Origin of the sequence: Bifidobacterium catenulatum subsp. kashiwanohense JCM 15439 = DSM 21854 (assembly GCF_001042615.1) — a bacterium.
Lineage (GTDB): Bacteria > Actinomycetota > Actinomycetes > Actinomycetales > Bifidobacteriaceae > Bifidobacterium > Bifidobacterium catenulatum.
The window spans coordinates 1903155-1960825 of sequence record NZ_AP012327.1 but is presented as its reverse complement, the minus strand read 5'-3'; the positions used below and the strand labels follow the sequence as shown (position 1 = coordinate 1960825).

The following is a 57671-nucleotide window of genomic DNA, read 5'->3' as shown; positions in this document are numbered from 1 at the left end:
TGTTACATTGCTTATATGCGCGCCATTGATTGCATTGATTGTTGGCATGGTCGCAATGCGCGCATCCCGAGTATTCAAAAAATATTGGGGAAAATACACCGACATGGGATCTGTGTTTCTTGACAATGTACAAGGTCTTGAAACGCTGAAAACTTTTGATGCGGATGCGCATGCCGCCAAGAAAATGAACGAGCAGGCGGAACAATTCCGTGTAATGACCATGAATGTTCTGCAAATTCAGCTGCGCTCGCTCACCGCCATGGACATCGTTGCATACGGGGGTGCTGCGGCCGGCGTGGGCGTGGCGATCTGGCAGTATGCGAGCGGTGCCGCATTGCCGCTTGCCGGCGTGCTGCTGATAGTGCTTCTTTCCGCGGATTTCTTCATTCCGCTGCGCCAATTGGGGTCGTTCTTCCATGTTGCGATGAACGGCATGACTTCAACCAAGCGTATTTTCGCATTGCTTGATACGCCGATTCCTGCGCATGGGGTGCAGGAAATGCCGGAATTCGGTGCTTCCGATAACGGTGTGGACGTGTGCTTTGATGACGTGTCGTTCCGATATGCGGACGTGGGCGCGGACGTTGCGGCGGATGTGGAAACTGGGAAAACTGGACAAATCGGGGGAGAGTCCGGTGTGGTTGGTGCTGGAAAAACAGGCATGTCGAAAGATGACGATGGTTCGGTCGTCGCATTGCATGGCGTCTCTTTCACTGCGCGGCGCGGGCAGGTGACCGCCATCGTCGGTCCGTCCGGATCCGGCAAATCTACCGCCGTCGAACTGCTCTCCGGAAATCTTTCCGGATATGAAGGATGTATGTGGCTGCTGTCCGAAAATGCAGGAAACAGCTCGACGCAACGGTACCAAATCAACGATCTTTCCGTCGAATCCCTTACGAGGGAAATCGCCATCGTGGCGGCGCAAAGCCACCTTTTTGCAGGAACGTTGCGCGACAATCTGCTGATGGCCAAGCCGAATGCCACCGAAAGCGAACTGTGGCAAGCGCTGGAAGCGGCACATATCGATGAATTCGTGCGTGCGCAATCGCAAGAACTTGACCTGGCCATCGAACAGGGCGCGAGCAACCTGTCTGGAGGCCAAAAACAGCGCATCGCCATCGCACGCGCATTGCTGCGGGAGTCTGCCGTCTACATTTTCGACGAAGCTACCAGCAGCGTTGACGTGGAAAGCGAAACCCTGATTCTGCAAACCATTCGTGTGCTTGCTAATCGCGGCAAAACCGTGATCATGGTGACACATCGCATGGCGAATGCAGCCGACGCCGATCATGTGGTGGTGCTTGAACGCGGGCGCGTGGCGGAACAAGGCGCGCACGCAGAACTCATGCGCGCCAACGGAATATACGCCAAACTGTTCTACGCCCAACAAACCGTGGAAAACGTAGGAATGCTGCCGCAAACCCAACAGCTCACATCCGCAACCGACGTAACCTCAGCTTGCGCACCCAATATGTCCGATTCTCCCGAATCGGACAGCCAGCGTACCGAAACCGTGCCTTGTATGTCCGATTCTGCAGAATCGGACATACAGGGTATGCCTACGTCGCGCCTTATCGCGCGGCTGCTGAAGGAAGTCAGGCCGCTACGTAAGTACATGATCGTCGCATGCGTTTGCGGCACGCTTGGCCACTTCGCCGCCACTTTCCTGCCGATATTCGGCATTGCGGCGGCTTTCGCGGCCGTCGGCTCGCCCATCTGGAATCTCAGCGTTCCCGCAGCGCTCACCGCCATGGCCGTCTGCGCGCTGATTCGCGGCGGCATGCGCTATGCCGAACAGTTCATGAACCACAATGTGGCGTTCCGGTTGCTCGCATTGTTCCGTACGAAAGCCTTCGCGGCCCTGCGGCGTCTCGCCCCGGCCAAACTTGCGGGCAAAGGCAAGGGCGACCTGATCGCGCTGGTCACCACCGACGTGGAGCTGTTGGAAATCTTCTTCGCGCACACCATCAGCCCGATTGTCATCGCTGTTGTGACCACCGTCGTCTACGCACTCGCATTGCTCACCCTGAGTGCACCCTTCGCGGTGACGCTGGTCATCGCGCACCTCACAGTCGGCGTCGTACTACCAAAGTTGTTCGCGTCGGCGGTGCGAGGCATCGGTCCGGAACTTCGCAAGGAATCCGCTGCCCTCGACGACGAAATGCTTGACGATATGCGTGGTATCGGCGAAATCATCCGCTTCGGTCAGGGTAGTGCCCGGCTCGATTCCATCGCTCGGCGCACCCTTTCGTTGTGGGGCAAACGTTTGCGATTGAGTGCGAAGAATGGCGATTTTGCAGGATTGGGTGCGGTATTGGTGATGCTGTTTACCGCGATTGCAGCGTTCCTTGTGATGACGTTGTGCACCGTGGTTTCCACTGCCGCCGATATGCCGGAAGGCCTGATTTGGATGGGTTCCGCGGATTCGAACGCCCCTGCGCTGGTTGTGGCTTTCGTATTGCTTACCAGCTCGTTTGGTCCGACGCTTGCATTGAGCGCGCTGCCGGCGAATTTGACGCAAACGTTCGCTTCGGCACGTCGCCTGTTTGCGTTGATGGATGAGGCTCCCGCTGTGGTTGAGCAGGGTGCCGAACGCCCGGAATATCAAGGTATGACAATGAGCGACGTCACATTCGGCTATGGTTCCAGTGCCCACACTTCCGGCGGCCGCACTTCCGGCAGTGCCTCGCAACCCGTGCTCGACCATGTTTCACTCGATGTTCCACAGCATGGCATTCTTGGCATTCAAGGACCGTCCGGCCGTGGAAAATCAACGATGCTGAAGATGCTCATGCGCTATTGGGATCCGGATTCCGGCACGATTTCGCTATCGAATATTCCATTGCCTCAGGTTGACGCTGGCTGGCGTCGCCGTGTGCAGACGATGATGGGGCAGGAAACTTACCTTTTTGACGGTACGATTCGAGAGAACCTCACCATTGCCTGCAATTCTGCCGATTCCGCAGCGTCCGCCATCCCCGATTCCGTATTGCGCGAGGCGCTCGCCAAGGCGTCCGCGCTCGAGTTGGTCGATGCGCTGCCGAACAGCTTGGATACGAAGGTCGGCGAGCTGGGCGGCCGCCTTTCGGAGGGTGAAAAGCAGCGCATCGGATTGGCCCGCATGTTTCTGCGTGACGCCGATCTGGTGCTCTTCGACGAGCCGACGAGCCGTCTCGACGCCTATAACGAGTCGGTGATTCTCGGATCGGTCAACAATCTCGCCGAGCAGGGGAGTGCCGTCGTGCTAGTGTCGCACCGCGATTCCACCATGCGCGTCGCCGATCGCATATTGCGTATGTAGGGCTCCTTGCAGCATTACGTGGCGCATGCAGTGTCACGCAGTGTTGCGCAAGTGTGTGCGCATCGCGCCCCTGTCCGCAATGTGGTCGTATGAAAATCGTGCGTCATTCATATTTCTTATAACGTGCGTCGAAAGCGCTGCCGAAAGGCACTGTGCGCGCGAATCGAAAGCAAACAACGTATGACAGGTAAGAAAAGCGGGCGAAATTGTGGAATCGTCGACGGAATCGAAATCGTAAGAAAATGAAACAATCATGAAAATGATTGTCAAAATTTAAGAAAAGCAACTTTTTGAGACGTGCAAATATTCAGTTCACATGATTTTGTAACGAAAAATCGTTAGTATCTGTGTCAAGAGATATCCGCTCTGTAGAAGAGTGGAATACGATTCGACGAAAGGCTGGCGATGGCCAACAACAGGAACGAACTGAACAAGAATCTGGCGCAGATGCTCAAGGGTGGCGTAATCATGGACGTCACCACCCCGGAACAGGCGAAGATCGCACAGGATGCGGGCGCATGCGCGGTGATGGCGCTCGAACGCATTCCGGCCGATATTCGTGCTGCCGGCGGTGTTTCCCGCATGAGCGATCCGGCCATGATCAAGGGCATTCAGGAAGCCGTGTCTATTCCGGTCATGGCAAAGGTCCGTATTGGTCATGTTGCCGAAGCTCGCATTCTGCAGGCCATCGAAATCGATTACATCGATGAATCCGAAGTGCTAAGCCCCGCGGATGACGTGTACCACATCGACAAGAACCAGTTCGACGTGCCGTTCGTGTGCGGCGCGAAGAACCTGGGCGAAGCGCTGCGCCGTATCGCCGAGGGCGCGTCCATGATCCGCACCAAGGGCGAGCCGGGCACCGGCGATGTGATCCAGGCCGTGCGCCACATGCGCACCATGAACAAGCAGATCCGCGAACTCGTCTCCCTGCGCGACGACGAGGTGTACGAGGCTGCCAAGCAGCTGGCCGTGCCGTACGATCTCGCCAAGTACGTGCACGACAATGGCCGTCTGCCGGTCGTCAACTTCGCCGCAGGTGGCGTGGCCACTCCGGCCGATGCCGCACTCATGATGGAGCTGGGTGTCGAAGGCGTGTTCGTCGGTTCCGGCATCTTCAAGTCCGGAGATCCGGCCAAGCGTGCCGCCGCCATCGTGCAGGCCACCGCCAATTGGCAGGACGCCGATCTACTTGCACGCCTTTCCGAGAACCTCGGTGAGGCCATGGTCGGCATCAACGAAGATGAGATCGAAACCATCATGGCCGCCCGCGGCGAGTGACGGCCCGCACGGCGCATGCGTGACGCCGGCTCCGCGGGCAGCGAGAAGCACCGCGGAGCCGGCACATCCGAAAGCACAGGAACGGTAATGGTTGTAGCAGTTGAATACATTTCGAAGGAAGAATCGGCCGGCGTCGAAGCCGCGAAACATGGCGTGACCGGCATCCTCGCCGTGCAGGGCGCGTTCGCCGAGCACGCCGCCATGCTGGATCGCCTCGGCGCGCCGTGGAAGCTGCTGCGCGCGGCCGAGGATTTCGACGATTCGATCGACCGGGTGATTCTGCCCGGCGGCGAGAGCACCACGCAGGGCAAGCTGCTGCGCTCCACCGGCCTGTTCAAGCCGATTGCAGAGCATATCGCCGCCGGCAAACCGGTGTTCGGTACCTGCGCCGGCATGATTCTGCTGGCCCGCAAGCTCGATAACGACGACAACGTCTACTTCGGCGCGCTTGACGCCGTCGTGCGGCGCAACGCATACGGCCGCCAGCTTGGCTCGTTCGCCGCCACCGCCGATTTCGGCTCCTCTTCCGGTGATTCCGCCGTCGTGGTCGCACCGGGCGAGCATGTTCCGCAGGACGCCCCGGCCGACATCGTGCTCAAAGATTTCCCGCTGGTGTTCATCCGCGGGCCGTTCGTGGCCGAAGTCGGACCGGCCGCCACCGTCGAAACGTCGGTGGACGGCAATGTGGTCGGCTTGCGCCAAGGCAAGATCCTCGCCACGGCGTTCCATCCCGAGCTCACCGACGACACCCGCATCCACGAGCTGTTCCTGAGTTTGTAGCTTGCGATTCTGTGTAGCGCGCGGTCTGTGTTGCTCACGGTCTGCGTAGCACGCTGTGTACTCGCTTGAGCCCGTAGCGCGACGCACGCAAGCATATCGGCGGCTTCCAAGGATATTTCCTTGGGGCCGCCGATTTTTTATCTGTGGACTTTCAGCATCTTTTCAATCCCAACTAATACTGGGGAATTCATCGGAAAAATAATCCCCCGTAATACACCGACTTGTCCACATGCGTCCTGCCCACCCGCAATACGCTTTCGGGCTGCGCGTCTCCGGATGGTGCGGGCGGGTCGTCGTCCGCTGTCGACGGTGCTGCCGGTATACGACACGCCGATGTTTTGTAGGGGTAGCGGTCGATGGGATGCAAATTTCCTTGTTTGAATTGACATGGTACACCGGAAAACCTATACTGTTTCAACAGGTACACAGTTATACCAAAAAGGGAAGGAAATATCCCGAATCAACTGAATGGACAGTTGAAGACATATTGACGTGTATCTACCGCAGCTGGAGTGGGTTCGACGAATGAACGCACGTAAAGCGGGTGCCAACGATGGAACACAAGGAGGAGTACATCATGGAGAAGAAATCCATCAGGATGATTGCGGCGGTGGCCGCTGCGGCGATGCTTGTTCCGCTGGCCGCGTGCGGTGGAGGAAACGCCGCCGACGGCAAGACCACGCTGTCGTTCTTCTCGAACAATTCGCAGGACAAGTACCAGCCGATCATCGACGCGTTCGAAAAGGCCAATCCGGACATCAAGATCGACTACAGCACCACCACCGGTTCCCAGAGTGGCTACCAGCAGACGCTGCAGACTCGAATCTCCGGCGGAAACCTGGCCGACGTCTACATCGTTCCTCCGGAGGCGTTGAGCGATCTGGTCAAAGGCAACTACGCCAAGGACCTGAGCAATGAAAGCTTCATGGATAAAATCGGCGATGCCGCAAAAAAGGCCTATAGCGTGGATGGCAAAGTATACGCCATGGGCGTGAGCACCTGGACCAATGCCTGGGTGTACAACAAGGATCTGCTGAAGAAGGTCGGTTACGACTCCATCCCGGCGACGTGGGATGAATTCCTGACCATGTGCGGCAAACTCAAAGCCGCGGGAATCACCCCATACCTTGAGCCGAAGGATGGACTGGGCAACGCCGTCGAGGGCTGGATCGGCGCTGAATCCGCCAAGCAGGGCGAGGCGCTCGACGCCAAGATCGACGCCGGTAAGGACACGTTCAAGAACGTGTATGGCAAGTACTACGGCGAATGGGACAAGCTGATCAAGCAGAACCTGATGAGCTCCGACGTGTCCGGCCTGAGCGGCGACCAGGTCAAGTCGGAATTCACCGCCGGACGTCTTGCGGTCTATCCTTCCGGCTCGTGGGACATCGACAGCTTCAATGAGACCGGCCTCAACTACGGTTTCGGCCAGATCCCTATGCTGAAGAAGGGTGACACCCCGTACGCGCCGGGCTCCATCGATCCGGCCTTCGGCATCAACAACAAGATCTCCGGAGACAAGCTCAAGGCCGCGGAGAAGTTCTTCACCTTCCTGACCTCCGACGAGGGCCTCAAGCTGTACCAGAAGCAGCTGGGCCTGATCCCGTCCGTCAAGGGCTTCAACGCCACGGTGGACGACCACTTCAAGGACGCCTACGACCTGTACATCAAGACCGGCAACGTGTACCTGAATTCCGCCCACTGGAGCAAGGGCACCACCGCGCTGCGCGCCGAGACCTTCACCCAGCTGCAGCAGGTAGCCCTCGGCTCCATCAGCCCTACGCAGGCCGCGGAGAACCTCGATTCCAAGCTCAAGACCCTCTCCTGATCCATCGCGAACAGACATCCATCGCGGCAGGCTGGCGCGGACCCTTCCGTCCGCGCCACGCCTGGACCTGCCAATCTCACGTTTTGTAGAAAGCAACCAACATGTCAGTATCAACAGCGTCAGCGGCGCGTCCACATTCCGCTGATCAGGTAGAGGCGTTGCATCTCAAGCAGCGTCGTCACCGCAACTTCATGGAGAACTTCGCCTCGGCACGCTTCCTGCTGCCGATCATGGTGGTGTTCATCGTGGTGATCCTCATCCCATTCCTGCAAAGCCTGGTGTTCAGCTTCACCGATTACTCCGGTTACAATTTCGCGGACGCGAAGTTCGTGGGGTTCGCGAACTACGTGCAGTGCTTCAAGGATCCGACGCTGCTCGCGGGCCTCGGCTTCACGCTGCTGTACACGGTGGCCACCACCGTGCTCATCACCGTGATCGCCCTGCCGCTGGCTGTGGTGCTCAACCGCAAGTTCTTCGGCCGTAACTTCGCCCGTTCCCTGTTCTTCTTCTTCTCGGTGCCGTCCATGGCCGTGCTCGGCTTGGTCTGGCAGTACATCTTCTCCCCGCTGAAGTCCGGCGTCGTCAACACGCTGCTCGCCAAGATCGGCATCGATGCGATTCCGTGGTTGTCGAATTCCGAACTTGCCAAATTCTGTGTGATTTTCGTAGCGGTATGGGCTCAGATCGGCTGGCACGCCACGCTGTATCTGGCGTATCTGCAGGCTATCCCCGCCGATATCTACGAACAGGCCGCCGTCGATGGCGCAAACCGTCGCCAGCAGTTCTTCAACATCACACTGCCCCAGATGGTTCCGGCCATGGGTGTGAGCATCTTCATGCTGCTTACCGGTGGTTTGAAGGTCTATGATCTGCCGTATGGCCTCACCAGCGGCGGTCCGGGCTACTCCACCTACACCGTGACCCAGTCCATCATCCTCACGGGCATCGGTTCGAGCCGGTACGGACTGGGCTCCGCACTGGGCGTCATCTTCTTCATCTGCTGCGCGCTGTTGGTCGCCCTGCAGCAGGTAATCACCAATCTGGTAGAAAAGAGGCTGTCATGACTCTGCAGCAACGCGAGCGTATCGGCTCGATCATCCGTTCCGTCGTCGTCATCGCTATCGCGCTGATCTGCGCGGTGCCGCTGTACGTCATCGTCATCAACACGTTCAAAAGCAGCGCCGAGATGTCCATGGACCCGATTGGGTTACCAAAGACATGGAATTTCGAGAACTACACGTATGCATTCGGGCATCTGCCCATTGTCAACGCCTTCAAGAACACCATCATCGTGACGGTGGTCGGCGTCGGTCTGCAGGTGCTGTTCGGCGCGCTCGCCGCATACGGCATGATCCTGAAGAAGAGCAAGTTCACCGCCGTGATCGGCGTGCTGCTCATGCTGTCCTTCATCATCCCCGGCCAGACGCTGCTGATTCCGCAGTACCGCATGGAGGCACAGGTGGGTCTCGTCGATTCGCTGCTCGGCCTGATCGTGCTTTACACGGGCGGCGCGACCTTCTGCTACTTCTTGATCGTGCAGTACATGCGCGGCCTGCCGTATGAGATCATCGAGGCCGCCCGTATCGACGGCGCCGGTCCGTTCCGCATCTTCTGGACGATCGTGCTGCCGCTGATCCGCCCGATCCTGACCACCGTCATCGTGTTCCAGACCATGGGCACGTGGAACGACTTCATGACGCCGAGCGTGTACATCTCGTCGACCAACAAACAGACCATCGTGCTGCAGGTGTTCAACGCGATCAGCACCTTCACGACGAACTGGCCGTTGTTCATGACGGTCACCACCATCGCGCTCATCCCGGTGTTCGTGTTCTTCATCTTCTGCCAGCGTTGGATCGTGGCCGGCCTGGTCGCCGGTTCGGTCAAGGGCTGACCGGTCCTCCTGCTTGCGGGAATTCGACAAGGAGCAGCGTTATGCGCTATGAGGTTGATCTTTCGGAAGCCAGCAAGTTCGCGCGGACGCCCGCATACGGGATCCCCGTCATCCGCGCCGCAGCCGCATGCGGGCCGGATGGCGGGACCCTGGGCGCCACGAACCGCTTCCTGACCCGTGACGGATCGCCATGGATCCCCATCGCCGGCGAGATGCACTATTCGCGGATCGCCGCCGAACGGTGGGACACGGAACTCGCGAAGATGGCCGCGGCGGGCATCGACGTCGTATCCACCTACGTGTTCTGGAACCACCATGAGGAGCGCGAGGGGGAGTGGGATTTCTCCGGCAACAGGAACGTGCGCCGATTCGTGGAATTGTGCGTCCGGCACGGACTGCACGTCATCGTGCGGCTGGGACCGTTCTGCCATGGCGAGGTGCGCAACGGCGGACTTCCCGACTGGCTGTACGGCAAGTCGTATGAGGTCCGTTCCCTCGACGCCGGCTTCCTCGATGCGGTGCGCGGTCTCTACGCGCATATCGCGCAGCAGCTGCGCGGCCTGTATTTCAAGGATGGCGGGCCGATCATCGCGGCCCAGGTCGACAACGAGTACATGGCGTCGTCGGCTCCTTGGGAGATGACCACCGGCATCAGCCGTGAATGGGTGCCGTCCGGCCACGATGGGGCCGGCTACCTGGAACGGCTGCGCGACATCGCGATCGAGGAAGGCATCGACCCGCCGATGTTCACCTGCACCGGCTGGCAGTCACCGGTTCCGGACGACATGCTGCCGCTGTGGGGTGGATACGCGTACCGGCCGTGGCTGTTCTACGACGGCGTCGGTGCCGAGGGGATGACGGAGCATCCCGCCACCGACGAGTACCGATACCGGAGGCTGCATGGCTCCAGCACAAGCGACGGCTTCGATCCCCCGTACGATCCGGACAGCCGCCCGTACGCCTGCTGCGAGATGGGCGGCGGGATGTTCAATTCGTACGATTACCGTTTCGTGCTGCCGAAGCGCTCCGTCGACGCGATGGCCAACATCAAGCTCGGCTCGGGGTGCGATTTCCTCGGCTACTACATGTTCCATGGCGGAACCAACCCGAAGGGCGCGGCCGGATTCCTCAATGAGGGGCAGACCCCGAAACGCTCCTATGATTTCCAAGCGCCCCTTGGCGAATTCGGACAGGTGCGGGAATCCTACCGGCGGCTGCGCACCCTGCACGAGTTCGTCAAAGCCTTCGGGCCGGAACTCGCCGGAATGCCGGTCTCGTTGCAGGACGGGCAGGACCGCATCGATCCGTCCGACTCCGAGACCCTCCGGTATGCCGTGCGCAGCGATGGCGAACGGGGTTTCGTGTCCATCGACAACTTCCAGGACCATGCGCGCGTGCCGAGCCGTCACGGTGAGCAAATCGACGTGACGACGGGTACCGGTGAGCGCATACGGTTCACCGGCATCGGCCTCGCCGAGGGGGAGAACTGCATATTGCCGTTCAACATGGATCTGGACGGCGTGCGGCTCGTCCGCGCCAACCTGCAGCCGGTCACCGTGCTGCGGGTGCCGGGCCGACCGTTCCGCACGTTCGTGTTCCTCAAGCCCGATGGCATGGATGAGCTGACGTTCCATTTCGAAGGCGACATCCAGGACGTCACCGTCGGCAAGGCGGATTTCGAACGCTTCATGGTCCGGGACGCGGCGGAGATCGTATGCGTCACACGAGCGCTCGCCGGGCGGATGACGGTGTTGGACGGAGGCCTCGCCTTCGTCGACGACGACAACGCGTTGCTGTACGAGGACGGCGATGGGTGGACGCTGGAATCGCCCCGCGCCGAAAACGGGATCGCCGCATATCCGGAAGGCTTGCTCGGCTCTCCGCGGCCGGTGGAGCCCGTATCGGTGTATGCGCGTCTGAGAAGACTGCACGCCGATCGGTACGAAATCGCTTTGCCGGCTGGCATGGGACGGCTTTTCCGCGATCAACGGCAGGTCGCCGATGTCATGCTGAACATCGCATACCAGGGCGATATCGGCTGGCTGTTCTGCGGCGATGTGCTGATCGCCGATAATTTCTGCAACGGCGAGACATGGCAGGTCGGATTGCGCGATTACGCGGATGCCATCGATGCCGCTGGTGGAAAGCTGACGCTGGTCGTCACGCCGCTGAGGCGCGGGGTCCGCGTGAAGGTAACATCGTCGATGGCGGCCCGCCTGGAGCAGTCCGATGCGTGCGTCGCTGACGTCACCGACGTGTATGCTACACCGGTGTACCACATGCCGGTGGGCGAATAACGAATGTAATATACAAAAAACCATGGCTTTATGCCAATTACCAAAGGAGATAATCGTGAGTGCGCGACGCAACTTCGAATGGCCGGAACTGCTGACCGCGGATGGCCGCGGCATCGCCTTCGGTGGCGACTACAATCCCGACCAATGGTCCGAGGACATCTGGGACGACGACATCCGCCTGATGAAGCAGGCCGGCGTCAACACCGTGGCCCTCGCCATCTTCAGCTGGGATCGCATCCAACCCACCGAGGATCGTTGGGATTTCGGCTGGCTCGACCGCATCATCGACAAACTCGGCAATGCCGGCATCGTGGTCGACCTGGCCTCCGCGACGGCGACCGCGCCGCTGTGGCTGTACGAAAGCCACCCGGAGGTCCTTCCGCGTGACAAGTACGGCCATCCGGTCAACGCCGGCTCGCGCCAATCCTGGAGCCCGACCAGCCCGGTGTTCAAGGAATACGCGCTGACCCTGTGCCGCAAGCTCGCCGAACGGTACGGCACCAACCCGTATGTGACCGCATGGCACATGGGCAACGAATACGGGTGGAACAACCGCGAGGACTACTCCGACAACGCGCTCGAGGCCTTCCGCGCATGGTGCCGCCGCAAGTACGGCACCATCGACGCGCTCAATCAGGCGTGGGGCACCACCTTCTGGGGCCAGGAGATGAACGGCTTCGACGAAGTGCTCATCCCACGGTTCATGGGCGCCGACTCGATGGTCAACCCCGGCCAGAAGCTCGACTTCGAACGGTTCGGCAACGACATGCTCCTCGACTTCTACAAAGCCGAACGCGACGCGATCGCCGAAATCTGCCCCGACAAGCCGTTCACCACGAACTTCATGGTCTCCACCGACCAGTGCTGCATGGACTACGCCGCCTGGGCCAAGGAAGTGAACTTCGTATCCAACGACCACTACTTCCACGAGGGCGAATCCCACCTCGACGAGCTGGCCTGCTCCGACGCTCTCATGGATTCGCTCGCGCTCGGCAAGCCGTGGTACGTCATGGAACACTCCACCTCGGCGGTGCAGTGGAAGCCGCTTAACACCCGCAAGCGCAAGGGCGAGACCGTGCGTGACTCCCTGGCCCATGTGGCCATGGGCGCCGACGCCATCAACTTCTTCCAGTGGCGCGCGTCCGCGTTCGGTGCCGAAGCGTTCCATTCGGCCATGGTTCCGCACGCCGGCGAGGACACGAAGCTGTTCCGCCAGGTGTGCGAGCTGGGCGCGTCGTTGCACACGCTCGCCGACGCCGGCGTGCAGGGCACCGAATTGGCGCACTCCGACACGGCGATCCTCTTCAGCGCCGAATCGGAATGGGCCACCCGCTCCCAGACCCTGCCGAGCATGAAACTCAACCACTGGCATGACGTGCGTGACTGGTACCGCGCGTTCCTGGACGCGGGCTCGCGCGCCGACATCGTGCCGCTCGCCTACGACTGGAGCTCGTACAAGACCGTCGTGCTGCCGACCGTGCTGATCCTGAGCACCGCCGACACGCAGCGGTTGGCCGACTTCGCGGCCGCCGGCGGCCGCGTGGTGGTCGGCTACGCGACCGGACTGATCGACGAGCATTTCCACACTTGGCTCGGCGGATACCCGGGCGCGGGCGATGGCCTGTTGCGCTCGATGCTGGGCGTCCGCGGCGAGGAATTCAACATCCTCGGCGCCGAAGCCGAAGGCGAGCCGGGCGAGATCCGACTGTCGTCCGCCGACGATTCGGCCGCGCTGGACGGCACCACGACCCGCCTGTGGCAGAACGACGTGAACGTGACCGGCGAACACGCGCAGGTGCTTGCCACGTACGCCGGCGAGGAAGCGGACGAATGGGAGCTCGACGGCACGGCCGCGGTCACCCGTAATCCGTACGGCTCCGGCGAAGCGTATTTCGTCGGCTGCGACCTGGATGTGGCCGATCTGACGAAGCTGGTCCGCGCATATCTCGCGGCCTCGTCGCAGGAGAATGCCGACGTGCTGCACACCGTGCGCGCCTCCGCCGACGCCACCTTCGACTTCTACCTGCCCCGTGGCAAGAAGACGGTCGAATTGCAAGGCATCGAAGGCGAGCCGGTCATCCTGTTCCAGACGGATCGGGAGGAAAAGCCCGGCTCGTACACCGTGCGCCGCAACGGCGTGCTCGTGGTAAGGCGGTAAAGTCGGAAGTCGAATATCGATGACGGATGCGGTTAGGGGGAGATATGGCCGAAGTGAAGCCGGACAAGTCCGACAGGAAACGCGTCACACTGCGTGAAGTGGCGCAAGAGGCCGGAGTCTCCCTCAAAACCGCGTCGAACGTCATCAACCATTCCGGCCGCATGGCCGACGCCACACGCGAAAAAGTGCAGGACGTCATCGACAGGCTCGGCTACCGCGTCAACGTGTCGGCCCGCAATCTCAATCGCGGCAAAACCGGCTTCATCACGCTCGCGGTGCCGAGCCTGACCGCGCCATATTTGGCCGAACTGGCCAACCGGGTGATCGACGCGGCCCGCATCTACGGCTATTCCGTGTACATCACCACGTATGCGGAAGGATCCGCGCAGGGTGCCCGCGCGCTGTTGCGAAACTTCAATGCCACGGTGTCGGACGGCATGATCCTGTCCATCTCCGAAGTCGAGGATCTCGATCCCGAGGACCTGGACGTGGATTATCCGCTGGTCTGCGTGGGCGCGCGGTCCACGCATGGCAAGGCGGACCATGTCACCCCGGACGACGTCCAGGAGGCGCGTCTCGCCGCGCAATACCTGTTCGACCACGGTGCCACGAATCTTGCGGTGATCGGCTCGCGAACCGATCCGGAGCATATCCTCGAGCTGCGCGACGCCGTGGAAGGCAACGCGCAGCTGCGCATGCGAGGCATATTCGAAGCGTGTGCCGACCAAGGCGTCGAATTGGACACACGGCTAGTGCCCAACGTCGGCCAGGATTGGACCATCGGCTCGGGCGCGCGCATGACGCAGCGCATCGTCGACTCCGGCATCCCCTTCGATGGCATCGTGGCGTTCAACGACCAGCTTGCGTTGGGCGCACTGTTCACTTTGGCAGCGAACGGCATCGCGGTGCCCGACCGGGTGCAGGTGATCGGCTTCGACAACAACGAGGAAGCCGCATATTTCCAGCCGCCGCTGACCACCATGGATTCCTGCCTCGACTGGATCGCGCCGACCGCGGTCAGCCGCATCATCAACCGCATCGATGGCAGCCGTACGTTGGAACCGGAGCTCATCACCACCCAATCCCGCATCATAGCCCGCGCCACCACCCGTGCCTAGTGTCGCGTGTTTGGTTTCGCGCCGCCTAGTGCTCCCGCTTTCCGCATGCCTTCTCCTCCCCTGAGTGCCCTCCTCGCTTCCGTCGCAGGCCTTGATTCCGCTCTTCCGGCACTGCCCACGCTATCTGTGCGCCAGCTCCGCCCTTTCCAGAGCAGGCCTTGGACCTACTCTTCCGGTACTGCCCGTGTCGCTTGTTTTGTGTCACGATTCGAAAAAAAGACCAAAATTTTGGATCGTGACACATCACTTTCGGTTCGGGGGTATGTTTTTGAGGCATTTTCCTTGGGAATATGTCGTTTATACCCCCGTATTGCTTTTTTGGAAGGAAAAATGTGTCACGATTCGAAAAAACAGCCGAAATTTCGAATCGTGACACATTTCAGGAGACTCCGCCACTCACCTACGCTTCACCGCGCACCTACGCTCCGCCACCTGCCACGCGCCTCACCGCTCCGGCACGCTTTGCGCCGGGCAGCCGTGCAGCACGGAAAGCATCGCTCGCTTTTCCTGCGTGGTGACGGTCAGTCCGTACTTGTCTTTCACGCCAATCTGCCGAGCCACGTAATCGCAACGGTATTCGCTGTTCGTCGGCAGCCAGTATGCGGCCGAAGCGGAACCCTTTTGCTGATTCGCCGGCCCATCCACGGCCAGCAGATTGTACATGTCGTTGCCGAATTGGTACAGCTTCGTATGATCCCACGTGTTCGCGCCCGACTGCCATGCATTCTCCAACGCGACCACATGGTCGATCTGCACCGCCGAAGACGTTTTCACTCCACGCACGAACTGAATGGTCTGACCGGTATATGGGTCATCGAGTGTACCCGACGCAACTTGGCAGCTGCGGCTGTTCTTATATTGCACGTCCGTCAAATCGCGGGCGAGCACATCTTCGCGCACGTCGCAACCATTGCCGTCGTCGTCGGTTTCTCGGAATCCGAACGCGTCGCGATCATATCCGGCTTTGCTGGGATTGTCGTCAACCGTAAGTTTTTCCAACGTTTCCGCGGCAGTGCCGGTTGCCGTGTATTCGCCGGTAATCTCACCTACGGTCGGATTGATTTTCGGCAGAAGCATGCCGATAGTGACGCCGACTACCGCAACGACGACCAGCAGAATGAGAATGCGTTCCAGCGGACCGTCAGCATTGATCCAACTTTTTTTGAACCGTTTGCCGGCCCGCTGAATATCACGCACGTCCTGCTCAATATTCCGATAATTATAGGAATTACGATTATTCTTTCGTGCCATAAGTATTGAAATAATACATGCAACACACTGAAATTGCGGAATTAGGAATATCAGGCGTAAGTGAACGTCATCGGATCATGACCTGCGCGCGTCGGACCATCAAGCGCGTCAATCGCGGCATGCTCTTCAGGAGCAAGTACGAAACCGAACAGATCGAGATTCTGCTTCTGCCGATCCGCATGCACAGACTTGGGGATGATGATTGTTCCATTTTCGATATGCCAGCGCAGAATCACCTGTGCCGGGGTGATCCCGTGCGCAGCTGCGATACGTTCGATCGTGCCATTTCCAGCGTTCAAATCAGCGCCGCGGGCCATCGGCGAATACGCTTCCACTGCAATGTCGTGCGCCTTGCAGTATTCCACAACCTCGCGCTGCTGCCACGTGGGATGCAGCTCAATCTGGTTGACGGCCGGATATTCACCGGTTTCCTCATACAAGCGGTCAAGATGTTCGGGCATGAAATTGCACACGCCCAGTGTGCGCACGCGGTTTTCCGCGCGAAACTCAGTGAACGCCTTCCACGTCTCACCGGAACGCCAGTTGAACGGCGTCGGCCAGTGCAGCATGTACATGTCCACGTAGTCGAGCTGCAGCAGACCCAGCTGCCGGTCGAACGCCTTGCGTGCGGAATCGTACCCCTGTTCCGAATCGCGCAGCTTCGTGGTCACCCACAGATTCTTGCGATGCTCGCCTTGCGTGAAGCCCGCATTGCGCAGCGCACGCCCCACGCCAGCCTCATTGTTGTATCCCGCGGCACCGTCGATGTGCCGATAGCCGGCTTCCAGCGCGCTCTCAACTACGGGAGTAACGCCCTCATCGTCGATGCGCAGCACGCCCAAACCGATCTGCGGAATCAGATTGCCGTCGGAAAGCGTAACCATCGGAGTATGGAAAGTAGCCATGGAAACAACCCCTTGAATCGAATATGCGATGTTCTCCACACCAGTTTAGCGGGAGGCGTAACGGCCGTAACAATTCCATGCAGGTAAGCGCGCTATAACATTGCGCGGATATGGAGGGCAATATGGATTCAAAGAATGCAATAACTACTCCGCAACCACAATCTCACCAGCATTACGGGCACGCGCTCGCCGGCATCCTCGGCCCCGCTTTTGTGGCGGCTGTGGCATACGTGGACCCAGGCAACGTGGCTGCGAATGTTACTTCCGGAGCCACATACGGCTATCTGCTGGTATGGGTGCTCGTTCTGGCCAACTGCATGAGTGTGCTCATCCAATACCAGTCAGCCAAACTCGGCATCGTCACGGGCCGGAGTCTGCCGGAGATTCTGAGCGAACGTCTAGGGAATGCCGGCCGGTTCATGTTCTTCATGCAGGCTGAGGTGATCGCCATCGCCACGGATCTGGCAGAGGTGATCGGCGGAGCGATTGCACTGAAACTGCTGTTCGGTCTGCCGTTGTTCGTCGGCGGCTGCATTATCGGCGCGATTTCCACGGTGTTGCTGATTTTCCAGAAGGGGCCTACGCATCGTCTTTTCGAGAAGATGATCATCGCGCTGCTGTTGGTGATCACGTTCGGCTTCATCGCGGGTCTTTTCATCGACCCGCCGAATCCCACGCAGGTGGCAACGGGCTTGATCCCGCGTTTCAAAGGGTCTGCGACCGTGCTCATGGCCGCCTCGATGCTGGGAGCCACGGTGATGCCGCATGCGATTTACCTGCATTCCACACTCGTCAATGACCATTATTCCGCGGGGCAAAAGAAGCCCGACATCAAGACGCTGCTGTATGGCAGCAAGGTCGATGTGATATGGGCGTTGCTTCTGGCCGGCACGGTGAATCTGGCGCTGCTGATTCTCGCGGCGAATTCGCTGTATGGCGTGACCGGCACTGATTCGATCGAAGGCGCGCAGCATGCCATCGCCGCCGCTCTGGGCCCTGTTGTCGGCACGATTTTCTCGGTCGGACTGCTGGCTTCCAGCCTGAGCTCCACATCGGTCGGCACGTATGCCGGTGCCGAAATCATGCATGGACTGTTGCGGATCAAAGCGCCGATGTGGGCGTGCCGCGTGGTGACGCTTGTGCCGGCATTGGTTGTACTGTGGTTTGCGAAGAATCCGACGGAGGCGCTGATCATGGGGCAGGTGGTACTGTCGATCGGCATTCCGTTCGCAATCATTCCGCTGATGAAATACACTCACGATCGCTCATTAATGGGCGATTATGTGGATGGTCCAGTGAAATTCGCAATCAATATGGTAGTTGTTTCGCTGATTGTTGCGCTTAATGTGATTCTCGTCTTCCTTACGCTTTCCGGCCGTTCCTGATGCAGATTGCGGATGCTGGCTAGGAGCGGTCGTAATTGTAGACGGTGAATGTTCCTTTGTTGGATCGCTTGGTTTCGTACAGCGCCAGGTCGGCCTGTTTGACGCATTGGCCGAAATCCACGCCGCCTCTGGTATCTTCGCCGTTTCCTCCATCCGTGTTTCTGCTGATATCCGTGTTTCCGCTGATGCGGATGGCGGCAATGCGGCACACGCCTACGCTGCAATGCACGTCTTGCCCGTGCTGTTCCGAGGCGCGTGTCAACTGTTGGAAGAACATGCCCAGCGTGGTTTCGAGCACCTGTTCGCTGGCGGTGTTTCGGATGAGTGCTATGAATTCGTCGCCGCCGTATCGGCAGATGATGTCATCTTGCCAGTAGATGTGCCGAAGCTGGGATGCGACCTCGCGGATCCAGAAATCGCCGACTGTGTGTCCGTATGTGTCGTTGATGGTTTTGAAATTGTCGATGTCGACGAACATCAGCATCGCTTCGTCGTACGAATCCATGAGGTCGAAGTATTTGCGCATGCGTTTATATCCCGCTTCTTTGTTCAGCAAACCGGTCATGCCGTCATGTTCGGCTTTGTACCTTGCTTTTTCGTAGGCGGCCTGTTGCGAGTAGAATCGCATGTTCAGTTCCACGGTGTCCATGATGAACATAATCTGTGTGGAAATCACGATCGCCAAACATTGCAATGAAAAACCGTATGTCAGTGCTTGGTAGATGGTCGCCAATACTGGTAGTACGAAGAACGACATCATGGAAAGGAAAGTAATGCGATCAAGATTCTTGCGATATGAGATCAGCATGAAGAAGCATAATGCGATTCCCGAGACCGCAATTGCTTGCGAAAGAAGATAGAAATTACCGCGATGGTAAAGATTGTGGTCATCGAAATAGTAGAAAAGACCAGTGAATTGTGTGATGATAAGTAAGAGAATTCCAATTACGGATAATGCGTAGACGGTATGCAATGCGGCTGGTTTGCGATGCTGATTTTTGCTCACTGTCAACCAAACATAGGTTGCGAAGAAACTCATGAAAATATAGTTGATGCAGAATACTGAGAAATTGCTTATGCGAACTATATAGTATGTGGTTTCGTCTGCATTTGCGTGAAAATACCAGCTGAGCGCGTCGGATCCAAGAAGAAGCATGCAGGCGATCTGCATGAGTATTTTGATGCGAGTTCGTCTGGTTTTTTGTGGTGTTGCAATGAAAATTCCGCCTGCGAAAATCAGACATATGAAAATGCCCCACAACTCCATGCAGATGTGGAACATGGCCCTGACTGGTATCATCCCTCTCTCTCTCTCCGACGTTGCCTGCGCCGAAAACCTGCCTATCTCTTTCGTGTGTCATGATACCTCTAAATAGGGAGCGTTACCCAGAAATGACAAAAACAGGAATCCGCAGGTGAATATCCATGCCTCTGTCATACGGGCTATCATATAGTTTGTGCGTTTGAATGTGGAGAAGGTGATTGATGTCAGCGAAGCGGAGCATGTCCCGAGCGCTTGCTCGAGAGGAATCGTATCAGAACGGTCATTTAACGCGCACGGCGTTTATTTCCATTGCGGTTCTTACATTTATTACGTTCGTCGGTAATTTCACGCAATTGCAGTTAAGCGCCGCGTTGCCGACGATCGTCAGTGATTTTGGTATTTCCGTTACGACCGGTCAGTGGCTGACGTCGATTTTCCAGCTGGTCATGGGCGTGATGGTGCCGCTTACGGCATACCTTACGAGACGTTTTTCGACGCGCGAAATCGTGCTTGTTTCCATGGTTGTGTTCACGATCGGTTCACTGTTCGCTTGGCTTGGTCCAACTTTTTTGATGGTGCTGATCGGGCGTTTGCTTGAGGCGGTTGGCACGGGTGTGATGTGGCCGGTGTTGCAGATCACGGTGTTTTCGATTTATCCGCTGTCTCGCCGTGGTTTCGCAATGGGTACGGTTGGTGTGGCGATGAGCGTGGCTCCGGCGATCGGTCCGACGCTTGGCGGTGTGCAGACGGACTTGAACGGTTGGCGTTCAATTTTCCTCACGTTGACCATTATCGGCGTAATTTCGCTGCTTCTTGCCTATTTTGGATTGCATAATTTCGGTGAGAATGATAAAACCGCGAAGGCTGACTTTTTTTCCGTTGGACTGTCTATTTTCGGTTTCGGCGGGCTAATGTTCGGCTTTACGAATATTGAATCGTATTCGTTTGTAAATCCTATGGTTTGGTTGCCAATGGTGATTGGCGTTGTGGGAATTATTTGGTTTGTGCTTCGCCAGATTCATGGCGCGCGCAGGCAGATTGAAAATCCTGAAGCGCAGCCGCCACTGTTGAATTTGAGCGTGTTGAAGAATCGTAGTTTTACTGTTGGCACGATCACGGCCGCGCTCTCGTTCTTCGCGTTCAGTTCGATTATGGTGATCATGCCCCTGTACATTCAGGATTGCCGTGGCTATTCTGCTGCGATTAGCGGCCTGGTGATGCTTCCGGGTGCTTTGGGCCAGTGCATTTCGCAGTTTTTCGGTGGTAAGATACTTGACCGTTTCGGTGCACGCCCGGTGGCGTTGGTAGGCACGATTACCTTGTGTTTCGGCACAGTCATGATGAGTTTGATTTCCATGACCTCGTGGATTTGGTGGGTGTCGATTTGGCAGTTTGTGCGCCAGATCGGCATGGGTTTCGTGTTGATGCCGATCACCACATGGTCACTGAATTGTTTGGAACCGGAAGAGGTGAGCGCCGGATCCGCGGTGACGAATACGGTTCGTCAGATTGCGGGCGCGATTGGCGCTCCGGTGTTGGTGATTTTGATGGAGACGTTCACGTCTCTTCGTTGGACTGCGCTCGGTGGCAAAAAAGCCGTGTATGCGGCTGCCAACGTGTTCGGCATTCAGTGGGCGCTTCGTATCAGTGCGGCAATCTGCTTCGTGATGGTGCTAATGGTGTTCTTCGGCGTGCGCGGCCAGGGTGCCGGTTCCACGCATGAAACCGTGCAACGCGCCCTCAACCGTAGGCGTGCCGCCTGACCGTGCATGCTGCGACGGCTACTCTTCTTCGTTGGGCTTGTATTCCACTACGCTGAGGGCCACCACGCCTGCGCTGGTGCGCACGAACACATTGGCGCTCCCGCCTACGGCTTCCAAGCCTTCCACCAGGTGTGAGATTGGTTCGGAATCAAGCACCGGCAGCACTTGCGCCACGCCGTCTGCGTCGGTGACGGTGAGCGTATCGTCCAAATAGCCGGAGGCGAGCGTTTCGTCGATGGCGCTTTCGAATTCGGACAGCTTGCTGATTTCCTCTTCGGCGGCCTTGTTTGCGGCCACTTCCACAGCTTGCGCCACTTCTTCACGCATTGCCTCTTCGCTCATGATTGCCTCTTTTGCTATTGCCTCTTTTTGTTAAGCGCCGTTTTGTAACCTATAGACTATCGGATGAACGTATCAGAACTATTCCAAATGCCGGAAAGTGTCCATATAGTGGCACTCTTGTGAAGGCGTCATCCTACATGCGTGCGGGAAACATATGCGGGGATGAACGCGGGTAGCGTTCACGAGAAGAGATGTTGTGAGAGATGTTGTGAAAAACGATGCGTAAGACTTTCGGTTGCAACATATGATTGCATACGATTGCGGATTGCGTGGAACAGGAAGATGAAACGGGAATATGGAACAGGAAAGGAGCGTGCATGACTAGACTTGGCGACGTTCAGCGCAATGAAACGCATCGCGAAACGCGTTCAACGTTGCTGACAGCTTTGCTTTGGTTGGTCACCGCGGTCATTGTGGTGGCGATGTTGTTGCGCATGCTGCCGAATAATCTTGATGGCAAACGCTATGTGCCTCTGGTTGTTGCGCTGATGCCGTGGCTGGGTTTGCTTTCCGCTGTGATTGCGGTTTTTGCTCTGACAATTCGCCGTATCGGCAAACGAAGGGCGTTGGCTGCATTGAGCGCGGTATGCGTGGTCATACAGGTCGCTTGGCATTGGGGGTATGTTGTGCCGGCTGCCAGCTCTGCCGCACAGCCCATGGCAACGGTTCGTGTTATGACGTTCAACACGAAGCAGGGTGTTGCCGATGCGCAACAAATCGTTGAAACAATACGCGAAGAGCATATCGAAGTCTTGGCAATGCAAGAGGTTTCTTCGGATTTGCTGAACAGACTGAACGATGAGGGAATCGCAGATTATCTTCCATATTTCGTTATTCCGCAGCTTACGTGGCATGATAATGGCGGTGTGAATGTGCTGTACAGTGCGCATCCATTGCAGGAAACAACTGAGAATCTTATTCCTATAGAATCAAGCAGCATCCCTGCTGCAACTGTTGTGCTCAACGGAAGAAATGTGAGATTCGGGTCGGTACATCCTTTTTCTCCGCGTCCCAGAAATCAAGGTCTATGGAATAAAAGTTTGGATTCTATCGCTCAATTACAGCATTATGATAATAATGAATCATATGTTTTGATGGGTGATTTTAATTCCACGTGGGATCATGCAAGTTTTAGATATTTGCTTGGTGATCGTTTTACTGACGCTGGTCAGAGCGCGGGGGAGGGCCTGCATATGACGTTCCCTGCAGTATTTCCGATTGCTGAAATCGACCATATTATTTACGACAAGGGCGTGCGTGCAACTGATCTTGCAACCAAGCGGATTCAAGGTTCCGACCATCTCGCACTGCTTGCCACCCTAACCATTGCATAGCGGCGGAAAGTGGCGGCGGAAACGAACTTCTGCGATAAGCCTGCAACTAAAGAAGCACGCTCCTTTGTCGAGGGTATATATGTTTCCTGAGGTATCCCTGAAGGGGTAAAACGGTTAAACCCCAAATTGTAATATCTATGCCTGAGGTAAGATTGAGGATTGTAGTTTCCATAAGTTAGGTAGAGATACAAAGGGGTGTGCGGTATGCATATCATGTTCGTCTGTACAGGCAATATCTGCCGGTCGCCTATGGGCGAACTCTTGCTCACTCGCTACCTCGCTGGCACCACTGTGCAGGTTTCTAGCGCCGGCACGCGTGGCCTTCCGCGATGCCAGATGGATCCGTCCAGTGCCAGACTTATGACCAGCGTCAACATTGAACCAAGCGGATTCCGATCCCGCAGACTCACCCGATCTATGGCTGAGAGTGCTGATCTGATTCTCTGCTTCGAGAAAGAACAGCGCAAAGACATCGTTGCCCTCGCGCCAGGCGCGGTCCGTTATACATTTCTGCTTAACGACTTCGCCAACATGTGCCAATACTGCGCGCAAAACGGCATGGTAAGCGGACTGACCATCCAGGAGCGTCTCGCATCCGTTATCAAAGTCTCTTCCATGATTCGTCCGATGTTGCCCACTCCCAAAGATATCGATGACCCGCACGGCAAGTCGTTCGACAAGTTCCGTATCGCGGCCAACCAGACCAATAATGCTCTGCGAACCATGCTGAAAAGCATGAAAAAGCATTACAGCATGGGTATAGCGCCTGTGCGCTCGCAGATTTGTTCTGGGCAGCCCATTACCACCTACAATATGTGGGCTTAGATGGCAGTGGCCGTCATGGTCGACGATTTCGTGCCGGCGCTTTCAGTCAGTGCCGGCACGAATCGGTCAGTACTGGTAGTTGACCTCGTTAGTCATTTTGCCGGATGGTGTCTGATCGATGGTTAGATCGCTTTCGGCCTTCGGCGAGGTGGTCACGTCGAAATCGAAAGTCACGCTTTCCCCGGGGGTGATATAAGCCACATTGGTGACCAGTTTTTGATCATCCATCACAGCATTGCTTTGGTCTCGTACGTCTCCGGATGAGGTGATCTCGCTGATGGAACCACCCTTCGGCGCGTAAAACAGCATACGTTGCGCAGACGTTCCCGGAGCCGCAACAGGCTTACCCGTTACACCTGCCTGCTCGCCGCCCAGAATATAGCCGGTGCAGGTGGCCATTTCGCTGGAAGTCAGCGTATTGGTCAACGTGTAGGTGACATGGTAGGTTTTCGACCCATCGGCATTCTGACCGGTTTTGGTAATCTGTGCCTTACGGTTGATATACCATCCCAACTTCGACGGATTCTGTTCGTTGAGGTAAATGCCCACTTCCGGATCGGTCTCGCTGTCTGGAGTGCCCTTGGCGAGTCCGGCACCTTGGAAATATTTGGCTTCATCATCATGGAACGTGTATGCGTAGAAATGACGGTTCTTAGTTAATTCGCCGATGCTTTGAGCCACCTTCATCATCTTGGTGATGTCCATGTTGCTGAAGGCGTTGTTCATGATGGTGGAGGCGATGTATTCGAAATACGTGTCTTGTAGAGATACGGGAACTTCCTTATAGATGGTGTTGAGCATGTATTCAGCGGTATTTTTGCCGGTGAGCACAGTACCATCTTCCAGCGTCACATTGCCGTTGATCTCTACCATTTTCTGGATGAACACCGGATCGATAGATACGATACCGTCAACATCGCAAGCATATTGGGAACGCTGCCAAGCTTCATTCATCATTTCCGCATTGCGGGCGATGTCTGGCACCGCGAACGTGTCGCGAATATCGAAGGAGAATCCCAGAGGCCCCTTGAACACGGCATGTTCCGAAGCATTGCCATTACTGCCGTTAATGAAGTCTCCATTGTGATGGAACTCACCGACCTGAATTTGTCCATGATCGGTCTGCAACGTACCCATGGAGCCCACCAGTCCGCCGCCGGAACGTTGTTCGGAAGTGGTCTGCGCCACCAGCAGATACGTTCGGGCACCGTTCTGTCCCAAGAAGGAGGGGAGCATCTGTAGCGCATTGTTCACTTGCTCCACCATATCCGTAACCTTGGTGAACTGGCTGCGACTCTGCGAATATGCCTTCTTCACCATGCCGATACGTGGTTCAGGCAGATTGCTGAGCTTCGAATTCAACGACTTCACCTGCTTGCTTACCGAAGAGAAGTCGTCTTGCGCATCCACAATGGGCTGAAGATTCAACTGGCCATTCTCGCCGCTGATCTGCGCGTTCGCAAGCTGTTGTACCACATCGGTGAGTGACGGCAGTGTTTGTTGCACTAAATCATCCACCACCTGCGTCATGCCCTGCACGTTGGTAACATCACCGCCCACAACCGGCATCTTCGACAGCATGTTCCACAGTGTTCCATTGGCAATATCTCTTGCCGCGGCGGTATGGGTCCGCGCCTGCTTGATTGCGGCATCCGACGCTTGCACATCCTTCAACGTATTGACGTCGGTGATGGCCGAAAGAGACGAGACCGCCTGCTCCTCGTGAGCTTTGACTTCCTTCGCCTGCTTGTAGAAATTCAGACCGACGACGCCTCCGGCAATGACCAGCAGGATGAGCAGTGCCGTAATAACAAGCAATGTATTGCGAAGCTTGTGAGAACGGGCGGCGTGAGTGCTCGCATGTTGAGACATTAATCCCCCTCTGTTAGGTGTTCCAGCTTTTTATCATGGCACATTCGTATGGATAAATAGTGAAAAAAGCGATTGCTGCCTGATAAAACCGACTCTATTTCTAGGGGGTAGGGTAGCATTTCCTAAGGTTTTTGATATACGGAGATGAGGGGTTCAGTGACTTCCGCAGAGAACACTAACGTCCAGCAGGTTGCCGTTGAAGATGATTCTGAAGACGGCATCACGCTGATGGATTTGATGCGTATCATTCGCAAGCATCTGGTCACCGCGGCCATCATATTTGTGATGGTTTTCGCCGGGGTGGCTGCGTACACCTTCTTGGTTCCGCCGAAGTATACCGCCACGGCTCAGGCCATGGCTACGTACAATGCATCCCAAGGGGATGATGCGGGCATTAGCCAGCAGTACACGGGTGGCACGTACATCGCCGGCCAGATCACGTCGTATACAACGTTGGCAACCACCGAAACCGTACTTGAGCCGGTCATCAAGGATCTTGGACTGGATACTTCAGTGAAGAGTCTGGCCGAGCAACTGACTGTCACCAATCCTACGGACACCGCGTTCGTGAACATTTCCGCGGAAGATGGTGACGCGCAGCAGGCGTCCGACATTGCCAATGCGGTGGCAGTGTCTATGCAGAACGTGATTCAAAACGATCTGTATTCCGCGGCAGATAAGTCCCCGGTGAAGATCTCCATCGTGCAGAGGGCGCGTGTGCCTGAAAGCCCGAGCTCGCCGAATAAGCCGCTGTATCTGGCGGTCGGCGTGGTCGCAGGTCTGGTGCTTGGAGTGTTCGCCGCACTACTGAAAGACATGCTGAACACTAAAGTCGAGGAGACTTCCGACGTGCGCAGCTTGGTTGGGGCGTCTTCCTTGGGTTCCGTGCCTCAGGATAATTCCCTAGGTGAGAAGCGCCCAGTGCTCGTCAGCCAGCCTAATGGCCCTATCGCTGAGGAATTCCGTCGTATTCACACTAATATCGAATTCTTGCAGACCGATAAGGTTGCGGGCAAGGGGCAGCTGCTGGTTATTACCAGTGCGCAGCCTTCTGAAGGCAAAACCACCACGTCGATCAACGTGGCTGCGGCTTTGGCTGAAGATGGTGCTCGCGTGCTGTTGGTCGACGCTGATCTGCGTCATCCTTCCGTTGCTCATCATTTGGGTCTTGAAGGTTCTGCCGGTTTGGCGCACGTGCTTTCTGGTCAGATGTCTCCGAAAGATGTGGTGCAGAACTACTGGAAGCCGACTCTGCATATTCTTCCTGCTGGTAAACGCCCGGCGAATGCTGGCGTGCTTCTTGGATCAGACACCATGCGTATTATGGTCGAGCAGGCTTTGACCCAGTATGATTACGTTATTATTGATACCGCTCCGTTGAGTGTTTCCAACGATGGTATCGTGTTCGGCCGGTGGGCCAAGGGTCTGGTTCTGGTGACCGGTCGTGGCGTGTGCGAGAAGAAGGAACTCAAGGAGATTTCTGAATCCTTGCATGTAGCCAAGGTCCCTGTGCTTGGTTTCATCTTCAACTATGCCGATCTGAAGAAGACGCATTCCAATTCGAATTACTATTACTACTACTACGAGGATGCTCCGCGGAAGAAAAGCCACAAAAAGTAGCCGCAAGTAGTGTATAAGGCGTGAACGTGAGACCGGAGCGTGAAGCTTCGGTCTCACGCTGTAATAAGGAATCAACATGGGTGACAACAACAATACTGTGCCGAATCTGTCGCATCTTGTTTCGTCGGGAGACTCTCTGAGCTCTCAGGGCAAGCAGCAGACCAAGGCGCAGTCGGCTTCCGAGCATGATGTGGTGGATACGTTCTGGGATATTCCACCGATCACCTTTTCGGAAGTTGAGTCGGCTGTGGAACGTGGCGAGGCATCTGATGCGGCTTATGCGCAGGCTGCAGCCACAAGCATGACCACTGCCACGTCATCCACGCCGGTGAGTGATGCGCCCACGGTAAACCTTCGTGTTGAGGATTTTCCGAATATTGCAGAAAAGCATATTTCTGGTGCTGAAAACGATTCCGCCTCGTCGTGCGAGCCTGATTCGACGTCTTCTTCGACCGCAACGCTCGATGTTACACAGTCTGCTGATGCTTCACCATCTGCCGAATCTGCCGAGGGAACTGTTTCGTTCGCGTCTCCGGTAGAGTCAGCCTCTTCTGTGGATTCCACTATGCCGCTTTTTGTGGATTCCCCTGCATCTGCTTCTACTACCTTCATACCTGAAAGCCTGCCCATGCCGGATGACCTGTCTGACATGGAAAACGATGAGCATGATCCATTGAAGCTTGTTCCGGTTCCGCCGAAGAAGTCACATCGCAAGACAATTATTATTACCGTTGCGATTGTAGCCGTAGTGGCGTTGGTTGCCGCGGGCGTTGGATTCGGTGTTTGGCAGCGCCGGCAGTATGACCAGGGGCTTGAACGGAACGAACAGCACCGTACCGCGTTGAGTATGTGCAAAAAGTCTTCCAAGGCATATGAGAAGGCTGTGAAGGAATACAAGGCGGCGTTGAAGAATGCCAAATCGTTGCAGAATGTGAAAAGCGATCAGGTTTCGGATGCGAAAACGCTGACCACGTTGCAGTCTGCAGTGAAAGATGCGCAGAATCTTACAACGGTAGGGGAGTGCAGTGCTGATTTGAGCAACGCTGGACTTCGCCAGCGCAGTAAAGCCATGAACAAGCAACTGCCTACGTTGCAAAGCCAGTCCAAGACCTTGAATGATTCTGCAACAGCCGTTACGAACAGTCAGAAGGCCAAGGAGAAGCAAGACAACGCTGATGCGCTGAAGAAGCTTGAAGCAGCCATCAATAATGCGCAGTCACTGCTTGACAATAGCCTGTACCAAGTGGCGGATGATTCCACGCGAGTGATGCTGCAGAGTGCCATTGACCATGCTTTGGAACTGTTCAATGGCAACAGTACCGATACTAATGCCATTAACCAGTCGATAACGGATTTGCAAACCGCATCTGATGATGTGAATGCTTCCATGAACGCGTTGGCTGCGCAGAATCAACAGCAGCAACAGGGCAATACTGGCAATTCGTACAACTACCAGTACACGCGGCAGCCTTCCGGCGGATTGACTCCCTCGGCTCCTATTACACCTGGCAATACTCCTAGTTCCGGTAGTAATCCTGGTGCTGGTGTCAAGCCTGGCAATGGCGGTTCTGATTCCGGTTCCAGTAGTAATCCTGGTGCTGGTGTCAAGCCTGGCAATGGCGGTTCTGATTCCGGTTCTGGTAGCGATTCTGGCTCTGGTTCGCAGCCTCCAAGCGATCAGGGTGTGCTCTGAATCTTTTTGGGTTCGCTCTTGCCGAGCTTTTGAATTTTCTTCTGCCCTAAGGTGTTATGCACTGGGAAATAGTGGGGTATGACGCGGTTCATGGGGTGTCTGTATCGCCTGGATGGATCGCGTCGTTTTTGCATGCAATACTGACGTATAAGTAAGAAAACTTTCCTATAATATTTGAATTGTGGTGTATCTTTTACTGTTATTCTTATTCTTTACTTGTATAAAAAATTTCTGGGTAATTGCCAACATGATTGCAATGCTACTGATATGGAGTTAGTTACTCTACTATTTGTTTAGTTTCTTTCGGCAGTGAATTTGCTTTTTATGTAGATTGTGTGAGATAATTTTTCAACGCTGTAATATTGTTATTTTGCTTTTTCTTTATCCCTCAGAGCTGAGGGTGGTCTACACGCATTTCGGTGCGTTTGAAATAGTTAATCACCGCTCCATGCAAGGAACGATCATGTATAAGCATGAAAAGCAGGCGGTCGAACGCCTGCAATCACACCACATCCATATGTTGTCAACGCTTTCGACGGCGATGATCGCGTTTTTCTTGATTATCTCATTATCGTCGGGAACGATGTTGTTTCCCATGATGGCGTTTGCAGATGAGCCGCAGCCGGTCGCTCAAGTGGGCAACACGACCTATATGAGCGTGCAAGACGCGATTAGCCATACGTCGATGAAGAACAATACGGTCACATTGCTTACCGATACTACGGAAAGCGTCACCGTCACCCCATCGAAAGTGGTGCGCGGGATTACGCTCGAATTGAACGGACATGTGCTCAACGCCAGCAATACCACGGCAATCACCGTTCCTGCCAACATGCAGCTCACCATCACCGGATCGGGCACGGTTGTCGGCGGAGATAATCCTGCAATCGACTGCCGTGGAGCGTTGCGGATTCAAGGTGGAAACTTCACATCGAACACCACGCTCATGCGGTTCGCGGAAACAAGCGGTGCCTCTGCCGAGGCCAGTATTTCCGCAGGAACATTCACCGCACCAACACTGATCGGCATGTTGGACGATGCAGAACACCTCGGCTATGCGAGCATTCGCGGCGGTGAATACCATGGCGCAATCCCCGCCGGGCTTGACACGCTCGTGCTCATGGGTGGCTCATTCTCCACTACGGAGAATCTCACACCCTACTTAGCCGACATGGTAGGCCTAATCCCAAACGGCGACGACGGCATGTTTGATATCAGTGAGCTGGCTATTTCAAGTGATTACCCCACGGTAGCACTTGAGCAAGGCTCAACCTTGCAGAATCTAACCAACGACAGTCTGCTGGATCTCACCAGAACCAAACTGAACGGTATTTCCGACTATCGTCTCGTAGCGGATGCCGAGCAACTGCAAGCTCTCAACAAGCAGATCGAGCTCGCGCTGCAGGCAGTCGCCAAGCGAAAGGCATTTGATGCGGTAAACCAAACCGTCACCATCACTGCAACACGCAATACTGAAATCGCCGATGGGGGAGCGGGCCCACAATTCCGTACCTCCGGCCATGATGAAATCAGCACGCAAGTAACAGTGAACATCAAATCCATCGCCAAGCCAGAAGAGCCAGACAAGCCAGATGAGCCTGGCAAACCCGCCGAGCCCAAGCAGCCAGACATGCCCCGTACCGGCTCCGCAATCCAAGCGCTTGCCGTCACGTCGCTTCTGTTGCTGGTCGCTGCCGCCGTCTGCGCATTCGTAACGAGCCGACTGCGGTCTTCATAACTGCACAAGCTCGCATCTGCCATATATAGGCGAGACATGGGCAAGAATCCGGATGTTATTGAGGCAGCGCACGTGGTATTGCAGCTAATGAAAGCTGGCATGGCGATCTACGGTTATCCGGCGATAGCGATAAGGGGCTGCGGACATTTTCTTGGAGATAATCACGCAGCCATTCCTTGGCTTTGACGGTATTGTACCGGGCTCATCCAACCAAGCGACTGTTTGATGCGCTCGTGGTTGTACCAGCGTATGTACTCATCGACCAAGGCGAGCACCTCGTTGCGGGTGTGTTCCTCCCACTTCTCGGGGTAGACCGCCTCGGTCTTCATCCTGCCGAAGAATCCCTCCGCGGCCGCGTTGTCCGGCGAACAGCCCTTCGCGCTCATGGAGCGCGTCAGCCCGAAGCGTTCCATGAGCCCGAGCCATCCGGGCCACCGGTAATGGCATCCACGGTCGGAATGCACCAGGGGACGCGCGTTCCCCGGCAGCGTCGAGGCCGCTTTCTCCAGCATCCGGTTGGCCAGCTCCGCGTTGGGGCTGAAGCCGGCGGTGTATGCGACGATCTTGCCATCGAAGCAGTCGATCATCGGCGAGAGGTACACCTTCCCGTCCCTGGCCTTGATCTCGCTGATGTCCGTCAGCCACTTCTCGTTCGGACGCTCGGCCGTGAAGTCCCGGTCGACGAGATTGGCGGGAGCCGGCGTCGTCTCGCCCTCGTAGGAACTATACCTGCGTCGCTTGGGCACGTGCGCCACGAGCCCTTCCTCCGCCATGATCCTGCGGACCACCTTCTCCGATACGCCGGTCTTGAGCACCGCCTTGATCCTGTGGTACCCGTACCTGCCCTTGGAATCGGCGAACGCCCCGGCCACCTCTGCCCTGAGTCCGGCGTACTTGTCAACGCCGAGCCGGGCGTGGTGGTAGTGGTAGCTGCTGGGCGCGATGGCGAGCAAGCATGTCATCGAGCTGAGCGAATACGCCGGCCTCAACCGGTCGATCAACAGGGTCTTCTCCCTGTTCGACAGGCGCCGCAGGTCGGCGCCGGGGTCTTTTTTACGACCTCCGCCACCTCCCGCATCAACGCGTTCTCCAGCTCCAGTTCCTCGACCTTGCGGCGCAAAGCCTCCGCGTCATCATCATCGGCTGCGGACGGCCGGCGACGGGAGTCAGCGGGCTTATTGCCCTGCGCGGAGTTCCTGTTTTTGGGCTGCAACGCGGCCATGCCGCCCTTGCGGTACGCCCTGACCCAGCCATGCACCGCGCCGACGCTCACGCCGAGCTGTTTGGCGGCCTGCTTCTGCTGCATGCCGACCAGCACCAGCTCGACTGCCCTTCGCCTGGTCTCCAGTGGGATGATGGGTTTGGCCATATGGCCAGCATACCGGGAATCCATCGCCAGCCAACGCTCCAGACACTGCCTGGTCGGATAACCCAGATGCTCCACCACCTGGGCCGTCGTCATCGGCGTGGTGAAATACAACTCCATCGCACGCTCTCGTTCCTCAAGACTGAACATACGAAAATCTTTCCGTTCGGTCTCCAAGAAAACGTCCGGAGCCCCTAACGTCCGAATTCTTGCGCGCTTTGGGTTTCCGTCTTTGATGTGAAAGGCATGGCCCGCGTCCTGTGCACGATTTCTTCATTCGCCAAAACGAAAAACCGCGATTGGAAATCAGGAGACGGAACCATGCCCGAGAATGCCATACGGATTGATCGGCACACGCCCGGGACCAGGCTCGACCAGCTTGTCACGCAGAAGGCGTCCAAGGTACTCAATGCGATGCCCGACGCTTCAGGCCGACGAGATCGTCGGGTGTCCAGATACGAGCGTTCCGGCGGACGGAAGGCCTACCGGGCCAGCCACTACGAGCGGAGCCTGACCGCCAAGGCCGGCAGGCTTGGGCTCAAGGTGCCGAAATTGAAGGGCGCCCCGTTCGCGTCCGCGGTGATCGAACGCGGTCTGGAGGGCGTCCGGCTCGTGGTCGGCGACCGGTGCGCGGGACTGGTCTCCACGGTGGACTCGATGATGCCGAAGGCGAGGTGCCAGCGGTGCATGGCGCGTTTCATGCGCAACGTGCTCTCGAAGACGCCGCCCAGCCACCGCGAATGGGCGTCGGCGGCCCTGAAGGCCATGTTCGCCATGGAGTCCCGGGAATCCGCGTTGGACAAGGCCGAGACCGTCGCCGTGGAGATGGAGGCCAGGAGGCTGAATGCCGCCGCGAACTGCCTGCGGGAGAGAATCCGGGGGCCTATCTGCTGGACGAGTTCCCGGACGGGCACCGCAGGAGAATCCGCACGAGCAACATGGTCGAACGGCTGAACCGGGAGATCAGGCGGCGCAAGCGCGTGACCGGCGGCTTCCCCGACGGCGACAGCGCGTTGATGTTCATATGTACCCGCATCTGCTACGTCACCGCGAACGAATGGTCGACCTGCCGCTACCTCGACATATCTCGGTTCGATGGCAACCTCGTGGAAGCGAACTGATCATCGCGCCATGGACGGGCATGATCCAAAGTGCGCAACCTTTCGGGCACTACCCCCCTCCTAATCCAAGAAGTTACAGAAGTTGATTAACAGGAATAAAGAAACGCTTAAAGCTACCATAACGGACGAGTAGAAAGAATTGTTCGAGAAATATACCGATTGTGTGCAAGAGCATCAAACCACCACGGATTGCCTGGTATTTCAGAACAGTTTTAGACTGGGTGCCAGAATGATGTTAGAAGTTATGGAAGAATAATTGAGCATATAGCTGCTCATCGATCAGCAATGACCGGTGAGCTGCATTTCGTTGTTCGCTAATTAGATGCTTCCATAAATTGTCGATAGGTTAGAATACTCTCTTCACCGGTTAGTTTTACCAAAAAAGTTCTGAATGAAGAATCTATCGGCACGGTGACAAAAAAGAACAACCGCTTTTTTGGCCTTGAACAACAAACATAGAAAAGATTCCGGTTTCGCTCATACGATGCTTCTTTGCCTTTAGGAATAGAAGCATGACCTGTTATCATTGGCGCATAGGTTTCAAATTGGTACTGGTTCCATCCCCTGCTGATAACAAAAACAACATTATCGTATTCTTCGCCCTTTACGCCATGTTCTGTTGAAAATTGTGCGTCTGGATATAGAAAATCCCTAACAGCAATAAATTGTGCATAATCTAGCTGTAAAAACTGCTGAATTGTGGCCTTTGATGCATACATTGTTTCTGGAGCATCCATATAAAGTCGGTACCATCCATCCACTTTAGGCGGAATGGGTATCAGTTGACTATCAATGATAGTCTTCAAAACATCAATAGCTTTTTGTGTGCGAACTTCTGTTAGTTGCTCATACAGCGTTTTCCATTTGGTTTTTTCGGATTTTTTTGTAATTGGATACCGCTTGATTCCGAGCGTGTCAAAAAGCAACTGGGTGTTCGAAGTATCAAGCGCATGATATATCGATTCTATCGTATCAGCAAAGAAAATAAGAAAAGGATCTTCCTTGTTGCGCAACGCATCATTCAGTATATCCAAAAGTTGCTCGTAGCCTTGTTGAGAAGCAAGAACTTTGTGCGTAATCATCAGAACTTTAAGATCTTCATCAGCAGGTGTGTTCTGCTCAATTTTTGTTACGATAGTGTTCAGTCTTGCCTTAAACTCGGCAGCCGGCAATTCATTTTTGAAATTACGTTCTGTGCGACGAGCTCCCGAATAATCATCACACGTAATCACTAAAACTTCACCGTCAAATCCATCAATGGCTGATTTTTGCGGCAATTCAGGACGGATATTATTTAAAAGTTGAACAATCCTTGGCGCAGATCGGAAATTTGATCCCTTCTTTATTACCTCGATTTTTTCGTGTTTAATTTCTCCACAGGCTTTGTTTGACTGATAGATGGTTTGCCAAGCATCGCCGAAAAAGCCGAACTGCGGTCCAGTACTTTTTGCTATGAAAAAATTAATAAAGCGATCAATAATCGGCTTATAGGAGTCCTGATATTCATCAATCAATATCAAAGGGTATTTATCTGCAAATACCCGGCGAAATTTAGCGTTATCAAGAAGTTGGCAGAAGAGCTTTAGAACGTCGTCATGATAGAGGTACTGAACACCATTTTCCTTGTAGCGATGCCCCAAAGTATATGCAACTTCGGTGACCTGATTAAAGTCACCTTCGTCTGGCAGATAATCGGGATTTGTTGTGACAGCTTCGATCAAAACACCCTGATACTGTTTGATTGCATTCCATGCAAACGAGTGAACTGTAGAGGGAAGAATAAATGAATCTTTTGCAAGTCTTTCTGCAATTACATCCACAGCCGCATTTGTATATGTAATACAGATCACATTTTGTTTCTTTCGGTTATAGGCAGACCATTTATTTGCTTGTATCCATTCAATAACTCGATTCAGAGAGTACGTTTTTCCAGAACCCGCACCAGCTTCAACACGGAAACTGTGTCCTGATTTAAGCGCTTCGATAATCCGTGCATCAACCTTATCGGCTTCTGCTTTTGCAAGACCATAATTTACGCCAATACACTCTTTACTCATGAACTGGCCCTCCCTTACTCAAGAACTCTTTGGTCATTTAGCCATTTTAACCCGGATTTTATGTAATCAGGAACGCAATAATCAGAGTATTTGTAAATTAAATCAAGTGCAAAATCCGTTTTACTCTTACCTTTAAATTCAAGCTCATCCTCGCTTATTTTATCACTTAAATTATAATGCTTTCGATTGACATTGCGTATGGCTTCTTCCAAAGAATGTCCACACAATCCATTTTCAGTAGTTTGGAACTCGATATGGCATTTCCCTCTGGTTTTGTCATCTGCTGTTATAGCTTTAATCTCCGAAAGGTTGATTTTTGAAGTATTATTCTCAGAAATCCCCTTATTTCTACGAATCCACCATTTTATCGTTTCGTTAGACGTAGTTTCCCCTTGACTAACAATAACGGATTTTTTTACCGCCTTCCCATTTTTTCCTTTACTGTTTGCTACAGAGTCCAAATCCGTAAGGATTAGGCACGGTACTCCTAAAAAATCAATAAATGGAATGAATTTATGTGCATAAGCTCCACCGATTTCAATTAAGGCATAATACTGCGCAGATAAAGGATATTTACAGTGACTAAACTCTCCAGATTTTTCGCATTTCTCAATCATGTCAGGCAATAGCAACCGTTCGGATGCTCCCTCAACAAAAATGGCTTTATCGGCAAAGAACAAATCGCATTTGGTCAGGGTTAAATACTTCCGAATAAAATCTACATTATTAGGATGGTCTTGAGCAAAGGTGTTCAAGTTTTTGTAAATTACACCGGTATTAGACTTTTGCGTATACCGAACTTTTGAAAACTCCATAGTATTAGCTATATGAGCGGAATGCGAGGTTAGGAAAGTTTGAATTTTCACATCAGAGAGCTTGCCAAGAAATTTTTCCAAATACGCAGCGAAAGCCGTCTGCATTTGTGGATGCATGTGAGATTCAGGCTCCTCAATAAAGAGAAGTGGCACACATGCAACACCACGTTTCTCAATATCCTTGGCAAATGCAGCAAGGAGGAACTCCATTTTGATCAGATTTTTGTAACCAAGACCATTATGAGAACTTGGCAAACTTTCGTTTGCTGTGCCGGATATATAAGACAGCTTAGTCTGATTCTTGATCTGATCGTCGATGCTGAGCTGCGTTGTAACTCCGAGCTTTAATTCCTCTATGTTGGGATAACCAAAACCAATAGAATTGTTTACAACAGAACTTAGGATTTCATCACTCTGTTTTTGAACGTCTTTATTGGCTTTTTCCACTATTGAGCGTAATCGTTTTATTTCTGTGGCAACATCTGGATCCAGTTCCGCTTCGCTTGTATCAAAGAAGCCGGAGATTAATAATCCGAGAGAACTATTATGTGCGTCATCTTCGCCAAGAACTCGTTCAGCAGGAATTGCATGGAATGGGAACAGATCATATAATTCCTTTTGGCTTTTTACCTGTTTGTCTTCTGGATTATTCGGATTGATGGCATATACGGTTAATTCAAACAATTTGCCGAAATTATCAGCAAGCACTTTATGGGCTTCTTCGCTCGGCGAATAGGCACCATCCTTATAATAGCTGCTTTCCAAGAGCGACCACAGGGTTTTTTCGTCAGTTTTTAGGCGATACTCTGCACGAATTAGAGCGGTTGTTGTGTCCACATCAACATCGATGATAAATGGCGACAATGCTCCCAAATTATCATCTAGATCATCCAACGAATAGTCCACCAGGAAGTCTATAGAGATAATTTCAATATGCTTACAAAGGTCTTCATAAGTGAGCTTTTTCTCCATGAACAGAGCGATTTTTGTGTAGAAATCTTTTCTTCTTAATAGTGGATAGTCATCGAAAGATACGGCTTCCCCATTCAATACCTTTCCAATGCATGAAAAACAGGATGTTTTGGCTGTGTTGTTTCTGCCTACAATTAAGGTTGTTCTAGAATCGACTTCCAATTCAGCATCAATAAGCAATCTGTAGTTTTTAATTTTTATCTTTGATAATTGCATATATATCTCCATTTTTTATCTGTAGTAATATGAAGTGGCCTAATTTTTTCCCGTCTTTATAGTGAGGCAGCCTGCGCCGCTTGGTTTGCATAATACTCGGTTTCCACCGCCTGCGGTGTCCTGCTAGCCCAGTGACTGGTGGAACCGCTTCGAGTTCTACCACGAGACCCACCGGAACGTCGTCAGCTTCAGATCCGAAAGATCCGAGAACGGCACGCATCGCCAAATTAGCATGGTCTTGTACGCGCCATTGACGGACTCGGCCATGACGTTGTCGTACGAATTGTATTTCGGCAAATCGAGATGGACACTTGGGAGCGGTGACGTTTTGTTGGACTCGTCATTGATTCCATCATCACCAATCATGCCACAAGACCGAGCCTGCGTCGACGGTCCATGATGCTCATGCCGAACTCCGTCTTGATCCGCCTGTCCCGATATCAGACCATGTACTCGTCCAGCATGCCGATGAGCCCGTCCAACGAGACGCCCGCGAAACCGCGCTTGTGGAAGAACTCCTGCCTGGGACGGCCGAAGAACCCCTCCACGGCGGCGCTGTCCGGAGAACAGACTTTCACGCTCATGGAAGTGACAAATCGTGTTCCTTGCGGATGCGGATCCATTCCGGCCATCGGTAGTGGCAGCCACGGTCACTGTGGATGTCGGGATTCTCCCCGTCCTTGGGTAGTGCCCGAATTTCTGTGCACTTTGTGATTTGAGTTTCCTGGAAGAGGACATGGCCCGTGCCGGGTACGATTTGCAGTCGCTGACACTAGAAAACCGCGATCGGAAAGAGGCAGAGGCCATGTCCAAGGAAATCATACAGTTCGACGACGCTATGTTCGAGACAAAGCTCGACGCCATGGTGCGTGACAAGGTCGAGCATCGCGTTCAATAGTTCGGTAACCTTGGATTGGCAACGGTGTGTTGGACGGTTTCTTAGAGGACGAGTCCCTGTTCGGTGAATTCCTTCGGACTCCGGTATCCGAGGGTGGAGTGGAGCCGCTGGTCGTCGGACCACCACACGCAGCCGTCGGGGTCGCGCCCCGGCTGCTCGATCGTGGTGTAGTGGTTCCGGTACACGAGCTCCTTCCTCAGCAGCCTGTTCATCGATTCGACCACGGCGTTGCCGTAGGGGTTGCCCTTGCGTGACAACGATCCTTTGACGTCGAACACGTCGAATGGCTCGTCAATCCTCGTGTTGTCGAACTCGCCGCCCCGGTCGGTGCGGAACACCTGGACGTCCGCCAGCGGGAAGTCGAGGGTGGCGAACGCGGCACCAGGCCCGCGTCCCGGGTCCGCCCGGCGGAATGGCCGGCAATGCCCCTGTCCGCCAGACCGGCCAGCAGACACACGTACGCCCAGCCTCCGCCGACGCCGTACATGTTTATTTGACCATAAACAAGAGGTAAGATCGCCCGCCGGACGCGTGTGCGGGGCGTAGCCGCCGGACTCGCGGGGCCGGCAGGTTCGCGCTTCGCCTCGTTGGCCCGTATCACGCCTGCCTTCGTGCGAATACCGGCGCCACTTGTTCTGAAACGTCCACCTCCATCTCCAACCTGTGTGTGATCGAATAAAGGTGTTCACTGTCGGCACTTGTTCCTGAACACCCTGAGCGTTCAATTTGGACGGTGTCGGCGGTGATGGCGCCGGTGGAATGAGAACACCGGCATCGTCCGGTTCCTTGATGGATTCCCGAGTGCCTGTCAACCAAACCGATGGTTCCCGGGAGGAAAGGAAATGACGGCACCGGTGTGTGTCCGACAGCGTATCAGGCAGCTCGACCGCCAAGGCATGAGCCACAAGGAGATATCACGAAAGCTCGGCGTATCGCGCACGACCATGGTCAGGTACGCCAACCACGGGGATTATTCGCCCAGACCATCGTATACCGCCCGGCCGGGCAGGTCGCTGGTCGATGACGGGTACGCGGCCATCGTGGATGGCTGTCCGGCAGCCGATCTGCGCATGCCGGTCAAGCAGCGCCACACCGCGGCCCGCGTGTACGAGCGGCTCGTGGCCGAGTGCGGGTTCACGGGATCGTACTCGTCGGTGCGGCGTTGGATCAAGCGTTGGAGGCGGGAGCATCGAGCGCAGTCGGACGGCTTCGCCGAGTTGGAGTGGGCGCCGGGAAGCGCGCAGGTCGATTTCGGCCAGGCCAGGGCCGTGGTCACTGGCGTGGAACGGGTCGTGCATTTCCTGGCGGTGTCGTTCCCGTACTCGGACATGCGCTGGGTGGCGGCATTGCCGGGCGAGACCGCGGAATGCGTGTGCCAGGGACTGCTGGAGGTGTTCGAGGGGACGGGCATGGCGCCCAAGGTGGTGGTGTTCGACAACGCCGTCGGCGTGGGCCACCGCAGGCCGGACGGCACGGCCGCCCGGACCCGTCTGTTCTCCCTGTTCTGCGCGCATTACGGGTTCGAATCCCGGTTCCGCGACCCGTATTCCGGCCACGGGAAGGGCAGTGTGGAGAACGCGGTCGGCTTTCCGGGGCGCAACCTGATGGTGCCGATGCCGTCGGCCGAGAGCTTCCAAACGCTGACGCGCGTGTGGCTTGACGAGTGCGAACGCATCTCCGGGTCGGACCATTACCGGCATGGCGTTCCGGTGCGGGAGTTGTTCGAAGCGGAGAAGGACCGCATGCTGCCCTTGCCCGGCGTCGGGTTCGACCCGTGCGACTGGAGGAGCGTGAAGGCCGACAAGACAGGCTCCGTTGTCATCGACGCGAATCGGTATCTGGCCGGCCCGAGATGGCGTTCGATGCGTTTGCAGGCCGGGGTGCGCGTCTTCGAGATCGAGCTTCGCGATCCCGATGGCGGGCATATCGTCACGTTGGAACGCGTGTGGGGGAAATCGGCGAGGACCCAGGTGGATCCGGCGAGTCTGCTCGCGATCATCGCGCGCAAGCCGCGCATATGGGGCGAAAGCCCGATCAGGAACGATTTCCCCGAAACCGTGCGAGCCCTGCTCGACCGCATGGACGCACGCACGCGCTCCGATCTGCTCGACGACATCCGAGCCGTTGCCGCCGACTGCGGGTTCGCCGCCACGGTCAAAGCGGTGGAGACCGTCATCGACGCCGGACGGACCGTCGACCGCGCGGCGATCGGCACATGTGCCAAACGCATCCTCGAGGGTGCGGGAACCGAAGGCGGGCAGGATTTGAAGCGTTACGACAGATACATGAAGGAGGCCGAATGAGCCAGCAAAAACCGCGGCAGCGCGGCGGCCGCGTTCTTGACAAGGCCACGACGGAACAGGTCCATGGGCCTCGCCCGCAACCTGCCGTTGACACACAGCGTGCCCGGGAAGGCCATCGGGGACGCCACGCCCGGCCAGCTCGGCTTCCTGGCCAACCTGTTCGAGAAGGAGAACGCGAGCCGGGCCGAATCCAAACGGCGGCGGCTGCCCGGACAGGCCGGGTTCCCCCAAAGCAAGACCCTGGAGGGATACGACCGGGGGCATGGCCTCGTTCCCCCGCCGACTGGGGCCGCGAACAGCTGGAAAGCCTGGAATTCGTCGACCGGGCCGAGGACCTCGTGCTCTACGGCGACGTCGGCTGCGGCAAGACCCACCTGGCCATCGCGATCGGCATGCTCGCATGCCAACGCATGATACCCGTGAGGTCCTTCACCGCCTCCAGCCTGGTCATGCGCTTGAGGAAGGCCAAGGACGACAACAGATTGGACGCCGAGCTCAAGTCGATAGGCAGGGCCGGGCTGGCCGTCATCGACGAGCTCGGCTACCTGCCCATCGACATCGACGGGGCCAGGCTTCTGTTCTAGACCGGCGCGGACGGCTACGAGACCCGCAGCGTCATCTCCGCCTCGAACCTCGAGTCCGGCAGGTGGGGCGACGTGTTCGGCGACGGGGACATGGCCGCCGCGGTCATCGACCGCATCGTCCACCACGGCAGGATCCTCCGCTTCCACGGCGAATCCTACCGGAACAAACACTCCCTCATGAAACAAGCCAACCAGACAAACAACAAAGACAAAGAACCAGCCGCCGACGGCGTTCAACTTGAACGCCGAAGGTGTTCAGATTAAGTGCCGAACACGTCCACCTCAATTTGACGAAATACACGCGACTCAGCTATTCGGCCACCCGCGCCCACAGGCGTTCGCATGACAGGCGGTAGCGCTTGCGCGGTTTGGCGCGCCTGCGGTCGGCCCTGCGCTGCGCGGGGCCGGCGATGGTAGTATCTGCCCGTCCACGGGCCCGTCTTCAGCCGTTTCGGCCGGTACGGCCGGTAGGACTCGTTCTCGTTGGACGGGAACCACGTGTTGCGTTTGATCTCCCTGCTGACCGTCGAGGCGTTGCGGCCGGGCATCAGACCGATCCTGCGGATGCTGGTGCCGTTGCCGATCTCGATCTGGATGACCTGGCGTTCCCCTTCCGACAGGTGCGAATATACTTCTCCCATAGGTGCAACATCCCTTCGGACTGGTTATCTGGACAATCTCCAATCTAACGGGTGTTGCACTTTCATTTAGACAACGGGCGTACACAGGCCCGCAAGGTAGCGTTGTAAGTATGAAGAAGGACTGAGCCCATGCGCATTATGTTCGTCTGCACCGGCAATATTTGTCGTTCTCCCATGGGCGAGTTGCTGCTCACCCGCTACCTTTCCGGTACCACAGTGCAGGTTTCCAGCGCGGGCACGCATGGCTTGCTCATGCACCAGATTGACCCCAACAGCGCCCTGCTCATGGAGAGCGTGGGCATCGAACCGAGTGGGTTCCGCTCTCGACGCCTGACACAGCCGATGGCCAAGTCAGCTGATCTGATCCTGTGCTTTGAAAAGGATCAGCGCAAAGACATCGTCACGTTGGCTCCCACTGCTGTGAAATACACGTTCCTATTGGGTGACTTCGCAAACATGTGCGAGTACTGCGCGCGCAACGGGCTGGTCAAGGGCTTGACCATTCAGGAACGCTTGCAGTCAGTGATTGACTCTGCTTCCATTATTCGGCCCATGCTTCCCGAACCCGAGGATATTGAGGATCCGCACGGTAAGGAGTATGCAAAATTCCGCACTGCCGCCGAGCAGACAAACAAGGCGCTGCGCACCATCCTGACCAGCATGCGCAAGCACTACCGCGTTGAGGAAGCTCCGGTGCGCCCTCAAATCACGCGGCAGTATGCTTACACGGTCTGACATCAAGCTGACGTAAGACGTAAGTATTCACGTCATTCTCACGCCGGTTTCATCTCCCGATACGATTTGTCCGTTACAGTGGCATGCTGTTGGGTGATGACAGTGGGAGTAATGAGTGACTGATTCTAATATTGCCGGCATCGCCGAGGCGGATTTCGGGAAAGCCGGCGTCTCGTTTGATAATGATCGACCGATATTGGTCGATTCCTCAGATTTTTTGTTCTATGCGGCGCTCACCATGCTGCCGATTGACGGCACAGTAGCAGGCCCATACATGCCGTTTTGGACGCCGCTTTCTCCGTGGTTGTTTATGGCATATGCGGTAGCGAACTGGCGTTTGCTGCCGCAGGTTTGGCACCGTTTCCGCGCATTCTTCCTGTTTCCGGTGCTGTTAATCGCGCTGTCTGCAGTGGATTGGTGTCTGGTAGCATTCCATCGGCTTCCGGCGCTGGTGTCGCTGGCCGGCGTGGCTGGGGCTCTCGCCTGCCTGTGTGCGTTGGACATGGCATTACGTATCAAGCGCTTGTCTTGGCGGCGCATGTTGGATCTGCTGATTCTCGTATATTGGTTCGCCTTCGCAGTCGGCGTGGTGCAGCGGTTGTCAATCATGTTTGATTGGACTTCCGTAAAGAACTTCTTCATTCATCTGATGAGCCGCCAGTACATCAGCAGCACTTCGCATTGGGGCGGTGGCCGCCCGCAGTTTCTGTTCGCAGAACCGAGCTATATAGGTATGCACCTGTTCGGTGTGCTGCTGCCGCTGATCTGGCTGGTGCGTGGTCGTGACCACAAGCGTGCAAACCAACTGCGCGTCCTTATCATGGTATTCGCTGCAGGCTCGGTGATCATGGGTGCAGGCGTGCGCATCATTCTTGACTCGATTATCGCGTTGGTGTTTGTGATTATCGAGATGAACAGTTGGCACACGTGGCGCGGCCGGCTTGTGGCGTTCGGGGAACTGGTGGTCACGGTCGGTCTCGGCGCATGCAGCGTGGCAGTGAACCATCGGTTGAGCTCCATAGCCGAGCTTGGCTTTGACGGTGACGGTTCGTTCTATGCCCGTTTATGGCAGTCACTGGGACCAGGTGCGGGTGCGTTGAAGCATCCAAAGCAGTTGTTGCTCGGCTATGGCGCAGGCAATCTATCCGATGCCACCCATCAGGGTGCCGATGCCGCAGTGCGGTCTCTGGAACGTCTGGGCCTGAACGCTTCGGCACCGAAGGGCTGGTACGCACAAGTGACACCAGCAAACATGTTCACGATGAGTGCCTACACCAGCTTTTTCGTGGAGTTCGGCCTGATTGCCTCAGTAATTCTGGTGGTACTAGTGCTGTGGTGGATTAGCCATAACCATGCCTGGAACAAGACCACTGTCTGCTGGCTGCTGTTGACCATATACCTGTATGTGCAGTTCGAAGGATATGCCTTTTATGCCCTTCCACTACTCCTATGGGCAGTGGCTGCCGTGCCAAGGCTTAAATCAAAATGAGAATTCTGATGACTCATATATTTGGAGTATTCCGATCATGGTGATTGTGCATTGGCTTATTTCGGCGGTTTACTCGAAGTTATTCTTGCTTGTGTGAAGAATAGCCTCATTAAGCCCAGTATGGCAGATACCTGACATATCGCTTACCGGCATCGGGATCTGCTATTTTCAATAGATTACTACTGATGCAGGTTTTAATAAGTCTGGATACTTGGGAGGCTCCACTCGCCGGCAAATCAAATCTTTTGCGAAGGCTGGCGTTAGTCATCGGCAAATAGCTGCCATTTCTCGTTGTGCGAATGAGGAAGATCATTAAGCAATCTGGCGACATCTACAAGAGAACTTCCTGGATTAGTAAATTCGATACGGCCATCGAAAATACAGATCATAGGTCCGGTACCGGTAATAGAAAAATCTTGGTGAATAAGCATATTTGCCATCAATTCACGAAGTGCCATATGTGGGAACATCCTCAGGGTGACACGTCGTACACCTTGAATGACTTCCTGCTCAGGCAACAGTGCTTCGACATATTCCAACGCTTGATCCAACTTGGCATACCCTGAGAAAAAAGTTTTGCTGCGAGATGGGGAGATTGGTGATGGACCATCGTAACGAATAACGCGCAATGCTTTACGCGCCACGGTTGGGAAATCATTGAAATCGCGAGCGAATAGGAGAGCATCAAGATTGGTGATGGCGTAGTTCCCCGCATCTTGGGCGATGATAAGCTGTTCGCTGGCAAGTAAATGGAGCGTCTGTTGAGTTGATGCCGTCTGGGGTATGTCGAATTCTTGGCGGTACCAATCCACGTCCAGCTTGGTTTTGCTTTTAGATGCAAAAGAGAATCAAAAGAGAAGCAAATGGCAGGCAAAAGAGATTTCGTGTATGCCGCCATGTTCTAAGCAACTCAGAGGGCAAGTCCACAGTCGGTGCAAATAAACAAGGATGCACGATGTTGTTCCGCGTTGCCGCCCGTGTTGTGACGGATTGGTGAAAAAGCGCGTATTGGGTGAGCTGCTCAGCAATGAGCAACGCTGTCTGTTGCCAATCTGAGCACGAGGCCCAAGATGCGTTCAATTGGTGCCGTTACCAGTCGTGTAAGGCGTCGGATCAGAGTGGCTGAAAGGGTGTTTCTTAATGAGAGACACCACTTTTGCTAGGTATGGGGGTATCGTTTACTATCCTTTTCGTAAGTTTTAGTCGCTCCGCAGATGCGAGTTGCAGAGGGCGCGAGATTCAGCGTGGTGGTGTTTGTCGCTGGTCACGTTCCCGTTGCGATTCCGCCGGTGAAGTCGATGAGGATGAGAGAAAAGAAAGCCTAGGTAAATTCCATGGCTAGGTGTAGATTTCTAGAGCGGGTTGGTAGCGGGTGCGGCCAGCAGCTACTACCAAAAATTGCCAGGGAAGGTGCGGTTATGGGCAGTTCTGAGCTTACTAACGCCGATAAGGGCCGTTATATCAGTTTTGTGGGGGTTGTGGCGTGAGTGGGGTGTCGGCTGTTCAGCATGTGTTCGTTGTGGGGTCGAAGGGGATTCCGGGCAGTTACGGCGGTTATGAGACGTTCGTTGATCGTCTGACTGAGTACCACGAGGGTGAGCCGGGGTTGAGATACCACGTAGCGTGCAAGTCGCTGTCGGAGTCGGGTGAGTTCTCGTACCATAACGCGCGTTGTTTCCGGGTACGGGTGCCGCAGATCGGACCGGCGCAGGCAATCTGGTATGACGTGGCGGCGTTGGCGGATTGTGTGGCGTATATTCGCCGCAACCGTATCCCGCATCCAATCGTGTACGTGCTGGCGTGCCGCATCGGCCCGTTCACGGCGCATTTCGCGCGCGCGGTCCACCGTCTGGGCGGCAAACTGTACGTGAACCCGGACGGGCACGAGTGGATGCGCGCGAAGTGGAGCGCGCCGGTGCGCAGGTACTGGAAGGTGTCCGAGCGGATGATGACGAAGCACGCTGACCTGATGGTGTGCGATTCGGTAAACATGGAGAAGTACATCCGCGAGGAGTACGCGAGGTACCGTCCGCAGACAACGTTCATCGCCTACGGAGCGGAGGACCGGCGGAGCCGTCTGGCGGACGACGACCCGAAGCTCCTGGACTGGTTCAGGTCGAAGGGTTTGGAGCCGAAGTCGTACTACCTGGTGGTTGGCCGGTTCGTGCCGGAGAACAACTACGAGACCATGATCCGCGAGTTCATGGTGAGCAACTCGAAGAGGGACTTCGCGCTGGTGACGAACGTGAGCGACAAGTTCCTCGAGGAGTTGAAGGAGAAGACGCACTTCGACCGGGACCCGCGCATCAAGTTCGTGGGCACCGTGTACGACAAGGAGCTTCTGATGAAGATCCGCGAGGAAGCGTACGCGTACTTCCATGGCCACGAGGTGGGAGGCACGAACCCGAGCCTGCTGGAGGCGTTGGCGTCCACGGATCTGAACCTGCTGTTGGGTGTGGGCTTCAACCGCGAGGTCGCGCAGGACGCCGCGTTGTACTGGTCTAAGGAGCCCGGCGACTTGGCCGCCCTGATTGACCATGCCGACGCCATGAGCCCGGACGAGATCCACGCTTTGGGAGCCAGGGCCAAACAACGCATCGCCGACGCGTACAGCTGGCAGCACATCGCCGACCAATACAAAAACCTCTTCCTCGGCAGAGAGCAGAAGGAAGGGTGAAACGATGAAAATCCTCGCCATTCACAACTTCCATCGTTCAGGTTCCGCAAGTGGCGATGATCAAGTATTCAAGAGTGAAACCAGTATGCTCGAGGAACATGGTCATGAAGTAATCCGTTATACGGTGTCGAATGATGAGTTCGACAAGGCGGACGCAGCGGGTAAGTTGGCCGCCACGTTCGGAATGCTGTGGTCGTTTAAGAACTACCGAGCGGTGGTCTCTTTGATTCGCGAGCACCATCCTGACCTAGTGCATGTGCATACATTTTTCCCGCTGTTGTCCCCGTCAATTCTGTATGCAGCAAAACGTATGGGTGTGCCGGTAGTGGCTACATTGCATGACACACGTTTTGTATGCCCTGTGGCAACCTCGCTGCGCGATGGGAAGATTTGCAATGAATGTGGTGACGGCCATTATCTGCGTATGACTCGTCATGCATGTTTCAAAGGATCTCGTCTTCAGAGTCTTCTCGTGGCAGGCATCTTCAAATACCATCGCGCTCGTCGAAGCTTCTATAAGCAAATCGATAGATATATTTGTCTCAATGATAATCAGATTGACTTGTTGAAGGGTATCGGATTCGATTCATCGAAGATAGTTAAAAAATATAATTTTGTTCCTGATGCTCAGGCGAATATGGCCGCTGAACGTGTATCAGGGTTACCTGAGCGGTATGCAGTTTTTTATGGTCGCATTGGTGCTGAGAAAGGCATTCGTGTACTTCAACGCATATGGAATGAGATTGACGACATTCCGCTGGTGGTGATGGGCGGAGGCCCGTTGGAGGACGATTTCAAGGCTTGGGCGGATAAGAAGCCGAATGTCTATTTCCTTGGATATACGCCGCATGAGCAGTGCATGGCTATTGCGAAAGCCGGAGAGTTCGTGGTGTTTCCCTCGATTTGGTACGAGGGCTGCTCGATGGTCGAAATTGAATCTGAAAGTCTCGGACTGCCGCTTATCGCGACCGACCTTGGCTTTTCCGCGGAAGCAGTCAACGATGGAGTCAACGGTGTCAAAGTTCCGTTGGGTGATATGCATGGTTGGGTTACAGCCATTCGCGGCCTATGGAAAGAACCAGAGCTATGCAAAAAGATGGGTATGAATTCCCGTCGGGATTATGAGGACAAATACACACCTGAAAACAACTATCAGCAACTTTTAAATGTGTATAGAGGAATAGTCTCCAGCACGGCAAGGCGTTAAAATGGATGGATTTGTGAAAGCGGATAAGCATCGATGGTCTGATCATCGTTTTCCATATGTAATACCGCAATATCGTTTTTTGCGCATCAAACGAAAATGCGAATACTGGAGAAATAGATTCCTACCTTTTTTTATTGTATATAGGCTTCTTTTCGAGCACTATAAAATTAAATATGGAACCGATATACCAGCAAAGGTACAGATAGGAAAAGGGCTACGTATTGAGCATTTAGGTGGAATTGTAGTTAACCCTAAGGCTAAAATCGGTAGCAATGTAACTTTATTAAATGGTGTATTAATTGGTGCTCAAAATAGAGGGAAGCATAAAGGATTTCCAGTAATCGGTGATTATGTTTGGATTGGAACGAACTCGATAATCGTAGGATCCGTACATGTTGGAAACAATGTGCTCATAGCTCCAGGCTCCTATATCAATTTTGACGTACCAGATAACAGCATTGTACTAGGAAATCCAGGAAAAATAATCCATAAGGACAATGCGATCGAAGGTTATATAACCTATCCGTATGAGGGAGACTAATGTCTTTAGTTACAATAATTCTTCCTGCGTATAATGCTGAAAAGACGATTGCAAGAGCGATACAATCAGCACGTTGCCAGGAGTATTCAGATTTAGAGATAATTGTAATCGATGATGGTTCCTCTGATTCGACTTTGAACATTTGCAATGCCTTAGCTGATAAAGACAATAGGCTCAAGATCTGGCATATAAACAATAGTGGCCCAAGCGCAGCACGCAACTACGGGCTATCACAAGCCAAAGGTGAATTCATTTGCTTCATGGACGCAGATGATGAGATGAGCCCTACAATGATTTCACAGTTGGTATCCAATATGCAGGACGACACAGATCTAGTGGCATGCGGATACAAGGTCCGATCCAATAACGGAGATTACGCTTTCGAGCAAAAGCTTGACGACAAATCATATCCCAATAATCGCTTATATGAATTTATCGAAAACCTCCAAGAAGCAAAAGCGTTCAATCCCTTATGGAATAAAATATTCCGTCGCAGTATTATCAACGATAATAATATAAAAATGGATACAACCGTTGATATGGGAGAAGATTATCTATTCGTCGTAGATTACTGCGCACATACAACGCTAAGTTTAAAAACTATCGATAAAATATTGTACTGTTATCACTTGTCACCCAACGGATTACAAGTCACCGCAAATAAAGACGAAAATTATATTCGCAGAATATCGCAATTAAACAGATTGAGGAAACTATTTGAATATAAAAACTATCCATTAGATTCATTAGATAGTGAATATATGAGAGTGACATATACTTCATTAATAGAGGATATAGAAACAAATAATATAATAACATATATCCAACAAACAAAATATCTAAAAACAATTTTATCACCATCTCGTCAAAAAAGCTTCAAATATAAAGTATTTGCATTTGCATTATCGACCAATAATTCTTTTGTCATTAAAACTTTAACAGGAGTATTCTTGGCAGCGAAAAGGAAAAAGTTTAAATGGTAAAGAATACTTCGCGAAGAAAAATAATTAACAAAAGCATTGGTTATACTACAGTTAATTTATTCGACATCAATATAGTCCCAGCTTTTTCCACATTTGCTTATGTTGCATTAGTATTTCCTAGCTTACTGTATCCTTTATGGAATAATTCACTAGCTTGGCAGGTAGTCGAGATTATAGCATTATTGATTATGAGTATCATAGTGCTAACCAATAAAACAAATACGATTAACAATCGTTTGATTTTGATTATTAGTTTGTTACCTATTTTTATCCATAGTTATTCTTTGAAAATAGGCGAATATGGTTTTACAATGCTATGGACAATTTGCATTATATTAACCGTATCTATTTCTTGTTATATAAATTCAGAATTCATACTTAAATATATCGGTATTTTTTCATTTATATATGCATTTTTTACAGTCCTTTCAAATTTCGGATTAGGACCAATACTTTCTCCATACGCAAAGATGTATGCTGGACCTATAACTCAAGGCACCATTCAAACCGCAGGGTTAACACAGCACTATACTCATAATTCTCTATTTATTTGTTTATCCGCGATTATTTGGTTCTCATTCTGTTTGTCAACAAATAAATTGAGATATTACTTGTTGACAATTATTTCAATCCTGGGATTAATATTCACAACAAAACGAGGACCTCTTATAGCAATATCTTTATCGCTGCTTATTACTCTATATTTATGTTCAAAAGGATCTCTGAGTAAAAAAATTATTCGTTTCTTTCCTCCTGCAGTAGTTTTACTCATTAGCTTCCTTGTTGTTTATATTATTAGGCCAAGCCTTTTTTCTCGATTCGAAAATAAGGATAATATTTTATCCAATAGACAATACTTATGGAGTTATGCTTGGGAATTCTTTAAAGAAAATCCTTTAATCGGTAAAGGATGGGGATATTACTCGCATAACTTTAGCTTCTCACTAAGTGGTGTTGAAGTATCTAATCTAAATGCCCATAATACATATTTACAATTATTGGCTGAAACCGGTGTCTTAGGAGCAACCATATTCTTGTCTTTATTCGTCTTCGGTCTATCAAAGATACATAGTATATTAACAACGCTTGTCAATAAAGGCATGGAATTAAAAACTGAGATAGTTTTCTCTTTTGCATATCAAGTCTTCTTCTTAATACATGCGATAACAGAAAATGCTCTTTACGATAGGATTACTTTCCTTCCTTATATTCTCGCATTAGCTTTTTGTTTAAATGGGAATAATCATGACTAGTTTGAAAAAGAACCTTGTTTATAATATGGCCTATCAGATATTGGTCATATTACTTCCGCTTATTACGGCTCCTTACGTTTCTAGAGTTCTCGGAGCTGCTGGCCTAGGTACGTATTCGTATGTATATTCCATTTCATATTATTTTGGTCTTGTAGGCATGCTTGGTATCACCAACCACGGTAGCCGAAGCATCGCATTGTACCGAACGGACAAGGTTCAGACTGCGCAAACATTTTGGAATATCTACGCGATTCAGTTTATCAGTACAGGAATTGCCGTTTTTTCATATACCATCTTTGCTTTTGTCTTATTTAATGGCAACAAGATAGTTGCCTATATTAATATTCTTTTTGTTATTTCGTATTTACTTGATATTAATTGGCTATTCTTTGGTCTTGAACAGTTCAAAATAACAGTCATCAGGAACACGATTATCAAAGTTGCGACCGCATGCTCAATTTTTATCTTCGTAAAAGATCGCAATGACTTATGGTTGTATACGCTGATTATGGCTCTGGGAGCTTCTCTAAGTCAAATTTATCTTTGGATGAATGTCCATAAGTTCGTTTCATTCTGCAAACCAGAATGGTCTGAAGTGAAGAAGAACGTCAAGCCAGTAATAATATTATTCATACCTGCAATTGCCTATAGCATCTACAAAGTGTTAGACAAGATCATGCTTGGCGCCATGTCCGACATGACTCAAGTTGGTCTATTCGACAATGCTGAACGAATCGTAAATATCCCCGTCAGCCTCATTACCGCTTTTGGCACGGTTATGCTGCCGAGGATTTCCAATCTCATCGCTGCCGGGGACTCTAATCAAATAAAGAAATACAACGCCATCTCGTTCCGCTACTTCACTATGCTTGTCTGTGGTGCGGCTTTTGGTCTTGCAGGAATCAGTAATATTCTTGCTCCCGTTTATTTTGGAGACGAATTCAATGGAAGCTCACCTATTATATTTGGCTTAAGTTTCAGCCTCATTTTTATGATCTGGGCTAACATCATACGAACCCAATATTTGATTCCGAACAAAAAAGATATGCCATATGTCATCTCAACATTGTTTGGCGCGGCTATTAATATTTCAGTAAACTTGCTCTTAATTCCTCATTTGCAGGCGGTAGGCACGATGATTGGCACCATTCTAGCCGAGCTATCTGTATTTTGCGTTCAATACTTATTCACCAGGAAAGACTTTCCAACTCTTCAATACCTGAAATCAGGAATCATATTCTTCCCAATAGGGGCATTAATGGGTATCATTGTCTGGATTGTCGGTCAGATTCTTGGCCCGACGATTATCACTCTGATTATTCAAATTATTCTTGGTGCATTCATCTACGGGATTGGGTCTCTGATTTATCTAATTGCAATCAAAGACGACATATTCATCTCTATGTTCAAAAAGACTTTTCATATTAACGCAAATTCACGCCTACCGAAGCATCGATCTGTTTGATTTAAGTATCAACGAAAAGGAGAAATAATGTCTCGTAATGATAAAACCGCTACTATTACATTCCATAATTCTTACAACTGTGGATCCATGTTGCAAGCATTAGCTCTTCAAAAAGTTTTAATTGACAAATATGGTGTCGATAATGAAATTCTTGATTTTTCAAATCAAGGACAAAAAGAAATGTACAGCACCTTTTGGAAAGTTACTGGCTTTAAGTCATTTATCAAGAATGCACTTTGGGCTACCGTTTATAAGCGAATCAAGCAGCAGGCTGCCGCATATGAAGCGTTTGAACATAAATATTTCCGTCTGTCACAGGATACCTACACTTCCAATAAAGAATTAACCGCCACGAATTCCAAGTATCAGAAATTCATCACTGGCAGTGATCAGGTATGGAACATTCGATGCATGGATGCTGATGATGCATATTATTTGAACTTTGTTTCTGATTTCAACAGACGATACGCATATGCCGTGAGCTTCGGCGCTAACAATCCATTTGCGGACAGCTCTCTTAAGGATCACTACCTTAATCTTGTCAATAAGTTTAATAAGATTTCGGTTCGCGAGCAGAACGCAAAGAAATGGGTTTCCACAGCCACCGGCAGAGAGGTCTCGCTTTGTGTGGACCCCACCATGTTACTTTCTCAAGGAGAATGGGAAAAAACAGTACAGCTCGGTAGTGCCCCAATCATCCAAGGCGACTACATCTTCTATTACTGCTTCAGCATCTCACAGGAGATAGCATCCTTCCTCCACCAAGTATCCAAGAAAACCGGTATGCCGGTATACTTCTTTGAACCCAAAGAATGGGCTCTTCGCTGCTGCTGGAAGAACAAGATTCGTCTGGTAAAGAAATATGGCCCGGAAGCCTTCTTGAATTACATGAAATACGCAAAGATGGTCTTCACCACTTCCTTCCATGGAACAGCTTTCTCAACGATTTTCCATAAGAACTTTTGGTACATCGATTCCGGGCATAATGATTTGTCCAAGGACGATCGTGCTGTATCGTTCCTCACTCAGCTTAAGCTCACAGATCGTTACAAAACAATTTCTTCACTTCTGCAGACAGACCTGTCACTAATTCCCGATTACACCCAACCAGATCAAGCGCTTGCAAAGCTCCGCGAAGAAGCTTTTGAATATATTGAAGGCATAGTAAATGACTGATAAATCCGATAAGCAGGCGTACTTGCTCATGGCACACAGCAATCTTGAGCAGCTTAACTTCCTAATTAGATCTTTAGATTCAGAATTCAGTGATATCTTTCTTCACCTCGACGCTAAATCTAAAATTAATCCGGATGAGATTGTTAGACCTGTTTCTTCCCAACTTTATTTCTGTGATCGAATCAATGTATATTGGGCGGAATACAGTCAAGTGCAATGTGAGTTAAATCTATTGCGCCTCGCTACTCGGATTGGTAAGTATAATTACTATCATCTGATATCTGGTATGGATTTCCCTTTGAAGAACCAGAAGGAAATCCATACCATGTTAAGAAATCGAAACGATATATTCATTCATTTCACTACACATAAAAATGTTGAACTAACTATACCTTTTGTACGGTACTACCATTTATTTCAAAAACAACTTTGTGTAGCAAACAGAGATCATACTTTTTCTATCTACAAAGTATTTGAAAAAATATCGATTTTAATCCAGCGATTAATACATCTGAACCGTATTTCGACTGATATTGTAATCAAAAAAGGAGCGAATTGGTTCAGTATCCCTGACGATTTCGCAAGATACGTCCTTGACCATCAGGATTGCATAAAGAAGCTATTTAATAATACTCGCAGCCCTGATGAATTCTTTATACAGACTCTTGCATTCAACAATCCCGATTACAAGAAACGTATATACAGGTTCAAAGAAGACGATTCATCTGAATCATGCCTCCGCCATATCGATTGGATGAGGGGTAGCCCTTACACTTTCACCATAAAGGATTATGATGAACTCGTTAACTGCGGGATGATTTTTGCTAGAAAATTCGATTTGAACAAAGACAGACAAATCATCCTTAAACTCATGAGTCGTCTTTCTGGCTAAAAGCAGTCAACAAGCTTGAGGCATATGTAATAGATGATCGCAATGTGGTCTGTTTTTGCTTTATGCACGTCCAACGCCAGTTCAAACCGGACCAGGAACTTGAAGCTTGCAGGTGACTGGAAGCCGAAAGGTGTCTTGTCGGCTTGCGTCATAACGGCATCGCCGAATAGGCTCATCCAACGGGGCGTTTCCACGGGGTACCCACCCCCTTGTAGGATATGAGAACATGGCTGATGAAGTGTTTATTCCCCATAACATTATTGTGACCGGTGGCTGTGGTTTTATCGGTTCGAATTTCGTGCATTACGTGGTGGAGAACCATCCGGACGTGCATATGACCGTGCTGGACAAGCTCACGTACGCGGGCAATCCGGAGAACATCGCGGGCCTGCCTGAGGATCGTGTGGAGCTCGTGGTAGGCGACATTTGCGATGCGGATCTGCTCGACAAAATCGTGCCGGGGCATGACGCGATCGTGCATTACGCGGCCGAGTCCCACAACGACAATTCCATCGCGGATCCGGAGCCGTTCCTGAGGACGAACGTGGAGGGCACGTTCCGTCTGCTCGAGGCGGTCAGGAAGTATGGGATCCGCTACCACCACGTGAGTACGGACGAGGTGTACGGCGACCTCGCCCTGGACGATCCGGCGAAGTTCACGGAGTCCACCCCGTACCATCCGTCCAGCCCGTATTCGTCCACGAAGGCGGCATCGGACATGCTGGTGCGCGCGTGGACCCGCACGTACGGCATCCGCGCCACGATCTCGAACTGCTCGAATAACTACGGCCCGTACCAGCATGTGGAGAAGTTCATCCCGCGCCAGATCACGAACATCCTGGACGGGCAGCGTCCGAAGCTGTACGGCAAGGGCGAGAATGTGCGCGACTGGATTCACACCGAGGACCACAGCTCGGGCGTGTGGACGATTCTCACGAAGGGCCGCATCGGCGAGACGTACCTGATCGGTGCCAACGGCGAGAAGAACAACATCACCGTGCTGCGCATGATCCTGAAGATGATGGGACAGCCGGAAGACGCGTTCGACTGGGTCAAGGACCGTCCGGGCCACGACCGTCGTTACGCGATCGACTCGACCAAGCTGCGCACCGAGCTCGGCTGGACGCCGAGGCACACCGACTTCGAATCGGGCCTAAAGCAGACGATCGAATGGTACACGCAGAACCGTGCGTGGTGGGAGCCCGCCAAGGCCGCGACCGAGGCCCGGTACAAGCGTCAGGGCCAGTGAGCAGGGAACAGGCATCAAAAATGACCGCGCCTCGAAGGCGCGGTCCCTATTGCACTATCCCATGTTAGCGTGGGGTGTGACATGGGTATTCGATGGCAGATATTTGGAAGACTGTCCTGCCGTCCTATTCTGCGGAATAAATCGGTTTTGCAGAATAAAAGTGTTGAAAAAATAGCGGTTCTTCTATTCTGTGTGCTGTTTTGTGCGGAATAGAAAACGCATAGGAAAGATGGATTTCATGGATTTCGAGAAGGAACTGAGGGCCGTGGAGACGAACATCCCGGGTTTGGTGGTGTTCGATCTGCCGGTGCATGGTGATAATCGTGGTTGGTTCAAGGAGAACTGGCAGCGTGCGAAGCAGACCGCGTTGGGATTGCCTGATTTCGGTCCGGTGCAGAACAACATCAGCTATAACGCGAAGAAGGGCGTGACGCGCGGCATCCACGCGGAGCCGTGGGACAAGTACATTTCCATCGCGGCCGGCAGCGTGTTCGGCGCGTGGGTGGACCTGCGTCCCGGAGATTCGTTCGGTCAGGTGTACACGACCGTGTTGGACCCGTCGAAGGCGATCTACGTGCCGCGTGGCGTGGGCAACAGCTTCCAGGCGTTGGAGGACGGTACCGTGTATACGTATCTGGTGAACGCGCATTGGAGTCTGGAGCAGAAGAAGACGTACACGTTCGTGAACCTCGCCGACCCGGAGTTGAACATCCAGTGGCCGATCCCGTTGGGGGAATCGGAACGCAGCGAGGCGGATTTGCATCACCCGATGCTCAGGGACGCGAAGCCGATGGCGCCGCGTCGTACGATGGTGACGGGCTGCAACGGCCAGTTGGGCCACGCGATCCGCGACTACGTGGAGAGCCATGGTCTGGAGGGTTTCGAGTTCAACGACATCGACACGTTCGATTTTTCCGATCCGGCCCAGTACGACCAGTTTGACTGGAGTCTGTATGGCACGATCATCAACGCGGGCGCGTACACCGCCGTGGACAGGGCGGAGAGTCCGGAGGGGCGTGCCTTGGCGTGGAAGGCGAATGCGCAGGGTCCGGCGTTGCTGGCCCGTGTGGCCCGTGAGCATAACATCACGCTTGTGCACGTGAGCTCGGATTACGTGTTCGACGGGACGCGTGAATTGCATGACGAGTCGGAGGGGTTCGCTCCGTTGGGTGTGTATGGGCAGTCGAAGGCCGCGGGTGATATCGCGGTTTCGAACGCGCCGCGTCATTACATCCTGCGTTCGAGCTGGGTGATCGGCGAGGGACGTAATTTCGTGAAGACCATGATGGGCCTGTCCGACAGGGTCGCGAAGGGCGAATTGCCGGAGGTGACGGTGGTGGACGACCAGTACGGCCGTCTCACGTTCACGCGCGACATGGCCGAGGCGATCTTCCACCTGCTCGACAATGGTGCTGCGTACGGCACGTACGACTTGACCGGTTCCGGGGCTGTGAAGAGTTGGGCGGACATCGCGCGCACGGTATTCGACCTGTCGAACGGCAACGGCGGGAAGGTCAAGCCGATCTCGACGGCGGAGTATTTCGCGAACGCGAAGGCGCCGGTGAGCCCGCGCCCGACGTATTCCGCGCTGGACCTGGCGAAGATCGAGGTCACGGGTCTGCAGGTGCCGGACTGGGAGGAGTCCCTGAAGGCGTACGTCGCCAAGGAACTGAACAAGTAACGGATTATGTTTCCGGGCGGCTTCCTTTCCATGGAGTCGCCCGGAGTCTGGCAATACGCAACAGAGAAGGGAAACCATATGAAGGGCATTATTCTTGCCGGTGGCTCGGGCACAAGACTGTACCCGCTGACCACGGTCACGTCGAAGCAGCTGCTGCCGGTGTACGACAAGCCGATGATCTACTACCCGCTCAGCGTGCTGATGATGGCCGGCATCCGTGACATCCTGATCATCAGCACGCCGAAGGACCTGCCGAACTTCGAGCGGCTTCTGGGTGACGGCTCGCATTACGGCGTGCGCTTTTCCTACAAGGTGCAGCCCAGCCCGGACGGGCTGGCGCAGGCGTTCCTGCTGGGCGAGGAGTTTATTGCGGGCGAGCCGTGTGCGCTGGTGCTGGGCGACAACATCTTCTACGGCAACGGCCTCGGTGCGACGTTGCGCGGCGCGGTAACGAAAGCCGAGTCTGGCGAAGGTGCGAGCGTGTTCGGCTACTACGTTGACGACCCGGAACGCTACGGCGTGGTCGAGTTCGACGAGGACAGGAAGGCCGTGTCCATCGAGGAGAAGCCCGCGAAGCCGAAGTCGCATTACGCGGTGACCGGCCTGTATTTCTACGACGAGCACGTGGTCGAGTACGCCAAGCGGGTCAGGCCCTCGGCGCGAGGTGAGCTGGAGATCACGGATCTGAACCGCATGTACCT

At 53.7% G+C, this 57671-nt stretch carries 44 protein-coding genes and 4 pseudogenes (2 of these 48 cut by a window edge); 34 read left to right on the top strand and 14 right to left on the bottom strand.

Going from position 1 to position 57671, the window contains the following annotated elements:
- From BBKW_RS08330 to BBKW_RS08290, 9 genes are all read left to right on the top strand, one after another.
- A protein-coding gene (locus BBKW_RS08330) for an ABC transporter ATP-binding protein/permease (RefSeq protein WP_033501504.1) crosses the window boundary here: on the top strand, nucleotides 1–3301 show its 3' portion. The gene continues 557 nt to the left of window position 1, outside the view; only the last 3301 of its 3858 coding nucleotides appear in the window; its start codon lies off the left edge, out of view; the stop codon is at nucleotides 3299–3301.
- Between the two features lie 405 nt (nucleotides 3302–3706).
- Nucleotides 3707–4582, top strand: coding sequence for a pyridoxal 5'-phosphate synthase lyase subunit PdxS (pdxS, locus tag BBKW_RS08325; RefSeq protein WP_033501409.1), 876 nt, complete (start codon nucleotides 3707–3709; stop codon nucleotides 4580–4582).
- Between the two features lie 87 nt (nucleotides 4583–4669).
- The gene (gene pdxT / locus BBKW_RS08320) at nucleotides 4670–5362 is read left to right on the top strand and encodes a pyridoxal 5'-phosphate synthase glutaminase subunit PdxT (protein WP_033501503.1); all 693 of its coding nucleotides are present in this window, start codon (nucleotides 4670–4672) and stop codon (nucleotides 5360–5362) included.
- A 577-nt stretch (nucleotides 5363–5939) separates the two neighbouring features.
- Entirely contained in the window at nucleotides 5940–7190 is a 1251-nt protein-coding gene (locus BBKW_RS08315) for an ABC transporter substrate-binding protein (RefSeq protein WP_033501408.1), read from the top strand.
- A 191-nt stretch (nucleotides 7191–7381) separates the two neighbouring features.
- Complete coding sequence (locus BBKW_RS08310) at nucleotides 7382–8254, top strand: carbohydrate ABC transporter permease (protein WP_003809796.1); 873 nt, start codon at nucleotides 7382–7384, stop codon at nucleotides 8252–8254.
- A complete protein-coding gene (locus tag BBKW_RS08305; protein ID WP_003809794.1) occupies nucleotides 8251–9084 on the top strand; it encodes a carbohydrate ABC transporter permease in 834 nt (277 codons plus the stop codon). Before BBKW_RS08310 ends, BBKW_RS08305 begins: the two co-directional genes overlap by 4 nt.
- Nucleotides 9085–9125: 41 nt before the next feature.
- Nucleotides 9126–11381 carry a beta-galactosidase gene (locus BBKW_RS08300; protein ID WP_033501407.1) on the top strand — a complete coding sequence of 752 codons (2256 nt, stop codon included), beginning with the start codon at nucleotides 9126–9128 and terminating at the stop codon, nucleotides 11379–11381.
- 22 nt (nucleotides 11382–11403) lie between these two features.
- Nucleotides 11404–13539: a beta-galactosidase gene (locus BBKW_RS08295; RefSeq protein ID WP_229027278.1), complete on the top strand. Its 2136-nt coding sequence runs from the start codon at nucleotides 11404–11406 to the stop codon at nucleotides 13537–13539.
- Nucleotides 13540–13583: 44 nt separating this feature from the next.
- On the top strand, nucleotides 13584–14657 hold the full coding sequence (locus BBKW_RS08290) for a LacI family DNA-binding transcriptional regulator (RefSeq protein ID WP_011743697.1): 1074 nt from the start codon (nucleotides 13584–13586) through the stop codon (nucleotides 14655–14657).
- 444 nt (nucleotides 14658–15101) lie between these two features.
- Here the strand turns inward: BBKW_RS08290 and BBKW_RS08285 are convergent, their stop codons facing one another.
- Together BBKW_RS08285 and BBKW_RS08280 are read right to left on the bottom strand one after the other, a co-directional pair.
- Nucleotides 15102–15908, bottom strand: a complete 807-nt coding sequence (locus BBKW_RS08285; protein WP_228428999.1) for an HNH endonuclease family protein — start codon at nucleotides 15906–15908, stop codon at nucleotides 15102–15104.
- Nucleotides 15909–15958: 50 nt separating this feature from the next.
- Nucleotides 15959–16813 (bottom strand): aldo/keto reductase, encoded by an 855-nt coding sequence (locus BBKW_RS08280; RefSeq protein ID WP_033501501.1) that lies wholly within the window; start codon nucleotides 16811–16813, stop codon nucleotides 15959–15961.
- Between the two features lie 122 nt (nucleotides 16814–16935).
- Between BBKW_RS08280 and BBKW_RS08275 the strand changes: the two genes are divergently transcribed.
- Nucleotides 16936–18198: an Nramp family divalent metal transporter gene (locus tag BBKW_RS08275; RefSeq protein ID WP_231858478.1), complete on the top strand. Its 1263-nt coding sequence runs from the start codon at nucleotides 16936–16938 to the stop codon at nucleotides 18196–18198.
- A 19-nt stretch (nucleotides 18199–18217) separates the two neighbouring features.
- On the opposite strand, the gene BBKW_RS08270 is transcribed toward BBKW_RS08275, so the two are convergent.
- Complete coding sequence (locus tag BBKW_RS08270) at nucleotides 18218–19006, bottom strand: GGDEF domain-containing protein (protein ID WP_231858477.1); 789 nt, start codon at nucleotides 19004–19006, stop codon at nucleotides 18218–18220.
- A gap of 677 nt (nucleotides 19007–19683) precedes the next feature.
- Between BBKW_RS08270 and BBKW_RS08260 the strand changes: the two genes are divergently transcribed.
- Nucleotides 19684–21225, top strand: a complete 1542-nt coding sequence (locus BBKW_RS08260) for an MDR family MFS transporter (RefSeq protein WP_033501403.1) — start codon at nucleotides 19684–19686, stop codon at nucleotides 21223–21225.
- Between the two features lie 18 nt (nucleotides 21226–21243).
- On the opposite strand, the gene BBKW_RS08255 is transcribed toward BBKW_RS08260, so the two are convergent.
- A complete protein-coding gene (locus BBKW_RS08255; RefSeq protein ID WP_193786592.1) occupies nucleotides 21244–21567 on the bottom strand; it encodes a hypothetical protein in 324 nt (107 codons plus the stop codon).
- Between the two features lie 317 nt (nucleotides 21568–21884).
- Between BBKW_RS08255 and BBKW_RS08250 the strand changes: the two genes are divergently transcribed.
- Together BBKW_RS08250 and BBKW_RS08245 are read left to right on the top strand one after the other, a co-directional pair.
- On the top strand, nucleotides 21885–22901 hold the full coding sequence (locus tag BBKW_RS08250) for an endonuclease/exonuclease/phosphatase family protein (protein WP_033501401.1): 1017 nt from the start codon (nucleotides 21885–21887) through the stop codon (nucleotides 22899–22901).
- Between the two features lie 204 nt (nucleotides 22902–23105).
- Entirely contained in the window at nucleotides 23106–23726 is a 621-nt protein-coding gene (locus BBKW_RS08245; RefSeq protein ID WP_048349540.1) for an arsenate-mycothiol transferase ArsC, read from the top strand.
- A 66-nt stretch (nucleotides 23727–23792) separates the two neighbouring features.
- Here the strand turns inward: BBKW_RS08245 and BBKW_RS08240 are convergent, their stop codons facing one another.
- Complete coding sequence (locus tag BBKW_RS08240; RefSeq protein WP_033501400.1) at nucleotides 23793–25598, bottom strand: DUF4012 domain-containing protein; 1806 nt, start codon at nucleotides 25596–25598, stop codon at nucleotides 23793–23795.
- 219 nt (nucleotides 25599–25817) lie between these two features.
- Between BBKW_RS08240 and BBKW_RS08235 the strand changes: the two genes are divergently transcribed.
- The 3 genes from BBKW_RS08235 (at nucleotide 25818) to BBKW_RS08225 (ending at nucleotide 30649) form a co-directional block, all read left to right on the top strand.
- Nucleotides 25818–27218 carry a tyrosine-protein kinase domain-containing protein gene (locus BBKW_RS08235; protein ID WP_228429108.1) on the top strand — a complete coding sequence of 467 codons (1401 nt, stop codon included), beginning with the start codon at nucleotides 25818–25820 and terminating at the stop codon, nucleotides 27216–27218.
- Between the two features lie 76 nt (nucleotides 27219–27294).
- Nucleotides 27295–28911 carry a hypothetical protein gene (locus tag BBKW_RS08230; RefSeq protein WP_033501398.1) on the top strand — a complete coding sequence of 539 codons (1617 nt, stop codon included), beginning with the start codon at nucleotides 27295–27297 and terminating at the stop codon, nucleotides 28909–28911.
- 463 nt (nucleotides 28912–29374) lie between these two features.
- Nucleotides 29375–30649 carry a hypothetical protein gene (locus BBKW_RS08225; protein WP_051920280.1) on the top strand — a complete coding sequence of 425 codons (1275 nt, stop codon included), beginning with the start codon at nucleotides 29375–29377 and terminating at the stop codon, nucleotides 30647–30649.
- A gap of 161 nt (nucleotides 30650–30810) precedes the next feature.
- On the opposite strand, the gene BBKW_RS11065 is transcribed toward BBKW_RS08225, so the two are convergent.
- Both BBKW_RS11065 and BBKW_RS11060 read right to left on the bottom strand, forming a co-directional pair.
- Nucleotides 30811–31650, bottom strand: coding sequence for an IS3 family transposase (locus BBKW_RS11065; protein WP_231858476.1), 840 nt, complete (start codon nucleotides 31648–31650; stop codon nucleotides 30811–30813).
- The gene (locus BBKW_RS11060; protein ID WP_231858475.1) at nucleotides 31647–32165 is read right to left on the bottom strand and encodes a helix-turn-helix domain-containing protein; all 519 of its coding nucleotides are present in this window, start codon (nucleotides 32163–32165) and stop codon (nucleotides 31647–31649) included. Before BBKW_RS11060 ends, BBKW_RS11065 begins: the two co-directional genes overlap by 4 nt.
- 171 nt (nucleotides 32166–32336) lie before the next feature.
- Between BBKW_RS11060 and BBKW_RS09980 the strand changes: the two are divergent.
- Nucleotides 32337–33136 (top strand): annotated as a pseudogene (locus tag BBKW_RS09980) (transposase).
- Nucleotides 33137–33299: 163 nt separating this feature from the next.
- Nucleotides 33300–33392 (top strand): hypothetical protein, encoded by a 93-nt coding sequence (locus BBKW_RS11290; RefSeq protein ID WP_414635052.1) that lies wholly within the window; start codon nucleotides 33300–33302, stop codon nucleotides 33390–33392.
- Nucleotides 33393–33450: 58 nt separating this feature from the next.
- Here the strand turns inward: BBKW_RS11290 and BBKW_RS08200 are convergent, their stop codons facing one another.
- From BBKW_RS08200 to BBKW_RS11050, 4 genes and pseudogenes are all read right to left on the bottom strand, one after another.
- Nucleotides 33451–35193: a UvrD-helicase domain-containing protein gene (locus tag BBKW_RS08200; RefSeq protein WP_034255053.1), complete on the bottom strand. Its 1743-nt coding sequence runs from the start codon at nucleotides 35191–35193 to the stop codon at nucleotides 33451–33453.
- A 14-nt stretch (nucleotides 35194–35207) separates the two neighbouring features.
- Entirely contained in the window at nucleotides 35208–37196 is a 1989-nt protein-coding gene (locus tag BBKW_RS08195; protein ID WP_033501993.1) for an ATP-dependent nuclease, read from the bottom strand.
- Between the two features lie 39 nt (nucleotides 37197–37235).
- A pseudogene (locus tag BBKW_RS11285) lies at nucleotides 37236–37481 on the bottom strand (IS3-like element ISBlo10 family transposase); the annotation flags it as partial.
- A gap of 155 nt (nucleotides 37482–37636) precedes the next feature.
- Nucleotides 37637–37780, bottom strand: coding sequence for a hypothetical protein (locus tag BBKW_RS11050; protein ID WP_231858474.1), 144 nt, complete (start codon nucleotides 37778–37780; stop codon nucleotides 37637–37639).
- Between the two features lie 131 nt (nucleotides 37781–37911).
- Between BBKW_RS11050 and BBKW_RS10610 the strand changes: the two genes are divergently transcribed.
- Nucleotides 37912–38094 carry a hypothetical protein gene (locus BBKW_RS10610; protein ID WP_128832358.1) on the top strand — a complete coding sequence of 61 codons (183 nt, stop codon included), beginning with the start codon at nucleotides 37912–37914 and terminating at the stop codon, nucleotides 38092–38094.
- A gap of 41 nt (nucleotides 38095–38135) precedes the next feature.
- Here BBKW_RS10610 and BBKW_RS11045 read toward each other — a convergent pair whose 3' ends face one another.
- Nucleotides 38136–38432 (bottom strand): integrase core domain-containing protein, encoded by a 297-nt coding sequence (locus BBKW_RS11045; protein WP_157872374.1) that lies wholly within the window; start codon nucleotides 38430–38432, stop codon nucleotides 38136–38138.
- A gap of 504 nt (nucleotides 38433–38936) precedes the next feature.
- On the opposite strand from BBKW_RS11045, the gene istA reads away from it, so the two are divergent.
- Both istA and BBKW_RS08170 read left to right on the top strand, forming a co-directional pair.
- A complete protein-coding gene (istA, locus tag BBKW_RS08175; RefSeq protein WP_033501994.1) occupies nucleotides 38937–40397 on the top strand; it encodes an IS21 family transposase in 1461 nt (486 codons plus the stop codon).
- Nucleotides 40310–41245: pseudogene (locus BBKW_RS08170) on the top strand (ATP-binding protein). The gene istA and the pseudogene BBKW_RS08170 overlap by 88 nt, the downstream one beginning before the upstream one ends.
- Nucleotides 41246–41294: 49 nt before the next feature.
- Here the strand turns inward: BBKW_RS08170 and BBKW_RS08165 are convergent.
- Nucleotides 41295–41622, bottom strand: a pseudogene (locus tag BBKW_RS08165) (helix-turn-helix domain-containing protein); the annotation flags it as partial.
- A gap of 129 nt (nucleotides 41623–41751) precedes the next feature.
- On the opposite strand from BBKW_RS08165, the gene BBKW_RS08160 reads away from it, so the two are divergent.
- Nucleotides 41752–42357, top strand: coding sequence for an arsenate reductase/protein-tyrosine-phosphatase family protein (locus BBKW_RS08160; RefSeq protein WP_033501995.1), 606 nt, complete (start codon nucleotides 41752–41754; stop codon nucleotides 42355–42357).
- 115 nt (nucleotides 42358–42472) lie between these two features.
- Complete coding sequence (locus BBKW_RS08155; protein WP_033501996.1) at nucleotides 42473–43846, top strand: hypothetical protein; 1374 nt, start codon at nucleotides 42473–42475, stop codon at nucleotides 43844–43846.
- Between the two features lie 260 nt (nucleotides 43847–44106).
- Here BBKW_RS08155 and BBKW_RS08150 read toward each other — a convergent pair whose 3' ends face one another.
- Nucleotides 44107–44658, bottom strand: coding sequence for a putative DNA binding domain-containing protein (locus tag BBKW_RS08150; RefSeq protein ID WP_051920277.1), 552 nt, complete (start codon nucleotides 44656–44658; stop codon nucleotides 44107–44109).
- 671 nt (nucleotides 44659–45329) lie between these two features.
- Between BBKW_RS08150 and cps2T the strand changes: the two genes are divergently transcribed.
- The 11 genes from cps2T to rfbA form a co-directional block, all read left to right on the top strand.
- Entirely contained in the window at nucleotides 45330–46523 is a 1194-nt protein-coding gene (gene cps2T, locus BBKW_RS08145) for a beta 1-4 rhamnosyltransferase Cps2T (RefSeq protein ID WP_033501997.1), read from the top strand.
- Nucleotides 46524–46527: 4 nt separating this feature from the next.
- Complete coding sequence (locus BBKW_RS08140) at nucleotides 46528–47730, top strand: glycosyltransferase family 4 protein (protein ID WP_033501998.1); 1203 nt, start codon at nucleotides 46528–46530, stop codon at nucleotides 47728–47730.
- A gap of 1 nt (nucleotide 47731) precedes the next feature.
- Nucleotides 47732–48271, top strand: a complete 540-nt coding sequence (locus BBKW_RS08135) for a serine O-acetyltransferase (RefSeq protein WP_048349539.1) — start codon at nucleotides 47732–47734, stop codon at nucleotides 48269–48271.
- Nucleotides 48271–49254: a glycosyltransferase family 2 protein gene (locus tag BBKW_RS08130; protein ID WP_034255052.1), complete on the top strand. Its 984-nt coding sequence runs from the start codon at nucleotides 48271–48273 to the stop codon at nucleotides 49252–49254. Before BBKW_RS08135 ends, BBKW_RS08130 begins: the two co-directional genes overlap by 1 nt.
- Nucleotides 49248–50507 carry an O-antigen ligase family protein gene (locus BBKW_RS10305; protein WP_082139061.1) on the top strand — a complete coding sequence of 420 codons (1260 nt, stop codon included), beginning with the start codon at nucleotides 49248–49250 and terminating at the stop codon, nucleotides 50505–50507. Before BBKW_RS08130 ends, BBKW_RS10305 begins: the two co-directional genes overlap by 7 nt.
- Entirely contained in the window at nucleotides 50500–51972 is a 1473-nt protein-coding gene (locus tag BBKW_RS08125; protein WP_033502009.1) for an oligosaccharide flippase family protein, read from the top strand. Before BBKW_RS10305 ends, BBKW_RS08125 begins: the two co-directional genes overlap by 8 nt.
- Before the next feature lie 27 nt (nucleotides 51973–51999).
- A complete protein-coding gene (locus BBKW_RS08120; RefSeq protein WP_033502010.1) occupies nucleotides 52000–53148 on the top strand; it encodes a polysaccharide pyruvyl transferase family protein in 1149 nt (382 codons plus the stop codon).
- Entirely contained in the window at nucleotides 53141–54040 is a 900-nt protein-coding gene (locus BBKW_RS08115; protein ID WP_034255051.1) for a beta-1,6-N-acetylglucosaminyltransferase, read from the top strand. Before BBKW_RS08120 ends, BBKW_RS08115 begins: the two co-directional genes overlap by 8 nt.
- Before the next feature lie 226 nt (nucleotides 54041–54266).
- Nucleotides 54267–55289: a dTDP-glucose 4,6-dehydratase gene (gene rfbB, locus BBKW_RS08105; protein ID WP_033501670.1), complete on the top strand. Its 1023-nt coding sequence runs from the start codon at nucleotides 54267–54269 to the stop codon at nucleotides 55287–55289.
- A gap of 238 nt (nucleotides 55290–55527) precedes the next feature.
- Nucleotides 55528–56970, top strand: coding sequence for a sugar nucleotide-binding protein (locus tag BBKW_RS08100; RefSeq protein ID WP_033501679.1), 1443 nt, complete (start codon nucleotides 55528–55530; stop codon nucleotides 56968–56970).
- Nucleotides 56971–57048: 78 nt separating this feature from the next.
- Nucleotides 57049–57671 carry the 5' portion of a glucose-1-phosphate thymidylyltransferase RfbA gene (gene rfbA / locus BBKW_RS08095; RefSeq protein ID WP_033501678.1) on the top strand. Its footprint extends 283 nt past the window's final position, so only the first 623 of its 906 coding nucleotides appear in the window; it begins with the start codon at nucleotides 57049–57051; the stop codon falls past the right edge of the window.

What these genes read in the sequence shown, in the direction of transcription:
- BBKW_RS08290 (WP_011743697.1), top strand. Translation starts at nt 13,584, where the DNA reads ATGGCCGAAGTGAAGCCGGACAAGTCCGACAGGAAACGCGTCACACTG.
- BBKW_RS08250 (WP_033501401.1), top strand. Translation starts at nt 21,885, where the DNA reads ATGACTAGACTTGGCGACGTTCAGCGCAATGAAACGCATCGCGAAACG.
- BBKW_RS08305 (WP_003809794.1), top strand. Translation starts at nt 8,251, where the DNA reads ATGACTCTGCAGCAACGCGAGCGTATCGGCTCGATCATCCGTTCCGTC.
- BBKW_RS08195 (WP_033501993.1), bottom strand. Translation starts at nt 37,196, where the DNA reads ATGCAATTATCAAAGATAAAAATTAAAAACTACAGATTGCTTATTGAT.
- BBKW_RS08300 (WP_033501407.1), top strand. Translation starts at nt 9,126, where the DNA reads ATGCGCTATGAGGTTGATCTTTCGGAAGCCAGCAAGTTCGCGCGGACG.
- pdxS (WP_033501409.1), top strand. Translation starts at nt 3,707, where the DNA reads ATGGCCAACAACAGGAACGAACTGAACAAGAATCTGGCGCAGATGCTC.
- BBKW_RS08280 (WP_033501501.1), bottom strand. Translation starts at nt 16,813, where the DNA reads ATGGCTACTTTCCATACTCCGATGGTTACGCTTTCCGACGGCAATCTG.
- BBKW_RS08200 (WP_034255053.1), bottom strand. Translation starts at nt 35,193, where the DNA reads ATGAGTAAAGAGTGTATTGGCGTAAATTATGGTCTTGCAAAAGCAGAA.
- BBKW_RS10305 (WP_082139061.1), top strand. Translation starts at nt 49,248, where the DNA reads ATGGTAAAGAATACTTCGCGAAGAAAAATAATTAACAAAAGCATTGGT.
- BBKW_RS08100 (WP_033501679.1), top strand. Translation starts at nt 55,528, where the DNA reads ATGGATTTCGAGAAGGAACTGAGGGCCGTGGAGACGAACATCCCGGGT.
- BBKW_RS08260 (WP_033501403.1), top strand. Translation starts at nt 19,684, where the DNA reads ATGTCAGCGAAGCGGAGCATGTCCCGAGCGCTTGCTCGAGAGGAATCG.
- BBKW_RS08315 (WP_033501408.1), top strand. Translation starts at nt 5,940, where the DNA reads ATGGAGAAGAAATCCATCAGGATGATTGCGGCGGTGGCCGCTGCGGCG.
- BBKW_RS11050 (WP_231858474.1), bottom strand. Translation starts at nt 37,780, where the DNA reads ATGAGCGTGAAAGTCTGTTCTCCGGACAGCGCCGCCGTGGAGGGGTTC.
- istA (WP_033501994.1), top strand. Translation starts at nt 38,937, where the DNA reads ATGACGGCACCGGTGTGTGTCCGACAGCGTATCAGGCAGCTCGACCGC.
- BBKW_RS08295 (WP_229027278.1), top strand. Translation starts at nt 11,404, where the DNA reads ATGGCTTTATGCCAATTACCAAAGGAGATAATCGTGAGTGCGCGACGC.
- BBKW_RS08240 (WP_033501400.1), bottom strand. Translation starts at nt 25,598, where the DNA reads ATGTCTCAACATGCGAGCACTCACGCCGCCCGTTCTCACAAGCTTCGC.
- BBKW_RS08125 (WP_033502009.1), top strand. Translation starts at nt 50,500, where the DNA reads ATGACTAGTTTGAAAAAGAACCTTGTTTATAATATGGCCTATCAGATA.
- BBKW_RS08230 (WP_033501398.1), top strand. Translation starts at nt 27,295, where the DNA reads ATGGGTGACAACAACAATACTGTGCCGAATCTGTCGCATCTTGTTTCG.
- BBKW_RS08270 (WP_231858477.1), bottom strand. Translation starts at nt 19,006, where the DNA reads ATGCTGATCTCATATCGCAAGAATCTTGATCGCATTACTTTCCTTTCC.
- BBKW_RS08245 (WP_048349540.1), top strand. Translation starts at nt 23,106, where the DNA reads ATGCATATCATGTTCGTCTGTACAGGCAATATCTGCCGGTCGCCTATG.
- BBKW_RS08225 (WP_051920280.1), top strand. Translation starts at nt 29,375, where the DNA reads ATGTATAAGCATGAAAAGCAGGCGGTCGAACGCCTGCAATCACACCAC.
- BBKW_RS08285 (WP_228428999.1), bottom strand. Translation starts at nt 15,908, where the DNA reads ATGGCACGAAAGAATAATCGTAATTCCTATAATTATCGGAATATTGAG.
- BBKW_RS08275 (WP_231858478.1), top strand. Translation starts at nt 16,936, where the DNA reads ATGGATTCAAAGAATGCAATAACTACTCCGCAACCACAATCTCACCAG.
- BBKW_RS08120 (WP_033502010.1), top strand. Translation starts at nt 52,000, where the DNA reads ATGTCTCGTAATGATAAAACCGCTACTATTACATTCCATAATTCTTAC.
- BBKW_RS08160 (WP_033501995.1), top strand. Translation starts at nt 41,752, where the DNA reads ATGCGCATTATGTTCGTCTGCACCGGCAATATTTGTCGTTCTCCCATG.
- rfbB (WP_033501670.1), top strand. Translation starts at nt 54,267, where the DNA reads ATGGCTGATGAAGTGTTTATTCCCCATAACATTATTGTGACCGGTGGC.
- BBKW_RS08255 (WP_193786592.1), bottom strand. Translation starts at nt 21,567, where the DNA reads ATGAGCGAAGAGGCAATGCGTGAAGAAGTGGCGCAAGCTGTGGAAGTG.
- BBKW_RS08130 (WP_034255052.1), top strand. Translation starts at nt 48,271, where the DNA reads ATGTCTTTAGTTACAATAATTCTTCCTGCGTATAATGCTGAAAAGACG.
- BBKW_RS08135 (WP_048349539.1), top strand. Translation starts at nt 47,732, where the DNA reads ATGGATGGATTTGTGAAAGCGGATAAGCATCGATGGTCTGATCATCGT.
- BBKW_RS08310 (WP_003809796.1), top strand. Translation starts at nt 7,382, where the DNA reads ATGGAGAACTTCGCCTCGGCACGCTTCCTGCTGCCGATCATGGTGGTG.
- pdxT (WP_033501503.1), top strand. Translation starts at nt 4,670, where the DNA reads ATGGTTGTAGCAGTTGAATACATTTCGAAGGAAGAATCGGCCGGCGTC.
- BBKW_RS11060 (WP_231858475.1), bottom strand. Translation starts at nt 32,165, where the DNA reads ATGTTCAGTCTTGAGGAACGAGAGCGTGCGATGGAGTTGTATTTCACC.
- BBKW_RS08115 (WP_034255051.1), top strand. Translation starts at nt 53,141, where the DNA reads ATGACTGATAAATCCGATAAGCAGGCGTACTTGCTCATGGCACACAGC.
- BBKW_RS08140 (WP_033501998.1), top strand. Translation starts at nt 46,528, where the DNA reads ATGAAAATCCTCGCCATTCACAACTTCCATCGTTCAGGTTCCGCAAGT.